The organism is Streptomyces sp. MS06, assembly GCF_047200655.1.
Taxonomy (GTDB): Bacteria; Actinomycetota; Actinomycetes; order Streptomycetales; family Streptomycetaceae; genus Streptomyces.
On record NZ_JBJZOJ010000014.1, the window covers coordinates 52,582 to 110,252 of the forward strand.

43 protein-coding genes and 2 tRNA genes are annotated in these 57,671 nt (G+C 74.3%); 18 read left to right on the top strand and 27 right to left on the bottom strand.

Features of this window, described 5'->3' with window-relative positions; genetic code table 11:
• Positions 1-87: 87 nt before the first annotated feature.
• Entirely contained in the window at positions 88-501 is a 414-nt protein-coding gene (locus ACL02U_RS09905; protein ID WP_412790321.1) for a globin, read from the bottom strand.
• Between the two features lie 104 nt (positions 502-605).
• Here ACL02U_RS09905 and ACL02U_RS09910 point away from each other — a divergent pair, with 104 nt between their 5' ends.
• Positions 606-1,598 carry a methyltransferase domain-containing protein gene (locus ACL02U_RS09910; protein WP_412790322.1) on the top strand — a complete coding sequence of 331 codons (993 nt, stop codon included), beginning with the start codon at positions 606-608 and terminating at the stop codon, positions 1,596-1,598.
• Positions 1,599-1,744: 146 nt separating this feature from the next.
• Here the strand turns inward: ACL02U_RS09910 and ACL02U_RS09915 are convergent, their stop codons facing one another.
• The 11 genes from ACL02U_RS09915 to ACL02U_RS09965 all read right to left on the bottom strand — a co-directional run bounded on the left by ACL02U_RS09915 (position 1,745) and on the right by ACL02U_RS09965 (position 17,930).
• Positions 1,745-3,127, bottom strand: coding sequence for an FHA domain-containing protein (locus tag ACL02U_RS09915; protein ID WP_412790323.1), 1,383 nt, complete (start codon positions 3,125-3,127; stop codon positions 1,745-1,747).
• Positions 3,128-3,209: 82 nt separating this feature from the next.
• On the bottom strand, positions 3,210-4,556 hold the full coding sequence (locus ACL02U_RS09920; protein WP_412790324.1) for a vWA domain-containing protein: 1,347 nt from the start codon (positions 4,554-4,556) through the stop codon (positions 3,210-3,212).
• 117 nt (positions 4,557-4,673) lie between these two features.
• The gene (locus ACL02U_RS09925; protein ID WP_412790325.1) at positions 4,674-6,176 is read right to left on the bottom strand and encodes a protein phosphatase 2C domain-containing protein; all 1,503 of its coding nucleotides are present in this window, start codon (positions 6,174-6,176) and stop codon (positions 4,674-4,676) included.
• Between the two features lie 3 nt (positions 6,177-6,179).
• Complete coding sequence (locus ACL02U_RS09930) at positions 6,180-8,762, bottom strand: tetratricopeptide repeat protein (protein WP_412790326.1); 2,583 nt, start codon at positions 8,760-8,762, stop codon at positions 6,180-6,182.
• On the bottom strand, positions 8,759-10,093 hold the full coding sequence (locus ACL02U_RS09935; RefSeq protein WP_412790327.1) for a hypothetical protein: 1,335 nt from the start codon (positions 10,091-10,093) through the stop codon (positions 8,759-8,761). Before ACL02U_RS09935 ends, ACL02U_RS09930 begins: the two co-directional genes overlap by 4 nt.
• A 100-nt stretch (positions 10,094-10,193) precedes the next feature.
• On the bottom strand, positions 10,194-11,216 hold the full coding sequence (locus ACL02U_RS09940) for a glutamate ABC transporter substrate-binding protein (RefSeq protein ID WP_412790328.1): 1,023 nt from the start codon (positions 11,214-11,216) through the stop codon (positions 10,194-10,196).
• Between the two features lie 89 nt (positions 11,217-11,305).
• Positions 11,306-12,769 carry a hypothetical protein gene (locus ACL02U_RS09945; RefSeq protein ID WP_412790329.1) on the bottom strand — a complete coding sequence of 488 codons (1,464 nt, stop codon included), beginning with the start codon at positions 12,767-12,769 and terminating at the stop codon, positions 11,306-11,308.
• Positions 12,770-12,951: 182 nt separating this feature from the next.
• Positions 12,952-13,923, bottom strand: a complete 972-nt coding sequence (locus ACL02U_RS09950; RefSeq protein ID WP_412790330.1) for an N-acetylglucosamine kinase — start codon at positions 13,921-13,923, stop codon at positions 12,952-12,954.
• The gene (locus tag ACL02U_RS09955; protein WP_412790331.1) at positions 13,914-15,179 is read right to left on the bottom strand and encodes a 6-phospho-beta-glucosidase; all 1,266 of its coding nucleotides are present in this window, start codon (positions 15,177-15,179) and stop codon (positions 13,914-13,916) included. The genes ACL02U_RS09950 and ACL02U_RS09955 overlap by 10 nt, the downstream gene beginning before the upstream one ends.
• 77 nt (positions 15,180-15,256) lie before the next feature.
• The gene (locus tag ACL02U_RS09960) at positions 15,257-16,468 is read right to left on the bottom strand and encodes an ROK family transcriptional regulator (RefSeq protein ID WP_412790332.1); all 1,212 of its coding nucleotides are present in this window, start codon (positions 16,466-16,468) and stop codon (positions 15,257-15,259) included.
• Positions 16,469-16,790: 322 nt separating this feature from the next.
• Positions 16,791-17,930: a mechanosensitive ion channel family protein gene (locus ACL02U_RS09965; protein ID WP_412790333.1), complete on the bottom strand. Its 1,140-nt coding sequence runs from the start codon at positions 17,928-17,930 to the stop codon at positions 16,791-16,793.
• A gap of 252 nt (positions 17,931-18,182) precedes the next feature.
• Between ACL02U_RS09965 and ACL02U_RS09970 the strand changes: the two genes are divergently transcribed.
• Positions 18,183-18,719, top strand: a complete 537-nt coding sequence (locus tag ACL02U_RS09970) for an HNH endonuclease (protein WP_412790334.1) — start codon at positions 18,183-18,185, stop codon at positions 18,717-18,719.
• Positions 18,720-19,096: 377 nt separating this feature from the next.
• On the opposite strand, the gene ACL02U_RS09975 is transcribed toward ACL02U_RS09970, so the two are convergent.
• The 6 genes from ACL02U_RS09975 to ACL02U_RS10000 form a co-directional block, all read right to left on the bottom strand.
• A complete protein-coding gene (locus ACL02U_RS09975) occupies positions 19,097-19,357 on the bottom strand; it encodes a hypothetical protein (RefSeq protein WP_412790335.1) in 261 nt (86 codons plus the stop codon).
• 79 nt (positions 19,358-19,436) lie between these two features.
• Positions 19,437-21,524: a 4-alpha-glucanotransferase gene (gene malQ / locus ACL02U_RS09980; protein WP_412790336.1), complete on the bottom strand. Its 2,088-nt coding sequence runs from the start codon at positions 21,522-21,524 to the stop codon at positions 19,437-19,439.
• Complete coding sequence (locus ACL02U_RS09985; protein ID WP_412790337.1) at positions 21,525-21,842, bottom strand: hypothetical protein; 318 nt, start codon at positions 21,840-21,842, stop codon at positions 21,525-21,527.
• A 218-nt stretch (positions 21,843-22,060) separates the two neighbouring features.
• A complete protein-coding gene (locus ACL02U_RS09990) occupies positions 22,061-22,594 on the bottom strand; it encodes a MarR family winged helix-turn-helix transcriptional regulator (protein ID WP_412790338.1) in 534 nt (177 codons plus the stop codon).
• A 247-nt stretch (positions 22,595-22,841) separates the two neighbouring features.
• Positions 22,842-24,008 (bottom strand): hypothetical protein, encoded by a 1,167-nt coding sequence (locus tag ACL02U_RS09995; protein WP_412790339.1) that lies wholly within the window; start codon positions 24,006-24,008, stop codon positions 22,842-22,844.
• A complete protein-coding gene (locus ACL02U_RS10000) occupies positions 24,005-25,126 on the bottom strand; it encodes a HesA/MoeB/ThiF family protein (RefSeq protein WP_412790386.1) in 1,122 nt (373 codons plus the stop codon). Before ACL02U_RS10000 ends, ACL02U_RS09995 begins: the two co-directional genes overlap by 4 nt.
• Before the next feature lie 271 nt (positions 25,127-25,397).
• Here ACL02U_RS10000 and ACL02U_RS10005 point away from each other — a divergent pair, with 271 nt between their 5' ends.
• Positions 25,398-26,654, top strand: coding sequence for a M14 family zinc carboxypeptidase (locus ACL02U_RS10005; protein ID WP_412790340.1), 1,257 nt, complete (start codon positions 25,398-25,400; stop codon positions 26,652-26,654).
• Between the two features lie 238 nt (positions 26,655-26,892).
• On the opposite strand, the gene pepN (ACL02U_RS10010) is transcribed toward ACL02U_RS10005, so the two are convergent.
• Both pepN (ACL02U_RS10010) and ACL02U_RS10015 read right to left on the bottom strand, forming a co-directional pair.
• Positions 26,893-29,469 carry an aminopeptidase N gene (gene pepN / locus ACL02U_RS10010; protein WP_412790341.1) on the bottom strand — a complete coding sequence of 859 codons (2,577 nt, stop codon included), beginning with the start codon at positions 29,467-29,469 and terminating at the stop codon, positions 26,893-26,895.
• A gap of 175 nt (positions 29,470-29,644) precedes the next feature.
• Complete coding sequence (locus ACL02U_RS10015) at positions 29,645-30,661, bottom strand: aspartate-semialdehyde dehydrogenase (RefSeq protein WP_412790342.1); 1,017 nt, start codon at positions 30,659-30,661, stop codon at positions 29,645-29,647.
• 316 nt (positions 30,662-30,977) lie between these two features.
• Between ACL02U_RS10015 and ACL02U_RS10020 the strand changes: the two genes are divergently transcribed.
• Positions 30,978-31,520, top strand: coding sequence for an RNA polymerase sigma factor (locus ACL02U_RS10020; RefSeq protein WP_412790343.1), 543 nt, complete (start codon positions 30,978-30,980; stop codon positions 31,518-31,520).
• Position 31,521: 1 nt separating this feature from the next.
• Entirely contained in the window at positions 31,522-32,487 is a 966-nt protein-coding gene (locus ACL02U_RS10025; protein ID WP_412790344.1) for a hypothetical protein, read from the top strand.
• Positions 32,488-32,578: 91 nt separating this feature from the next.
• Here the strand turns inward: ACL02U_RS10025 and ACL02U_RS10030 are convergent, their stop codons facing one another.
• Entirely contained in the window at positions 32,579-35,902 is a 3,324-nt protein-coding gene (locus ACL02U_RS10030; protein ID WP_412790345.1) for a S8 family serine peptidase, read from the bottom strand.
• A 720-nt stretch (positions 35,903-36,622) separates the two neighbouring features.
• Between ACL02U_RS10030 and ACL02U_RS10035 the strand changes: the two genes are divergently transcribed.
• On the top strand, positions 36,623-38,398 hold the full coding sequence (locus ACL02U_RS10035) for a TIGR03767 family metallophosphoesterase (RefSeq protein WP_412790346.1): 1,776 nt from the start codon (positions 36,623-36,625) through the stop codon (positions 38,396-38,398).
• Between the two features lie 127 nt (positions 38,399-38,525).
• On the opposite strand, the gene ACL02U_RS10040 is transcribed toward ACL02U_RS10035, so the two are convergent.
• Complete coding sequence (locus ACL02U_RS10040) at positions 38,526-39,593, bottom strand: hypothetical protein (RefSeq protein WP_412790347.1); 1,068 nt, start codon at positions 39,591-39,593, stop codon at positions 38,526-38,528.
• A 251-nt stretch (positions 39,594-39,844) separates the two neighbouring features.
• Entirely contained in the window at positions 39,845-42,427 is a 2,583-nt protein-coding gene (pepN, locus tag ACL02U_RS10045; RefSeq protein ID WP_412790348.1) for an aminopeptidase N, read from the bottom strand.
• A 127-nt stretch (positions 42,428-42,554) separates the two neighbouring features.
• On the opposite strand from pepN (ACL02U_RS10045), the gene ACL02U_RS10050 reads away from it, so the two are divergent.
• Positions 42,555-43,217 carry a DsbA family protein gene (locus ACL02U_RS10050; RefSeq protein ID WP_412790349.1) on the top strand — a complete coding sequence of 221 codons (663 nt, stop codon included), beginning with the start codon at positions 42,555-42,557 and terminating at the stop codon, positions 43,215-43,217.
• Between the two features lie 238 nt (positions 43,218-43,455).
• Here the strand turns inward: ACL02U_RS10050 and ACL02U_RS10055 are convergent, their stop codons facing one another.
• Positions 43,456-44,103 (bottom strand): superoxide dismutase, encoded by a 648-nt coding sequence (locus ACL02U_RS10055; protein WP_412790350.1) that lies wholly within the window; start codon positions 44,101-44,103, stop codon positions 43,456-43,458.
• 365 nt (positions 44,104-44,468) lie between these two features.
• Between ACL02U_RS10055 and ACL02U_RS10060 the strand changes: the two genes are divergently transcribed.
• From ACL02U_RS10060 to ACL02U_RS10070, 3 genes are all read left to right on the top strand, one after another.
• The gene (locus ACL02U_RS10060) at positions 44,469-45,056 is read left to right on the top strand and encodes a biotin transporter BioY (RefSeq protein WP_412790351.1); all 588 of its coding nucleotides are present in this window, start codon (positions 44,469-44,471) and stop codon (positions 45,054-45,056) included.
• A gap of 257 nt (positions 45,057-45,313) precedes the next feature.
• On the top strand, positions 45,314-45,799 hold the full coding sequence (locus tag ACL02U_RS10065; RefSeq protein ID WP_412790352.1) for a ribose-5-phosphate isomerase: 486 nt from the start codon (positions 45,314-45,316) through the stop codon (positions 45,797-45,799).
• A 254-nt stretch (positions 45,800-46,053) separates the two neighbouring features.
• Entirely contained in the window at positions 46,054-46,869 is an 816-nt protein-coding gene (locus ACL02U_RS10070; protein WP_412790353.1) for an Fpg/Nei family DNA glycosylase, read from the top strand.
• A 28-nt stretch (positions 46,870-46,897) separates the two neighbouring features.
• On the opposite strand, the gene ACL02U_RS10075 is transcribed toward ACL02U_RS10070, so the two are convergent.
• Complete coding sequence (locus tag ACL02U_RS10075; protein ID WP_412790354.1) at positions 46,898-48,148, bottom strand: GNAT family N-acetyltransferase; 1,251 nt, start codon at positions 48,146-48,148, stop codon at positions 46,898-46,900.
• A 164-nt stretch (positions 48,149-48,312) separates the two neighbouring features.
• On the opposite strand from ACL02U_RS10075, the gene ACL02U_RS10080 reads away from it, so the two are divergent.
• The 3 genes from ACL02U_RS10080 to ACL02U_RS10090 all read left to right on the top strand — a co-directional run bounded on the left by ACL02U_RS10080 (position 48,313) and on the right by ACL02U_RS10090 (position 50,991).
• Complete coding sequence (locus ACL02U_RS10080; RefSeq protein ID WP_412790355.1) at positions 48,313-49,506, top strand: PP2C family protein-serine/threonine phosphatase; 1,194 nt, start codon at positions 48,313-48,315, stop codon at positions 49,504-49,506.
• Between the two features lie 262 nt (positions 49,507-49,768).
• Positions 49,769-49,963 carry a hypothetical protein gene (locus ACL02U_RS10085; protein WP_412790356.1) on the top strand — a complete coding sequence of 65 codons (195 nt, stop codon included), beginning with the start codon at positions 49,769-49,771 and terminating at the stop codon, positions 49,961-49,963.
• A 266-nt stretch (positions 49,964-50,229) separates the two neighbouring features.
• The gene (locus ACL02U_RS10090) at positions 50,230-50,991 is read left to right on the top strand and encodes a MerR family transcriptional regulator (protein ID WP_412790357.1); all 762 of its coding nucleotides are present in this window, start codon (positions 50,230-50,232) and stop codon (positions 50,989-50,991) included.
• A 144-nt stretch (positions 50,992-51,135) separates the two neighbouring features.
• On the opposite strand, the gene ACL02U_RS10095 is transcribed toward ACL02U_RS10090, so the two are convergent.
• Positions 51,136-51,206: transfer RNA gene (locus ACL02U_RS10095), tRNA-Gly, on the bottom strand.
• Positions 51,207-51,409: 203 nt separating this feature from the next.
• Here ACL02U_RS10095 and ACL02U_RS10100 point away from each other — a divergent pair.
• The 5 genes from ACL02U_RS10100 to clpX all read left to right on the top strand — a co-directional run bounded on the left by ACL02U_RS10100 (position 51,410) and on the right by clpX (position 56,424).
• A tRNA-Pro gene (locus ACL02U_RS10100) sits at positions 51,410-51,486 on the top strand.
• 193 nt (positions 51,487-51,679) lie between these two features.
• Entirely contained in the window at positions 51,680-53,074 is a 1,395-nt protein-coding gene (gene tig, locus ACL02U_RS10105; RefSeq protein WP_412790358.1) for a trigger factor, read from the top strand.
• A 400-nt stretch (positions 53,075-53,474) separates the two neighbouring features.
• On the top strand, positions 53,475-54,086 hold the full coding sequence (locus ACL02U_RS10110; protein WP_412790387.1) for an ATP-dependent Clp protease proteolytic subunit: 612 nt from the start codon (positions 53,475-53,477) through the stop codon (positions 54,084-54,086).
• 146 nt (positions 54,087-54,232) lie between these two features.
• A complete protein-coding gene (locus tag ACL02U_RS10115; RefSeq protein WP_412790359.1) occupies positions 54,233-54,934 on the top strand; it encodes an ATP-dependent Clp protease proteolytic subunit in 702 nt (233 codons plus the stop codon).
• 203 nt (positions 54,935-55,137) lie between these two features.
• On the top strand, positions 55,138-56,424 hold the full coding sequence (gene clpX / locus ACL02U_RS10120) for an ATP-dependent Clp protease ATP-binding subunit ClpX (RefSeq protein ID WP_412790360.1): 1,287 nt from the start codon (positions 55,138-55,140) through the stop codon (positions 56,422-56,424).
• A gap of 125 nt (positions 56,425-56,549) precedes the next feature.
• Here the strand turns inward: clpX and ACL02U_RS10125 are convergent, their stop codons facing one another.
• Positions 56,550-57,563, bottom strand: coding sequence for a hypothetical protein (locus ACL02U_RS10125; protein WP_412790361.1), 1,014 nt, complete (start codon positions 57,561-57,563; stop codon positions 56,550-56,552).
• Between the last annotated feature and the right edge of the window lie 108 nt (positions 57,564-57,671).

Below are 57,671 nucleotides of genomic sequence, written 5' to 3' on the forward strand. Positions count from 1 at the left end.
CGATTCCGGTCGAGTCCGGTAGCGAGGTGGTAGCCGGGCGCGCGGGCATCCGGTGCGGGCATCCGGCGCGAGCGCCCCGCGCGGGCGTCAGCCGGGAGTGTTCACCATGGACGCGGCGGCATACGTGAGGTAGTCCCACAGCGTCCGGCGGTGCTCCTCGGACAGGCCGAGTTCCTCCACGGCGACCCGCATGTGCGCCAGCCAGGCGTCGTGCGCGGCCCGGTCGACGGTGAACGGCGCGTGCCGCATCCGCAGGCGCGGGTGGCCCCGGTTCTCGCTGTACGTCGTCGGCCCGCCCCAGTACTGCATCAGGAAGAGCGCCAGGCGCTCCTCGGCCGGGCCGAGGTCCTCCTCGGGGTACATCGCCCGCAGGACCGGATCCCCGGCGACCCCCTGGTAGAAACGGTGGACGAGCCGGCGGAAGGTCTCCTCCCCGCCGACCTGCTCGTAGAAGGTCTGCTCCTGAAGCGTGCCGCGCCGAATCTCTCTCACGCCCCCCATGCTCTCAGACACCGCGGCGGAGCCGGCAGGGCCGGGGAACCGTCCCGGTGTCCGGGCCCGTCCGGGCACTCGCCCCGCGTCCCCCCGGGACGCACAGTGGAGTCATGGACGCGCACCCCGACGACAGCCACATGGCGGGCCTCGCCGCCGCGGCGCGGGCCGCCATGGTGCGCGAGATCGCGGCCGACGGGGCCTTCGCCGCCGATCCGGCCTGGCGGGAGGCGTTCGCCGCGGTCCCGCGCCATCTGTTCGTACCGCACTACTACGCAGCCGTGGCCGGCAGGTACGAGCGCCGCTGGTGCGGGAACCCGGACCGGGCCGCCCGTGAACGCTGGCTGCGCGGCGCCTACGCCGACGCCCCGCTGGCGACCCGGCTGCGCGACGGGGAGCTGCTCTCCTCCAGCAGCCAGCCGTCCCTGATGGCGATCATGCTGGCCGCGCTGCGCGTCGAGGACGGCGACCGGGTCCTGGAGATCGGCACCGGCAGCGGCTACAACGCGGCGCTGCTGGCGTACCGCCTCGGCGACCGGAACGTCACCACCGTCGACCTGGACCCGGAGATCACCGAGTCCGCGCGCCGGCACCTGGAGGCGGCCGGCCGGCATCCGACCGTCGTCACCGGCGACGGTGCCCGCGGGGTACCCGAAGGCGCCCCGTACGACCGGATCACCGCCACCTGCGCGCTGCCGGCCGTCCCGTCGACCTGGCCGGACCAGTGCCGTCCCGGCGGCACGATCCTGACCCCGCTGGCGACCGGCCTGCTCGTGCTGGCGGTGCGGTCCGGCGGGCAGGCCGAGGGCCGGTTCCTGCCCACCCCCGCCTACTTCGTGCCGCTGCGCGGGGCCGGCGGGACGGTACGGGAACCGGCGCACCTGGGAGGACTGCCCCGCCGGGCCCGGGAGAGCGAACTGTTCCGGTTCCTGCTGGCCCTGACCCGCGGCAGCCTCGACCCGGAGGAGGCGTTCGCGCTGTGGGAGCGCGAGGGCATGCCGACACGCGAGCGGTACGGCATCACGGTCGGCCGCGAGCACCGGTGGGCGTGGCTGGACGACCCGGAGGGGCCCTACGTGTGGCCCCTGCCCGACCCGGCGGCCTGAGGCGCGCCGGTGCGGTGCGCGGGAGAGGCCCGCGGGAGAGGCCCGCGGGGAGCCGGCGGGCCTCTCCGGACGTGCCGTGCGTCCGGTGCGGTGCCCCGCGGGCCGGGTGCCGCACCGGGTCGCCGGAGGGCGTGCCGCGGCGGGCGTCAGCCGCGCCGGACGGTGATCGTCGTCCAGGCGCCCACGTGCACCCGGTCGCCGTCCCGGAGCGGCACCGGCACGAAGGGCTGGATCGGCTCCTCCCCGCCGTTGACCGTGGTGCCGTTCGTCGAGTTCTGGTCCACGACCGCCCAGGTGCCGTCCGGCTGCTGCACCAGCACCGCGTGCTGGTGCGAGACGCCCGGGTCCTCCGGCGGCACCGACAGGTCGATGTCCGGCGTCTCACCGGTGGAGTGGCGCCGGCGGCCGATGGTCAGCTGGTTGCCGGTCAGGGCGCGCTGCTGCTCCGGCGAGTACGCCGGCAGGTTCAGTCCCGCCGCCTCGGGGCCGGAGCGCTGCATCATCGCCATGAAGTACTCGCGGTCCGGGCCGATCGTCGCCGACCAGGTGGTGGGCTGCCCCTGCTGCTGCGGGAAACCCTGCCCGGGCGGGCCCTGGGTGCCCTGCTGCGGGTAGCCGTACGCGGGGGCGGGCGGGCTCTGCGCGGCGCCGGGCTGGGGGTAGCCGTACGCGCCGCCCTGCGCGGGGGCGGGCGGGGCCTGGGTGGAGCCCTGCTGCGGGTAGCCGTAGGCGGCCGGCGCGGGCCCGCCGCCGGTGTTCGACGGCGGGGAGATCACCCAGTCGTCGTCGCCCTGCGCCGGCCCGGCCGGGGCCGGACGCGCCGGCGCCGGTTCCTGCGGGTAGCCCGCCGGGCTGGACGGGCCGGGCGGCTGGAAGGACCGCGGGGCGCCGGAAGTCGGCCCGGGGCCGCCCTGCGGCGCCGGACCGGGCGGCGGAGCGGGACGGGAGGGGGCGTCGCCGAAAACGGACGGGCCGCCGGTGCCGCCCTGGCCGCCGCGGTCACCGGTGCCTCCGAAGGCACCCGGGGCGCCGGCACCGCCGGGACCACCCGGGCCCTGGGGTTCGGAGCCGAACGGGTGCGGCGGGATCGGCTCGGCGGGCCGGTTCACCTGGGACGGCCGCGAGCCCTGGTAGTCGAAGGAGTCACCGCCGCCGAAGGACGGGCCGGGCGGCTGCGGGAAGCGCGGGCCCGGCGCGCCGGCCGGACCGGCACCGGATGCCGGGCCGGCCGGCGGGCGCGGGGCGGCAGGGGTGTAGGAGGTGGCCGTGTTGGTGAGGAAGTTCCACCGGCACTCCTCGCAGAACGGCGCACCGCCCTCGCGGGGGGTGCGGCACTGCGGGCAGAGCTCCGGCTCGGAGGCGGCCGGGCCGGGAGGACGGCCGCCGGCGGTGGGCGCGGGCGGCGGGAAGCCGTAGCCACCGGGCGGGGGCGGCGGGGGGGACGGAGGCACGGCCCCGGCCATGCGGTGACCGCAGACCTCGCACCAGTCGTCGGAACCCGACTGGTGGCCGTTCGGGCAGGTCGGCATGTCGGTCTCTCCCCCTCTCGCCTCCGGCCGCGGCGGCCGGTTTACTCCGACCCCCGGGGGGTCGGGCTCGCAGTTGCTGACGTCACTTCTTCACGCGGACGGTCTTGGTGGACCGGGTCTCGAGAGTCTTCTCGGCGGCCTCCTCGACCTTCGTCTTCAGTCGCACAGTACCTGTCGCCGCGTCGACGACGTCCACCACCTTCGCAAGCAGTTTCGCAGTATCGGCATTCCCGGAGGCGCCCGCCAGTTGCACGGCCCGGCCCAGTTTGGCCGTCGCCCCGTCCACATCGCCCGCTTTGCGCAGTTCCAGTCCCTGCTGGATGGCCCGGGCCAGTTCCGCCTGCCCGGTGTAGTGGGCGACCTGCGGGCTGATCGCCGTGGAGGCGGCGAGGTCGTCCGTCCACACGGCCCGGACCAGGCCCTGTGCGCCGAGGGCGTGCACGGAACCGTCCTGACGGGGCGCCACCAGCGAGACCCGCGCGGCCAGCATCTCCCGGCCCACGGCGGCCGGGGGCACCGCCACGCGGACGTGGTAGTCCCGGGACTCGTCGCCCCAGGAGCCGGTCGGATAGTCCCCGGCGCGCGGGGGCGCCTCGGTGCGACGGCCGGTCAGGTCCTCCACCGTCGGGGCGACCTGCTTGACGAAGCGGACCGTCGCGCCGGCCGGGGTCCACAGCCGCAGTGCGACGTCGGCGACCTCCTTGCCCATCGCCGCCTCCATCATCCGTGTGAAGTCGGACACCAGCCCGGCCGGGTCGGCGACGATGTCGGCGCTGCCCAGCAGCGCGGAGGCGATCCCTGTGACCTCTTTCACCTCCCAGTCGGTGCCGACTCCCCGTGCGTCGCAGGTGAAGCGCCCGGCGCAGGCGTCCAGCGCGGCCCGCAGGTCCTCCGGCGACTCGTGCTCGTTGCGGCCGTCGGTGAGCAGGATGCCGTGCCGGATCGAGACGTCCGCCGAGGACAGCAGCCGGTCGGCGAGCCGCAGCCAGGCGCCGATGGCGGTGCCGCCGCCCGCGCTCAGCCGGCGCAGCGCCTGCTTGGCCTGCTCCCGGGTGGTGGCGTCGGCGACGGCGAGCCGACCGCCCCCGGGGTAGACCTCCTCGGCGACGTGGGTGCCGCCCACCACCGCGAAGTGCACGCCGTCGCGCACCGTGTCGACGGCGGCGGCGGTCGCCTCGCGGGCGTTGCGCATCTTGGTCTGCGGGTAGTCCATCGACCCCGAGCAGTCGACCATGACCGCCACGGCCGCCGACGGCCCCCGCCCCGGCGCGTACGGCTGCGCGGCGGCGACGGCGCTGCCCACCGTGCCGCCGCCGGTCGCGGTGACCGTGACGATCGCGTCGACCTCGCCGCTGCCCTCCGGCAGGTACTCGTTCTGGTACACGTCGACCGCGAACTGCGGCACGTGCGACTTCGAGAAATTGGCCATGGCTGAAAGCATCCCCCTCGCAACTGACCGCCGCTGCGGCGGTGACCGGCACGGACCGGTCCCCTCCGGTCCGCCGGGTCTCCCCGGGCGAGGCCCCCGCACCTGCCGCGGCCGGCCTCAGGCCGATCCTGCCCCCTGCGACGGGGCCGGGAACGGCACGACGGCCACTGTTACGTTGTCGTGGCCCCCGCCGTCGAGGGCGTGCCCGACGAGCACCCGCGCTCCGTGCAGCGGGCGGGCGGCGGCGTCCGGCGGGACGATCCGGGCCATCTCCCCGGCCGCCTCGGCGTAGTTCCACAGCCCGTCCGTGCACACCACGACCACTCCCGGCCGGTCCGGTTTGAACGAGGCGGTGTGCGGCTCCAGTTCGTAGGCGTCGGCACCGAGCCAGCCGGTGATCGCGTGGGCCCGTTCGTCGGCGTACGCCTCCGCCTCGCCCATCAGCCCCGCGGAGACCATCTGCGCCGCCCAGGAGTCGTCCTCGGTGAGCCGCGCCGCGGGCGCGGCGCGGTCGTCCGGCACCCAGTAGGCGCGGCTGTCGCCGACCCAGCCGACGACGAGCAGGCCGCCGGCCACCACCGAGCCGACCAGCGTGCAGGCCGGGGCGTTCTGCCGCGGGGCCTGCTCCCGGGCCGTCCGGGCTTCCCCGGCCAGCGCGTCGACGGAGTGCGAGGCGGCGACGATCGCCTCGTGCATCGCCTGCTGCGGGTGGACGCCCCGGGGGAGGGCGGCCAGCAGGGACTCGCTCGCGGCCCGGGACGCGGCCCGGGAGGCGTCGTCGGGGCGGGTCGCCGAGGACACGCCGTCGCAGACGATCGCCACCGACACCGGGGATCCGTCGGGCAGCGAGGTGTGGCCGACGGCGAACGCGTCCTCGTTGCGGTGGTGGCGCAGCCCCCGGTCGCTGACGGCGGCCAACGGGCCCGACTCCGCCTCCAGGTGGTCGCGTTCGCGCGGCTGGGCGTGCCCGCAGTTCTCGCAGTAGCCGTCGCTGTCGACCCGGCCGGCGCGGCAGGCCACGCACACGGCGGCGGCCGGTGCGGTCGACGGCGGCGCGGTCGGCTCCGCGGGGGGCCGCGGCGGGGTCGCCTCCGCGGGGGGCCGTGCCGGGGTGCCCGCCCCCGCGGCCGACCGCGGGTCGGGCGCCTGCAGCGGGTACTCCTCCGGCGCGGCCGGCCGGTCGAAACGCACGCCTCCGGTGCCCGGGGCGGCGGTGCCCGGGGCGTCCGGCGCCGGAGGGCCGGCGGTCGCGGCGTCCGGCCGGCCCGGCTGCGGGGCGGCGGCCGGTTGCCGGGGCACGTCCGGTGGCTGCGGTGCCGGGCCCGGGCCCCCCGAGCCGGTGCCCGGCGGATCCGTCGGCAGGTGCGTCGCGGCCGGCGTGCCGGTGCCGTCCGGCCCGGCTGCGTCCGGTTCGGCTGCGTCCGGCCGGCCCGCGGCTGCGGCTCCGGCGGCGGGCTGCGGCGCCGCGCCGCCCGGGCCGTCCGCCGGCCGGCCGGGCTGCGGTGCGGAACCGGTGGGCACCTGGTGCCCGCACGCTCCGCAGAAACGGTCACCCGGCTCGAGCGGTTCCGCGCAGCCGGGGCACTTCGGCTCGGTGGCCTGCTGGGGCATCTGCGACATCGCCTACACCCACGTCCTCGGGCGGTAGCGGTTGGCACGTTCCACCAGGTCGATCCTCTCCTCGCCGCCGGGCGCGAGCCGGGCCAGCGTGCGGTACGAGCGCTCCAGGCCGAAGCGCAGGCCCCGTTCGTCCAGTTCGCTGCCGAGCAGCACCCGCCGGGCGGACGGCTCCCCGCCCCGCCCTCCGGAGAGTATCCAGTCCAGGGCTCCTCCGAGCACCTCGGCGGCCAACTGCTCGCGTCGGGAGGGGTCCAGACCGTACGCGTCCAGCGCCTCCACCTGTGCCGCGGAGGCCGTCAGGTCCTGGAGGAACGCGGGGTCCGGGCCGGCCGGAGCGCGCTGCCGCAGCCGCGCCCGCACCGCGGCCACCCGCGCGGCCGTGTAGTGGATCGACGACTCCGGCACCGACTCCAGCGTCCCCACGGCGCCGCCCCGGTCACCCGCCGCGAGCTGCACCCGGGCCAGGCCGAACGCGGCGCCGACGCAGCTCGGGTCGGTCGTCCACACCAGCCGGTAGTACTCGGCGGCGTTGTCCGACTGGCCCAGCACCTCCGCGCACAGGCCGAGCGCCAGCTTCGGAGCCGTCTCGCCGGGGAAGGCGTCGTAGACCGCGTCGAAGGCGAGCGCCGCGTTCTCGTGGTCGCCGGTCACCAGGGCGGCCACGCCCCGGTGCCAGACCACCCGCCAGTCGTCGGGCTGCTCGTCCTCCAGGCGGTGCAGCGCCTCCTGCGCGGCGGCGGCATCGCCGTTCTCCAGCAGGGCGCGCACCTGGCGCAGCCGCGTCTCCGCGGACGGCGCGGGGGCCGCGGCCAGCGCGGCGACCAGTTCGGTCGGCTGGGAGGCCACCAGACCCGCGAGGAAGCCCGCGTTGGGATCGGACGGGTCCACCCGGGGCACGGGCAGCGCGAGTGCCCCCGCGGCGGTGTCGACCGGCCGCACGGACTCCGCCCCGGCGGCACCGCCGCCCGGGAGGACACCGCCGGGCGCCGCCCCGGCAGCGACCCCGCCCACAGCGGCCGGGACGGCCCCGCCCACAGCGGCCGTGGCGGACCCGCCCGCGACGTCCGGGGCGGACCCGCGGCGCCGCCGGCGGGAGCGGACCGCCCGCCCGCCCAGCCGCGACACCTCACCGTCGTGCCGAGCGAACAACTCCGTGTCGGTGACCCTGGACTCCGGGCCGAAGAGCGTCGACAGCGCGGGCCGGGCCCGGCCGGTCTGCAGCGAGACCACCTCGCGCAGTACGCCGGTCAGCTGCTGCGCCATCTCCTGCGCGGAGGCGAACCGGCGGGCCGGGTCGGGGTCGGTGGCGCGCACCAGCAGCCGGTAGAAGGACTCGTACCGGCGGAACACCTCGATGCTGTCGGGATCGGGCAGCGAGTCGGCGAAGACGGTGGTGTAGCCCTGGAAGTCGAAGGTCAGCACCGCCAGCGTGCGGCCGACCGTGTAGAGGTCGCTCGCCACCGACGGGCCGATGTCCGCGACCTCCGGGGCCTGGTAGCCGACGGTGCCGTAGATCGCGGACTCGTCGTCGTCCACGCGCCGCACCGCGCCCATGTCGATCAGCTTGAGCTGGTCCTCGGTCTGGATCGCGTTGTCGACCTTGAAGTCGCAGTACAGCAGATTGCGGCTGTGCAGGTGGCCGAGCGCCTCCAGCGCCTCGATGCCGTACGCGCAGGCCTGCTCGACCGGCAGCGGGTCCCGCCTGCCCGCCTCCGTGCGGCGGGCGTTGGCGATCTCCTTCAGCGACTTGCCGCCCACGTACTCCATGACGATGTAGCCGTCGAGGGACCCGGTGCGCTGGTCCAGGTGCTCCACGAAGTTGTAGATCCGCACGATGTTGGCGTGCTCGATCTCCGCCAGGAACCGCCGTTCGGAGATCGCCGCGGCCATCGCGTCCTGGTCGCCGGTGTCCAGCAGGCCCTTGAGGACGACCCACCGGTCCGCCACCGCCCGGTCCACCGCGAGGTAGATCCAGCCCAGGCCGCCGTGCGCCAGGCAGCCCGCGACCTCGTACTGGCCGTGCACGACGTCGCCGGACCGCAGCTTCGGCACGAACGAGTAGGGGTGGCCGCACTTGGTGCAGAAGCCCTCGGTACGGCCCGGCCGCTCGGCGCGCGCCCGGCCGACCGGCGCCCCGCAGTCCGAACGGGAGCAGAACCGCTTGCGCTCCGGCACCTCCGGGTCGTCCAGCACCATCGCCCGCGGATCGGGCCGGGGCACCTGCGGCACCTCCACCAGTCCGGCGCCCAGCCGCCCGCGGGCGGAGGTGCTGGACCCGGAGCCGGAGCTGCGTACCGACACCGAGCGGCCGGAGGTCCGGCCGGACAGCGCGCGCGACAGCCGTCCCGACACCGAGCGGCGCGACCTCGACGACTGCGAGGCGGTGCGCCCGCCGGCCCGGCCACTGGAGTGCCCGCTGTCCGCCGAGCCGGCACCGGCGCCGCCGGTCGCCGCCGACCCGACCGCGCCGGCGGATCCCACCACCGGTGCCAGACCGCAGGTGTCGCAGTACAGCTCGCCGCCGCCGACGTCCTCGTACGATCCGCCGCACTCCGGCCGCTGGCACCTCTGCCCCGCCCCGCTCATGACGACGCCCCCCTCCCGTCCCCTCGGCGGTCCTCGGCCCGCTGCGGCGGGTCCGCCGCGCGCGGCGCGCCGAGCGCCTCCGCCGCCGCCTGCTGGTAGCGCAGCACGGCCTGCTCCGCGACGCGCAGGTCGCACGGCGCGCTCCACAGCATGCGACGCGCCTTCTCGTACCGCTCGACGAGCACCGGGTCCTCCGCCAGTCCGTGCCGGGTGACCTTCGCCCGGTATGCGTCGAGGCGGCCGCGCAGCTCCGCGCGGACCGCCAGCGGCGCGGTGACCGCGGTCAACGACTCGCGGGCGCGCAGCAGTTCGTCCTCCGCCTTCTCCTCCAGGGACTCCAGCAGCGGGGACAGACGGTGCCACTGGGCGTGCCGGCGGTACTCGGCGGCCGCGGCGAGCTGCTCCTGCAGCACCGTCGGCGGCCCGCTGACCACGGGCACCTCCGTGGCGGCGATCTTCGCCAGCACCTCGCCGCGGGCGGTGCGGGCCTCGGCGAGGGTGCGGTCCGCGCGGGAGAGCACGTCCCGCAGCCGGACGATGCGCTTCTCCGCGTCCTGCCGGACCGCCAGCACCGCGTCGATCTCCCGGCGCACGTCCTCCAGGGCCCGCGCCTGGCGGTCGTAGACGGCCGTGTCGGGCCGGCCGCCGCCCGGTGCGGCACTGCCCTGTGCGGGGATCCAGTGCGCCAGCGGATCGGAGACCACCTCCTCGCGCAGCCCGGTCAGGGTGCGGGTGATGCGCTCCAGGTCGTCGCCCGCGGGGTGTTCGCCGGGGCGTACGCCGACGGAGTGCGCGAGCCGCCGGGTGCGCTGCAGCTCGGCGGAGAGCAGGTCGATACGGGCGGGCAGCGCCGACCAGACCGCGTCCGCGGCGACCACCACGTCCAGACAGGCCGCGTAGAGCTCGTTCATCCGCTCCACCAGCGCGGCCGGCGAGTAGCTGTGGCTGAGCCGCCCCGGACCGGACGCGGCGGACGCGTGCGCGGCGGAGCCGGCCAGGACGACCGAGTCGCCGCGCAGCAGCTCCGTCAGCTCCACCAGGTCCTCGCGGCTGGACCAGCGGCGCCGGCCGCGGACCTCCCGGGCGGTGCGCAGCACCCCGGAGTAGGCGTCGAAGTACGTCCACAGCAGTGTGATGGCGGCCTCCGTGGCCGCCCACCGCTCCTTGGTGACCCCGGTCAGCTCGGCGCCTTCGAGGAGTCTGCGGCCCGCGTGGTCCTGCAGGGAGAGCAGCGAGGTCTCGACCGCTTCGTGCTCCGCGCCGAACCGCGCCAGCGCGCGGTCCACCTCGTCCCGGTCCATCACCGGCCCGGCGGGGTCCGGGACGCCCATCGATCACCTCTCGCTGCTGTGTGGTTGCCGCTGTGTCCTGTTGTCCTCCGGCGCCGCCGCCGGTCCGGCCGATCGTGCCCCGGTGCTCTTCGCCGCCGGTTCAACCGGTGCGCAGGTAACGGGGTGCCGGCGGCATCGAAGGGGCGGCGTCCTTCCCCAGTGTCGCCGACAGCCAGGTGTCGTACGAAGCCTGCCAGCCGCTCGCCCGGTAGCCCACCAGGACCCGGTTGACCCGGCGCACCAGGTCGTCGGCGTCCTTCCGCATGGCGACGCCGTAGTACTCGGTGGTGAAGGCGGTGCCCTTCAGCTCGACGGTCGGGTCCTGGGCGGCCTGGCTCGCGGCGAGTGCGCCGTCGGTGACCACGGCGTCGACCTCGCCGAGCTGCAACCGGACCAGGCAGTCGAGCTGGTTGGGGACGGTGGTGGAGATGTCCGCGGTGGCGGGCAGCCGGCCCGCCTCCCGGTCGCCGGACAGCTTCAGGTAGGCCGTGGAGCCGGCGGCCGTGCAGATCCGCTTGCCGGCGAGCGAGCCGTCGTAGCCCGTGATCGTCGACGACTTGGGCGCCAGGACCTGCTGCCCGGTCTTGAAGTACGGTGCGGAGAAGGCGACTTCCCGCTCCCGCGCGCAGGTGATGGTCATGGTGCGGACCACCATGTCGACGCGGCCGCTGCGTATCGCGGGGATGCGCTGGTCGGTGGGTATCGCCTTGAACTGGACGGCGTCGGGGTCGCCGAGGATGTCCGCGGCGATCCGGTGCACCAGGTCGATGTCGAAGCCCTCCAGCCGGGCGCCCTCGGTGTTGGGGTCGCGGTAGCCCCAGCGGTAGCTGTTCTGGTCGACGCCGACGACCAGTCTGCGCTTGGCGCCCCGGCGGTTCCTGATGGCGTCGACGGTGGGGCCGCCCGCGGACGAGGGCGCCAGCGTCTGCTCCTCCGGTGCGGTGCAGGTGTCGGTGCTGGCCTGGGTGCCGTCGGCGCTGCCCCGGCCGCCGGTACCCGGCGCGTCGGAGCCGCCCGGCAGGGTGAGCGGCAGCAGCAGCGCGAAGGCCAGAGCGAGGGCGCACAGCGCCGCCATCGCGCCGACCCCGCCCCAGCCTCTCAGCCCGGCCCGCGCCCGGCGCATGAGCGCTCCGGCGCCCGCGAGCGCTCCGGCGCCCCCTGTCGGTCGTCCCGCCTCCACCGGCTGACCCCCTCCCACCATCCGTCTCCCGCTCACCGGTACTCCGACAGTCTGCGCCCGATGCCGAGCAGTGCGCCCGCCGCACCGAGTACGGCGAGCACGGCGGCGCCCACCGGCAGCCCGCTCATCGCGTCCCGGCCGCTGGACGCCGCCTGCCGGAACTCGGTCCGCTCGTGCCCCAGCGCCCGTGCCAGGTTGGCGTCGACGCTGTCGAAGCACTGGCCGGTGGCCCCGTCGCCGCCGATCACCTTGGCGAGCGCCTGCTCGTAGTTGCCGTTCTCGTCCTGGTCGCGGGCGGTGGCGTGGCGTCTGCGCCACTCCGTCATGTTGCCGACGGCCGCGGTGACCGGGCGGGAGCCGGCCTCGTCGTCGGCCAGCGAGCGCGCCTCGGTGAGCCCCCGGGCGAGGGCGTCCATGTCCTTGCCGAAGTCGTAGTCGTAGGCGTCGTAGGTCTTCCCGTCCACCTTGACCGTCTGCGCGCCGCGGGAGACCAGGGTGAGGTTCTCGTTGCCGCGGGCCTTCAGCGAGGCGATCCGCGCGTCGTGCAGCACGTTCAGCGAACGCACGCCGCGGTCGTAGGACTCGTTCAGCCCGGCGCGGGCGACGCTGTGCCCGACGACGAGCCACAGCAGCGCCGCGGTGGCGGCGGCGGTGCCGGCGACCAGTCCGCGGTTGAGCACCCGGTGGGTGCGGCGGTAGTTGCGGTGCTGCGCCCAGGCGAGCGCTCCGAGCGCCAGGACGCCGAGGGCGATCGCCGCCCACGGGTAGGGCCGGGCGTCCGCGTAGTCGTCGCTCAGCCGCTGGTTCTCCCGCTGGTAGAGGTCCTCCGCCGCCGGCAGCATCTCCTTCTGCATCTTCTCGTTGGCGTACCTCAGGTACGCGCCGCCGACCGGGAAGCCCAGCCGGTTGTAGGTGCGGGCCCGTTCCACCAGGCCCTTGTACTCCGGCAGCAGCCGGTTCAGCCTGGCGATGGTCTCGGCGGCGGGACTGCCCGCGTCGGAGCTGTTGGCGGCGGTCACCAGACCCGCGGCGGCGGTGCGGATGTCCTCCTCGTAGCGGTCGCGGGAGGCCTTGGTCTCCTGGCCGCCGGCGAGGAAGCCGCTGGAGGCGGCCGTGTTGGCGTCCGCCAGCGCGCGGTAGACGTCCGCGGCGGCCGAACTGAGCGGCTGGCTCTTGCGCAGCACGTCGTCGGCCGCGGCCGCGCGTTCGGTGGTCTGCCAGGCGGTCACCGCGCCGAACACGAGGACGAGCAGCGCCAGGAGGGCGCCGATGAGCCGCAGTCGGCCGGGTTCGGTGGTGGCCGCGGCGCGCAACCGCTCGACCCCCTCCGCGAACGCGGTGCGCCGGCCCTGCCCGGCAGGGCCGCCCGGTGCCGGGGTGGCCGCGCGCGGCGCGGGACGGTCACCGGGCTGGGGAGGGACCGCCGGCGCCGGCGGCATCGGGGACACGCCGGAGCCGGGTGCCGGTGCCGTGCTGCCTCTCGGCGGGTGTGTCACTGCCCGACCTCCCCCATGGTCATCCGTCGCGGCAAGTATCGCTGCCGGGACCGGCGTCCGCACCGCACTTCGCGGCATCTTGATCGGATCGCAGTGTCCCGCACCACCCCTGCCCGCGAACACGCCGGGGGAACCGGTTCGGTTCCCCCGAGGTGTTCACCCGGCCGGGCACCCCGGGCCGCTCACGCCCCGAAGGCCGCCCGCACCCGCTGCCGCGCCCCGTGCCCCGCTCCCACGCGGTCCAGCCCGAGCAGCGCCGCGCCCAGCACCGGCCGCGCCCGCACCACCCGGGGCACCGCACGCGGCGCACGGCCGGCGAGCCGCTGCCGCACGCCCTCGTCGAGGCGGGCGTGCCCGGCGGTGAGCACCCCGCCGCCCAGCAGCACCGGTGTCTCCTCCGCGAGCAGGTCCAGCCGGTCCAGGACGACTTCGGCCATGGTGGCGATCTCCTCGGCCTGCCGGTCGACGAGGCTTCCGGCGACGGCGTCCCCGGCCTCGGCGGTCGCGAACAGCACGGGGGCGAGTTCGTGGCGCCGGGCGGCCGCGACGTGCCCCAGGTGCAGTGCCTCGACGAGGGCGTCCATGGACTCCAGGCCGAAGTGCGCGGGCAGGGTTCGGGCGAGGGCGCTCGCCGCGCCCCGCCCGTCCGCCGCACGGGCGGCGTGCCACAGCGCCTCCTCCGCCAGGCCCCAGCCGCCGCCCCAGTCGCCGGAGACGCGGCCCAGCGCCGGAAATCGCGCGGTGCGGCCGTCGTCGCGCATGCCGACGCAGTTGATGCCGGCCCCGCACACCACGGCCACGCCGCGCGGTGCGGTGACGCCGGCGCGCAGGACGGCGAAGGTGTCGTTGCGCACCTCGACCGTCGCGCCCCAGGCCCGCCCGTTCAGCGCTTCTGCCAGCCGCTCCTCCTCCACCGGCAGGTCGGCGTTGGCCAGGCAGGCGGAGACGTGTGCGACCCGGTCCACGCCCGCCGCCCGGCAGGCCCGGCCGACCGCCTCCGCGAGGGTGTCCACGGCCGCCCCGACACCCACCGCGGGCGGCCGGAACCCGCCGCCGCGGGCGGTCGCCAGCACGTCCCCGCCGGCCGTCACGACCGCGACGTCGGTCTTGCTGTTGCCGGCGTCGATGGCGAGGACGCTCGCCGTCATGCCCACCCGAGGTGCTCCCGGTTGTGCGCGAGGAGCCGGTCGGTGAGCGCGTCGGCCCGGTCGTACTGCCCGACCAGGGGGTGGGCGAGCAGCGCGCGGAAGACCCGTTCGCGGCCTCCGTGCAGGGCGGCCCGCAGCGCGAGGTCCTCGTAGGCCGCCGTCCGCGCGGTCAGTCCCGCGTACAGCGGGTCGAGGGGCGCCACCGGCAGCGGGGTGGCACCCTTGCGGCCGACCGCCGCCTGCACCTCGACGACCGCGTCGTCCGGCAGGAACGGCAGGGTGCCGTTGTTGTACGTGTTCACCACCTGGTGGGGGCTGCCGGACCCGCCGAGCAGCGCGGCCGCGAGGTCGACGGCGGCCTCCGAGTAGTGGGCGCCGCCGCGCCGCGACAGCAGCTCCGGCTTCTCGTCCAGCGCCGGGTCCCGGTACATGTCCAGCAACTGCCTTTCCATGTCCGCCACTTCGGCGGCACGCGAGGGTTTGCCGCGCAGTTCCCGCACCACCGCGTCGTGTGCGTAGTAGTAGCGCAGGTAGTACGAGGGGACGGTGCCGAGCCGGTCCAGCAGCGGGTGCGGCAGGCGCAGGTCGTCGGCGATCGCCGCACCGTGCTCCGCGAGCAGCCTCGGCAGGACGTCCTCGCCGTCGGGCCCGCCGAGGCGTACCCCGGTCTCCCAGGTGAGGTGGTTCAGGCCGACGTGGTCCAGGTGCAGGCGGCCGGGCTCGGTCCCGAGCAGCGCGGCGAACTTGCGCTGCAGCCCGATCGCCACGTTGCACAGTCCGACCGCCCGGTGGCCGGCCCGGAGCAGGGCGCGGGTGACGATACCGACGGGGTTGGTGAAGTCGATGATCCAGGCGTCGGGGTTGGTACGGCGGACCCGCTCGGCGATGTCGAGCACCACCGGGACGGTGCGCAGCGCCTTGGCGAGGCCGCCCGCGCCGGTGGTCTCCTGCCCGACGCACCCGCACTCCAGGGGCCAGGTCTCGTCCTGCTCGCGGGCGGCCTGCCCGCCGACCCGGAGCTGGAGCAGGACGGCGTCCGCGCCGTCGACGCCGGCGTCCAGGTCGCCGGTGGTGACGACCCGTCCGGGGTGGCCCTGCCGGGCCAGGATCCGGCGGGCCAGGCCGCCCACCGCGGCCAGCCGCTCGGCGGCGGGATCGACCAGCACCAGTTCGTCGACGGGCAGTGTGCCGCGCAACCGGGCGAATCCGTCGACCAGTTCGGGGGTGTAGGTCGAGCCTCCGCCGACCACGGTCAGTTTCACGGTGAGCAACCTCCACGGGGATGGGCGTGACGCCCGCGCGGCGGCGGTGTGCGGCCGGCGGTGTGCGGGGACGGGGGTCAGCGCGAGGTGTCGAAGACCTCGTCGCGGGTCGCGGTCAGCGCGGTCTCCAGGGCCCCGCGCAGCACGGGGTGCTCCGTGACCGTGCCGATCGCGAGCCGGGGCCGGGAGGCGGCCAGTTCCGCCAACTCGTCCTCGACGAGGGCGCGCAGGGCTTCGCCGCCGGCGGTGAGCGAGGTACCGCCGAGGACGACGAGTTCGGGATCGAGGACGGACACCACCGAGGCGAGTCCGGTGGCGAGCCGGGTCGCGTACGTCCGCAGCAGCAGCCGGTGCTCGGGGGTGTCGCCGGCGGCCGCGCGGGCGACCAGCGCCGCCGCCGCCTCGTGGGGTGGTCCCGGGGGGACCGGGGCCACACCGAGTTCGCGGGCCAGCCGGGGGAGGGCCTGCGAGCCGGCCAGCTCCTGGTAGCCGCCGCTGTTGGCCCTGGTGACCTTCCGGACGAGTGGCGCGCCGGGGACGGGGAGGAAGCCCACCTCGCCGGCTCCGCCGGTCCAGCCGCGGTGCAGCCGGCCGCCGAGCACGAGGGCGGCGCCCAGCCCCTCCTGGTTCCACAGCAGGACGAAGTCCCCGTGCCCGCGTGCCGCGCCCAGCCGCTGCTCGGCGATCGCCACCAGGTTGACGTCGTTGTCGTACTCCACCGGCATCGGCAGCGCGGCGGCGAGTTCGTCGAGCAGGGTCGGGGAGTGCCAGCCGGGCAGGTGGGCCGCGTAGCGCAGCCGGCCGGTGCCCGGGTCGAAGGCGCCGGGGGTGGCGATGACGAGCCGGCGCACAGCGGCCCGGTCCAGGCCTGCCGCCCGCACCGCACCGTCCAGCGCGTCCACCACCTGCCGGACGACCGGGTGCGAGGGTCCGCGACCCGTGGTCGGCAGCTCGTACGTGCCGACGGTGCGGCCGGTGATGTCGGCGACGGCGGCGCGGATGCGGCCCGGGGCGACGTCCAGTCCGGCGGCGTGTCCGGCGGCCGGATCGACCTCGTAGAGCCGGGCGCCGGGGCCGGGCCGGCCCTCGCTGGTGCCGCCGGCGAGGACCAGACCGGCCTCCTGGAGGCGGGACAGCAGGTGCGAGGCGGTCGGCTTGGACAGGCCGGTGAGGCTGCCGATCCGGGTGCGCGAGAGGGGGCCGTGCGCCAGCAGCAGGTCGAGGGCGGCGCGGTCGTTCATGGCGCGCAGCGTGCGCGGGGTTCCCGGTGTGCCGGCGGTTCCCGGCATGGCGTCGACACCTGCCTCTCCGGTGGGGCGGTCCCGGGTGGTCCGGCTCTCCGCGGCGGCCCGGATGCGCCGTCCGCCCGGACCGCCGGCGAGGACCACTGTAAGGAAAGTTTCCTGTCAGATGCAGGAAGGTAGGCCCGGCGTGGACGCGCCGTCAAGGCATCGCGCCCCGCGCGGCGGCGGGTACGCGCCGTCGGGGCGCGGACGGGTGCGGGGCGGCGGGACCGCGGGTGCGCCGTCCGCACCCGTCGGCGGAACCGCTCACGGAGCGCGGCCCGCGGCGCACCGCCCGGACGCGTCCCGCCGGGGTCGGTGCCGGTGGTCAATGCGACTGGGGCCGGTCCGGCGGGGTGAGGGGTTCGGCCGCCCGGGTCTGCGGGGACCGCGGGTTGGCGAGGGCGGAGGGGGGCGCGACGGAGGCCGCGGGATCGGGCGCGTCGTCCTCCTCGGCGGGCGCGGTCGCACCGCCGACGATGCGGATGTCGGCCGCGTCGAAGGCGCGTTTGATGCGCCAGCGCAGTTCCCGCTCGACCGTGGTGTCCTTGCCCGGCATGGTCTTCGCGGACACCCGGACGACCATCGAGTCCAGCAGGACGCTGTCCAGGCCCAGCACCTCGACGGGACCCCACAGCAGCTCGTTCCAGGGTTCCTCCCGGCCCATCCGCCCGGCGACGTCGTCCAGCGTGTCCTGTACGACGTCGAGGTCCTCGTCGCCCTTGAGGGTGACGTCCACGTTGGCCGTGGCCCAGCCCTGCGACAGGTTGGCGATGCGCTTCACCTCGCCGTTGCGGATGTACCAGATCGCCCCGTTCGGCCCGCGCAGCTTCGTCACCCGCAGGCCCACCTCGACCACCTCGCCGGTGGCGACTCCGGCGTCGATGGTGTCGCCGACGCCGTACTGGTCCTCCAGGATCATGAACACGCCGGAGAGGAAGTCGGTGACCAGGTTGCGGGCCCCGAAGCCGATCGCCACGCCCGCGACGCCGGCCGAGGCCAGCAGCGGGGCCAGATCGATCTGGAACGTCGCCAGCACCATCAGCCCGGCGGTCCCCAGGATCACGAACGACGCCACCGACCTGAGCACCGAGGCGATGGCCTGCGAGCGCTGCCGCCGCCGTTCGGCGTTGACCAGCAGCCCGCCCAGCGCCGAGCCGCCGCCCGGCCCGTCCGTGCGGCCCATGCGGGCGATCAGCCTGGTGATGGCCCGCCGCACCACCACTCTCAGCACCGCGGCGATCACCAGGATCACCAGGACGCGCAGTCCGATCGCCAGCCAGGTGGACCAGTTCTGCTCCACCCAGCTGGCCGCGTTGGTCGCGCCCTCCTGGGCGTCCCGGAGCGAGGGCACCGCCGGGCCGGTCGCCCCCGAGGGGGACGGGTCGGCGGCCGGAGCGGCGGCGGGCAGGGACACGGCAGGTACCTCCAGGTGCGGTTCTGCCGCCGGTGGGATGTCGAAGGTCACGAAAAGGTCACCGGTCGGGCAGGGGGACCACACTAACGGGGCATTGCGTGTGCTCCTGCCCGAAACGGAAGGGAGAGGCGGTCCTCACCCGGGCGTGAACCGCCCGTCCTGCGGGGGATGCATCAGGGTGTGGTCGAAAACACTCCCAGCCCGTTACCGGGACATGGTGGCGCGTTCACCAGGCCTGAGGGGAGACTGACTACGGATCGTCCCGGCGCGAGCCACGCGCCGCCGGCGTACAAGGAGGCATCCGTGCCGCATGTCCTGGTCCTCAACGCGTCGTACGAGCCGCTCGGCGTCGTACCGCTCCGCCGCGCGCTCGTCCTCGTCCTGGAGAACAAGGCAGTCTGCCTCGAGGAGTCCGGCGCCTATCTGCACAGCGCAACAGTCACCGTCTCCGCACCCAGCGTGGTCCGGCTCAAGCGATTCGTGCGGGTTCCCTACCGGGGCCCCGTACCTCTCACCCGGCGTGCGCTGTTCGCCCGCGACGGGGGCCGGTGCATGTACTGCGGTGGCGTCGCAACCAGCGTCGACCACGTCATCCCGCGCAGCCGCGGGGGCAAGCACGTCTGGGACAACGTGGTGGCCTCCTGCCGCCGCTGCAACCACGTCAAGGCCGACCGCCACCTGTTCGAACTCGGCTGGCGACTGCGCCACAAACCCGCCCCGCCCTCCGGCCTGGCCTGGCGCATCATCGGCACCGGCCATCGGGACCCGCGCTGGTTGCCCTACCTGCAGCCGTACGGCGCGGAGGAGGCCCTGGCCCGGATCGACGGCATATCCGCCTGACGTCCGGGCCTTCGTGCACCGGGCGGCCGGCCGCCGCCGTGGGTGGCCGCACCGCCGGTGGGGCGGTCCGGTGGGGCTCCGGCCGGCGCCCGATGCGCCGGCCGCCTTCGGGCTGCCGCCCGTCGCCCGGGACGCCGCGGCATGGTCCGCCGCCGGTGCCGGGGCACTCGTGCCGCACACTGCGACACTCGCGCCGAAACCGTTGCACTTTCCCGTGTGCACCGCTCCCCCCCGGAGCCGGGGAGGACGGACACGCTCGCCGCAGGCAGTCCGCACGGGGGAGACGGGAGCCGAAAAACCGGCCCCGCAGTGCGCGGAGCCGGTACGGGGGTCTCCCGGGGGAGCAGCCGTGAGCGCGGCCGTGGTGCGGCGGCCGGTCAGGCCTTCTCCACCGTGCCCTTCGGCTTCGGCTGCCGGTCCGCGGAGCGGTCCAGCACGATCACCAGACCGGCGATGACCGCGAAGATCGCCAACGGGATGGCGACGTACAGACCCAGCGTCTCGCCGACGCTGAGGCCCGAGCCGGGGTCGTCGCCGTCGTCGCGGGTCAGCGCGAGCGCGGGAGACGACATGAGCAGCATCATCAGCGTCGTACCGGCGGCCAGGGCGCCGGCGCGCAGGGCGTTCTTCTTGTCCACCCTGCCAACGTAGCGAACGCCTCGCGGGGCCGCGCGGCCGGGGGTGCCATCGAGGAGCGCCGCGGGCGCGGCGCGCCGGTCACCCGCCGCGCCGGACGACCTCCATCAGGGCGCGCAGCCGGGGCGAGGCGGCCAGTTCCTCCAGGGTCACGGGGCGGCCCTCCGCGTCGGCGATCGGCAACCGCCAGTTCGGGTACTGGTCCCAGGTCCCCGGCAGGTTCTGCGGCCTGCGGTCGCCGACGCAGTCCGGCAGCCAGATCCCGATCAGCCGCGCCGGGGTGCGCAGCAGGAACCGGTGCACGGCCTGCACCTCGGCCTCCTCCCGGGACCCGCCCGGTCCGTCGCCGTCCCGCAGCAGGCCCAGCCGCGCGAGCAGCGACAGCCACTCCCCGGTGTCCGCCTCGGCCTCCGCCCGCTCCTCCTCCACCGGGCGGGTGAGCAGGCCGAGCCGGTCGCGCAGGTCGACGTGGTCCCCGCTCAGCCGGGCCGCGGTGGGCGGCAGGTCGTGGGTGGTGGCGGTGGCCAGGCAGTCGGCCCGCCACCGCTCGGGCGGCAGCGGCCGCCCGTCGCCCTCCCAGTCCCGCTCGAACCACAGCACGGACGTGCCCAGCACGCCCCGCTCGCGCAGCGCCTCGCGGACCCCCGGCTCCACGGTGCCCAGGTCCTCGCCGATCACCGACGCCCCGGCCCGGGACGCCTCCAGCACCAGGATCGCCAGCATGGCCTCGGCGTCGTAGCGGACGTAGGCGCCCTCGGTCGGCGCCTCGCCCTGCGGTACCCACCACAGCCGGAACAGGCCCATCACATGGTCGATGCGCAGCGCGCCCGCATACCGGAACAGCGCCCGCAGCAGGCTGCGGTACGGCGCGTACCCGGAGGCGGCCAGCCGGTCCGGACGCCACGGCGGCAGCCCCCAGTCCTGGCCCCGCGCGTTGAACGCGTCCGGTGGCGCGCCCACCGACATGCCCGCGGCGAAGTGGTCCTGCTGCGCCCAGGCGTCCGCGCCGCCCGGATGCACACCCACCGCCAGGTCGTGCACCACCCCGACGGCCATCCCCGCCTCGCGGGCCGCCCGCTGGGCGTCCGCGAGCTGCCCGTCGGTGAGCCAGGCCAGGTAGCCGTGGAAGTCGACGCGGTCCCTCAGCTCCTCCCGGGCCCGCGAGGTCTCCGGCGAGCGGGGGTCGCGCAGCCCCTGCGGCCAGCGGCTCCAGTCCGGCCCGTGCACCTCGGCCAGCGCGCACCACGTGGCGTGGTCCTCCAGCGCCCCGCCCTGCTCGGTGAGGAACTCCGTGTACGCGGACCGCCGGCCGGGGCTCAGCGGCACCCGCCGCACCAGCTCCAGTGCCTCCCGCTTCAGCTCCCAGACCGCGTCCCGGTCGATCAGCGCGCCCTTCTCCAGCACCCCCGCGCGCAGCCGCCCGGCACGCTCCAGCAGCGCCGCGATCCGCTCCGGCTCCTCGACCCGGGTCACCTCGGGGACGTCGGCGACGCGCACGTGCACCGGGTCGGGGAAGCGCCGGGAGGACGGCCGGTACGGGGAGGGATCGGTGGGGGTGCCCGGCACCGCCGCGTGCAGCGGGTTGACCTGTACGAAGCCGGCGTCCAGGGTGCGCCCGGCCCAGTCGGCCAGCTCGGTGAGGTCGCCCAGGTCGCCCATGCCCCACGAGCGCTGCGACAGCAGGGAGTAGAGCTGCACCAGCAGCCCGTGCGAGCGTCCGGCGGGCGTCGGCAGCCGGGGCGGCGCGACCACCAGACGGGCCTCGGCGTGCCGGCCGTCCGGCGCGGTCGCGGTCAGCCGGTGCACACCGGGCGGCAGCCGGTCCGCCCCAGTGCGCGACTCCCCCTGCTCGGTCCGCACGTGCAGCCGGGTGCCGGGAGGAAGGGCGGAGACCGCCGCCGGTGCCGCCTGCCGGCCGTCACCCCAGCTCACCACCGTCGGCGGCAGCAGCCGGCCGTCCAGTTCCCGCTCCCGGGCGACGAGGGCGGTGCGGGTGGACTCGGCGCTGCTCGCGTCGACGTCGAGGGCGGCCAGCACCCGGACCAGGGCCGCGGCCGACGCCCGCACCGTCCGGTCCGGCGAAGGGCGGTAACCGGGGGCGACGCCGTGCAGTTCGGCGAGTCGGATCAGGTCCGCGGACGGCGGGGGGTGAGGGGCGGCAGCTGCCATCTAGGACCTCGTGCCGCAGTACGCGTAGTCGTGGTCGGAGTCGTAGTCGGACTCGCTGGTCAGCGGCGTCGTGTCGGAGAGGGGCGGTTCGCTGGTCAGGGGCTCGGAGTCGGGCAGCGGAGGCTCGCTGGTCAGCGGCATCTCCGCGCTGGGACTCTCCGAGCTGAAGAGGTATCGCTGCGGGGCGTCGGGTTCGGCGGTCGGCTCCACCGCCTGGCGGGGTACGGCGGTCGGCTCCGTGGCCTGCCGGGGCAGGGCGGTCGGCTCCGCCCCGGGTTTGGACAGGGCCGAGAGCAGAAGGTGTGCCGATGCGGCCACGATGGTCTCCTTGTCTGGTACGGATTCGTGCGGTCTAGAGCCCTACCCAGTGCGGGCGATGCCAGACGTCCGCGGAGCGAACGTGACCCATCTCCTCACGATCCCGGCCCGCACATCATCCCAGAGGAGGGCAATCAGGACAGGATAGGGGGTCGTCGGCGGGGGGAGTCCACCCGAGCGGCGGGAGCGGGACACCGGGGCGCCGTGCCCGAGGGCTGCTACCGGCCTGTCCCGGCGGTCCCCGCCAGCAGCCTGCGCAGCAGGTCGGCCAGCAACTCGGCCTGCTCCGCGTCGAGGCTTCCGCCCAGGGCCTCCGTCTGGGCGTCGAGTCCGGCGCCGACCGCCTCGTCGACCAGCGCCAGGCCCCGCTCCGTGAGGGTGACCCGCAGGGCCCGCCGGTCGTGCGGGTCGGGGGAGCGGCGCAGCAGACCCGCGCGCTCCAGCTTGTCCAGGCGGCCGGTCATGCCGCCGGTGGTGAGCATCAGGGCCGCCGAGAGACTGCGCGGCGGGAGGGCGTACGGCTCCCCGGCCCGGCGCAGCGCGGCCAGTACGTCGAACTCGCCGCGGGAGACCCCGAACCGCGCGTAGGTCTGCTCCATCCGGTCGCCCATGGCACGGGCGAGCCGGTGGACGCGCCCGAAGACCTCCATGGCACGGGTGTCGAGGTCGGGCCTCACGGCGGCCCACTGGCCGATGATCGCGTCGACCGCATCGCCCGGGGACGCCGCCGGAGCGAGGTGCTCGCTGCTCATGCGCCGAGTATCGGCCGCCCCGCGCTCAGCCGCAAGAAAGTGACTGGAGGGCAAGTTGCTCGGAGCCGAGCCGGTCACCAGCAAGCCGCCCGCGGAAGGTGGGCACGCACGGCAGGGCGAACGGGAGGGACCGCACCGGGCACCGGCGGGCGCCGGGAAGCGGGGGGAGGCCCGGCCCGCCGGTGGCGGCCGCCGCGAGCGCCGCCGCCGGAACGGCCCGCCCCGCGGCGCCGGCGGCACGGCCGGCTCACCGTCCGGGCGCCGCCCGGCGGGCCCGCCGCCCCCGCCACCGGGTGCGCACCCACAGCACGTGCACGGTGCCCAGCGCGGCGACCACGGCCGCCGAGTCCAGCCGGCGTCCGGCGGAGTTCCCGGCGCCCAGGCCCGTCACCGCCCGGGCCAGCAGGGCGACGTCCGCGGGCAGGGTCACCGTGGCGAGGAAGGCCAGGCACAGCACCGTCCCCACCACGAGCACCGCGCTGTACACCCGCACCGCCCGCCGCTCGTGCCCCGGCAGACCCAGACCGGGGTCCGGGTCCCGGCGGCCCAGCAGGCGCCCGGCCGCCCAGCGCGCGTACGCCCGCCCGTCGCCGTACAGGTCGCGGCAGCGCAGCAGGTCCTGCAGGACGAAGTACAGGTCCGTACGCAGGAACACCAGTAGCTGGAACGGCAGCGGCAGCAGCGCCAGCACGGTCAGCGCGGCGAGTATCCGGTGGGCCGTCCCGGCGGTGGCGCCGGCGGCCAGGGAGGCCGCCGCGGCCACCGCGAGGTTGGCCCCGATGCCCGCGAGATACGCCGTCATACGGTGCCGCCGCGGCGCCAGCTCGATACCGCTGATGTCGGTCTGCATGACCAGGAACTGCAACCGGGTGCCCAGACTCGTCCGGCCGGGTACGCCCGTCGCCCGCGCGGTCACCAGGTGCGCGCCCTCGTGCAGCAGCAGCAGCGCCCAGCCGGCCGCCGCCCCGAACCCGACGACCGCACTGCCGCGGTCGCTCCACAGCAGCGTCCGGTAGCTCAAGGCCACCCGGGTCGGAGCCAGCAGGGCGGCCCCGACCAGCAGCGCGAGCAGGACCGGCACCGCCGGAGCGAGCGTCCAGCGCACGTGCCGCGGCCGGATCCCGGGGAGCGTCGGCGCGGGCGGGGCGGGCGAGGGCACCGGCCGGCCGTCCACCTCGGCGACGAACCCGAGGTCCAGCAGCGCCTCCACGAAGTCCCCCACGTCGAGGTCCCGGTCCGTCTCCGCGCGCAGCCGCCGCGCGGTCTCCGCCGTGCTCAGCCCCTGCCCGAGCAGGTCCAGGGCCCGCTTGCCGACGTCGGGCAGCGCCACGAACCGCCCGGTCTCCAGCCGGCCCACGATCCACTCCCTGCCGTCCGGCCGTGCCGCCAGCTCGTGCAGCCGGACACGGCTCACCGCCCCGCGTCCCCGCAGGCCGGGCAGTCCGGACGGCGGGGGTAGCGCTGGACGACCGGGTCGCCGGGCAGCATCAGGTTCAGACCGAACCGGGAGCCGGGCGGCAGCGCCGGGACGCCGGTCAGGACGGACATCGCCGCATGGGCGAGGAGGCCGCCGGAGAGGCCGGCGGTCACCGCGTTCGCCGGGTTCCACGGCATCCGCGGAGAGGCGACCCGCTCGTCCGTGCCGGCCGGCAGCCGGAGATCGCGCCGCTCGGCCTCTCCCGCCCGCAGGCACTCCCAGCAGCCGCCCCGCCCCGGGACGTACACCCCGGCGGTCACCAGCGGGCCCCGGTAGCCGGCGTCCACCCAGGGCAGGCCGGCCCGCAGGCACTCCCCGTTGACCCAGCGCCGCAGCGCCTCGGGGCGGTCCGCGGCCAGCACCAGCAGGCCGTACCCGCCGCCCCCCGCACCTTCCCCCGCCGCGCCCCCGCCCCCGATCAGCGAGGCCACGTCCCCGGGGCCGCGGGCCTCCCGGCGCTCCCCGGTGACCGTCACGTCCGAGTTCAGCGCCCGCAACGCGGCGACCGCCGCGGACACCTTGGGCCGGCCGATGTCGGACTCCCGGAACAGCGGCTGCCGGTTCAGGTTCGACAACTCCACCACGTCCGGGTCGACCAGGTGCACCCGCCCGACCCCGGAGGCGACCAGGCTCTGCGCCGCGTACCCTCCGGTTCCGCCGACGCCGAGCACCAGGACCCGGGAGCGGGCCAGCGCGAGCTGCGCCTCCCACGCGCTGGCCCGGGGGGCCAGGTCCATCCAGCGCAGCAGCGGCACGCCGCGGCTGTGGCGCTCCCGCTCCCGCGCGGACACCGGCACCGCCTCGGCCGCGTCCTCCACGTAGCCCGCGGCGAACAGATCGGCCATCGCCTGCCGCACGTCCCCGCCGTCCGCCCCCGGATGCCCCTCCCGCACCCGGTCGACCACCGCGAGCGGGGCCCGCGAGCCGTCCATCGCCTCCACCAGCAGCCAGAGCCAGCCCTGCGGGTCCGCGATCTCCGCGCCGATGCCGTACACCACGCTGCCGATGCGGACGTGGCCCTCGGCCGTACGGTAGGGCCGGTGCTCCGGCTTGATCCGCGGCCGCCGCAGCGGCACCGCATCCCCTGTCACGCAGTCACCTCCCGGTGCGCACCCGCGCCCTTGACACTGTTGTGCACCGGTATGACTCTTGGCAAGAAGCCTCCAGGGGCCTTGTGTTCAGGCAGTACGTCCAGGCAATTCCCTTGCACCACAGTCATGTTGAGCGAGAGGAGTGCACGTGGCCGAGAAGATCGTGATTCGCCCGCTGGACAAGAAGGAGACCACCGGGGACAGCAACTCCCAGGGCGCTTGAACGGAGCACAGCGTGCGGACACCGCCGTATCCGGCCGTCGGTGATCTCCTGCGGCGGGCCCGCGCACTGACCGCGGCGGCGCCCGGGGTGCTGCGTCTGCGCACCGTCGGCGAGGGCCGGGCCGGGCGACCGCTGTGGCTGCTGTCCGCCGGCCGCGGCCGGCGGCAGATCCTGACCGTGGCCGGCGCGCACGCCAACGAGCCGGTGGGCGGGGCGTCCGCGCTCCGCCTCGCCCGGATGCTCACCGGCCGGCCGCACCTCCTTGCGGACCTCGGCTGCACCTGGCACTTCCTGCTCTGCCTCGATCCGGACGGAGCGGAACTCGCGCACGGCTGGCAGCCCGAGGAGCCGGCGCCCTCCCTCCAGGAGTGCCATCTGCGCTTCTACCGGCCTGCTTTCGCCCGCCAGCCGGAGTCGCTGCCCGCGGCGGGCGGCCCCGGCAGCCCGCTGCCCGAGTCGGCGGCACTGGTGCGGCTCCTGGACGAGCTGCGGCCGGTCGCCCAGTTCACCCTGCACGGCATCGAGTTCGGCGGCGCCTTCACGATGCTGACCCGCCCGGTGCCCGGCGCGGCCCGCGCCTTCCGGGACACCGCGGCCCGGCTGCGCATCCCCCTCGACCACCACCCCTGCGACGGCCCCGACTGGCGCCCCGACCCGCCGGGGGTGCTCCACCTGCCGGCCGGCAGCGCCGGCAGCGAGCGCGACCCGAGCGGCTTCGTCGCCGAGAGCACCTGGCTGTACCCGCGCCGGTACGGCACCCTGACCGCGCTGGTGGAGGCACCGGCCTTCGGGGTCGCCGCGGTCGCCGACCCCCGCCCGGCCCCCGATCCGCAGCGCGAACTCGCCCGACTGGGCGAGGTGCTGCTGGGCCGCTCCCGGGAACTGACCGCGCTCCTCGGCGGGCGGACGGACGCGGACGTCCCCGCGGCCCTCGCGCCGCTGCGCGACGCCGCCCGGGAACTCCTGGACGTGTCCCCGTCGGTGGTGGCCACCTGGACGGCCGAGGAGGGCGGCGGCTCCCTGGGCCACTACGCCACCCTGGGCCTCGCGGCCCGCCGGATACCGCTGCGGGTGGCCGGCATGATGCGCCGCGTCCTCGCCGGCACCGACCCCCGTACCGCCGACGCCCTCGCGGACCTGGTGCGGGAGTGGTGCCGCGAACTGGAGAAGACGTACGAGCCGCGCTGGGTGCCGGTACCCGCGCAGACGGCACTGCACCTGCGCACCATGCTGGACGTGGCGCGCCGCCTGTGCGCGGAGGACGGCTGACCGCTCCCGCCCGCCACTCGGCGCGTCGCGCCGGGACGGCACGTCCGGCCCTTCCCTCCGCCCACCGGCGCAGCGCCGCGGCGACGGCCGCTCCCGCCCGCACCGTCCGTGCCCCGCCGGGACGGCGGGTCGGGCGGTCCGCTGCACAAGGGGCGGGCGCCGGGCCGTCCCACCGCGCGGCGGGCGGGCGACCGTTGCCGCGCTCACCCGCCCGCCGCCGCGCCGGGCGGCCCGCCCGCTAGCGGCCCGCAGCCGCGTCCGCGGCCTGCGCCCGCAGCGCCCGCTCGACACCCGAGCGGGACTCCGACACCAGGCGCCGCAGGGCCGCGGTCGGTTCGGCCGAGGACAGCCAGGCGTCCGTCCGGTCCAGGGTCTCCTGCGTCACCTGGACGCCCGGGTAGAGGCCGACCACGATCTGCTGGGCCATCTCGTGCGAACGGGAGTCCCAGACCTCCTTGAGCGCCTCGAAGTACTTCCCGGTGTAGCCGGCCAGCAGCTCGCGCTGGTCGCTCTGCACGAAGCCGGAGATGACCGCCTCCTGCACGGCGTTCGGCAGCTTGTCGGACTCCACGACCGAGGCCCACGCCTCCGCCTTGGCCTCCGCGGTCGGCCGGGCCGCCCGCGCGGTGGCCGCGTGCCGCTCACCGGCCGCGGTCCGGTCCCGCTCGTACTCGCCGGAGATCTCCGCCTCGTCGAACCGGCCCACGGCCGCCAGCCGCTCCACGAACGCCCAGCGCAGCTCCGTGTCCACGGCCAGGCCCTCGACCGTCTGCGAGCCGTCCAGCAGGCCCTCCAGCAGGTCCAGCTGCTCCGGGGTGCGCGCGGTCGCCGCGAAGGCCCTCGCCCAGGCGAGCTGGTGGTCGCTGCCCGGCTCCGCCGTGCGCAGGTGGGCCAGCGTGGCGTCCGTCCAGCGGGTCAGCAGCGCCTCCCGGGCGGACGGGTCGGCGTACAGGTCGATCCCCAGCTTCACCTGCCGGTGCAGCGACTGCACGACACCGATGTCCGACTCCTTGCCGATGCCGGACAGCACCAGCGACAGGTAGTCGCGGGCCGCCAGCTCGCCGTCCCGCGTCATGTCCCAGGCCGAAGCCCAGCACAGCGCGCGCGGCAGCGACGCCTCGAAGTCGCCGAGGTGCTCGGTGACGGTCCGCAGCGACTCCGCGTCCAGCCGCACCTTGGCGTACGACAGGTCGTCGTCGTTGAGCAGCACGACCGCCGGGCGCTCCCTGCCGACCAGCTCCGGCACCTCGGTCAGCTCGCCGTCGACGTCCAGCTCGACGCGGTCGGCGCGGACCAGCCGGCCGCCGTCCCCGTCGAGCGCGTACAGGCCGATGGCGATGCGGTGCGGACGCAGCGTCGGCTCACCGGTCGCGCCGGCGGGCAGCGCCGGCGCCTCCTGGCGGACGGCGAAGGAGGTGATGACCCCGTCCGCGTCCGTCTCGATCTCCGGGCGCAGGACGTTGATGCCGGCCGTCTCCAGCCACTTCCGGGACCAGGTCCGCAGATCGCGGCCGGAGGTCTCCTCCAGCGCGCCCAGCAGGTCGGACAGGCGAGTGTTGCCGAAGGCGTGCTGCTTGAAGTACGCCTGCACACCCCGGAAGAACTCGTCCATGCCGACGTACGCGACGAGCTGCTTGAGCACCGAGGCGCCCTTGGCGTACGTGATGCCGTCGAAGTTGACCAGGACGTCGTCCAGGTCGCGGATCTCGGCCATGATCGGGTGCGTGGACGGCAGCTGGTCCTGGCGGTAGGCCCAGGTCTTCATCGAGTTGGCGAACGTGGTCCAGGAGTGCGGCCACCGCGACTGCGGCGCGTACGCCTGGCAGGCGATCGACGTGTAGGTGGCGAACGACTCGTTCAGCCACAGGTCGTTCCACCACTCCATGGTGACCAGGTCGCCGAACCACATGTGCGCCAGCTCGTGGAGGATCGTCTCCGCGCGCAGCTCGTAGGCGGCGTCGGTCACCTTCGAACGGAAGACGTACTGGTCGCGGATGGTGACCGCGCCGGCGTTCTCCATCGCGCCCGCGTTGAACTCGGGCACGAAGAGCTGGTCGTACTTCGCGAACGGGTACGGGAAGTCGAACTTCTCCTGGAACCAGTCGAAGCCCTGCCGGGTCACCTCGAAGATCGCGTCCGAGTCCAGGAACTCGGCGAGCGACGGGCGGCAGTAGATGCCCAGCGGCACGCTCTGCCCGTCCTTCTCGTACACGCTGTGCACGCTGTGGTACGGGCCGACGATGAGCGCCGTGATGTACGTGGAGATGCGCGGCGTCGGCTCGAAGACCCAGCGGTTGTCCCGGGGCTCCGGGGTCGGCGAGTTGGACACCACGGTCCAGCCCTCGGGGGCGCGCACGGTGAACTGGAAGGTGGCCTTCAGGTCCGGCTGCTCGAACGCGGCGAAGACCCGGCGGGCGTCCGGCACCTCGAACTGCGTGTACAGGTAGGCCTGGTCGTCGACCGGGTCGACGAACCGGTGCAGGCCCTCACCGGTGTTGGTGTAGGCGCAGTCGGCGACGACGCGCAGGATGTTGCGCCCCTCCAGCAGGCCCGGCAGCGCGATGCGCGAGTCCTTGAAGACCTCGTCCGGGTCGAGCGGGTCGCCGTTCAGCGCGATCTCGTGCACCGCCGGGGCCACCAGGTCGATGAACGAATCCGTGCCGTTCTCGGCGACGTCGAAGCGCACCGTGGTCACGGACCGGTAGGTGCCGCCCTCCTGCGCGCCGGAGAGATCGAGGTCGATCTCGTACGAGTCAACGGTGAGCAGCTTCGCCCGCTGCTGCGCCTCTTCGCGAGTCAGGTTTGTGCCAGGCACGCGGTCATCTCCTCGTGATGTGTCGGTTGCGCCATCCTTCCACGCGAGTGGCGCGCGGGGCGACGACCCGGGCGGTCCGCGGCGGGCATGCGAAGGGGGCGGTCGCCACCATGGCGACCGCCCCCTCGCGCGTGGCCGTGCTCCCCGTGCCCGCCGGCCGGGAGCAGCCGGTCGGTCAGCCGGCCAGCTCGGCCGCCACCAGCTCCGCGATCTGCACGGCGTTGAGCGCCGCACCCTTGCGGAGGTTGTCGTTCGAGACGAACAGGGCGAGCCCGTTCTCCACCGTCTCGTCGTCGCGGATGCGGCCCACGTACGACGGGTCCTGTCCGGCCGCCCGCAGCGGCGTCGGGACGTCGGCCAGGGCGACCCCCGGGGCGCCGGCCAGCAGCTCCTTGGCGCGCTCCACGCTGATCGGCCGCGCGAAGCGGGCGTTGACCTGGAGGGAGTGCCCGGTGAACACCGGAACCCGCACACAGGTGCCGGAGACCTTCAGGCCGGGGACCTCCAGGATCTTGCGGGACTCGTTGCGGAGCTTCTGCTCCTCGTCGGTCTCGTGCAGGCCGTCGTCCACGATCGAGCCGGCCATCGGCAGCACGTTGTAGGCGATCGGGGCGACGTACTTGTTCGGCTCCGGGAAGTCCGCGGCCGCGCCGTCGTGGGTGAGCTTGGGTGCGTCCTCGCCGACCTTCCTGACCTGCTCGAACAGCTCTTCCACGCCGGCCAGACCGGACCCGGACACCGCCTGGTAGGTGGCCACGACCAGCGCCTCGAGCCCCGCCTCCGCGTGCAGCGGCTTCAGCACCGGCATCGCGGCCATCGTCGTGCAGTTCGGGTTGGCGATGATGCCCTTGGGGCGGTCGGCGATCGCGTGCGGGTTCACCTCGGAGACCACCAGCGGCACCTCCGGGTCCCGCCGCCAGGCGGAGGAGTTGTCGATGACGACGGCGCCCTGGGCGGCGACCTTCGGCGCCAGCGCCTTCGAGGTCGAGCCGCCCGCCGAGAACAGCACGATGTCCAGCCCGGTGTAGTCGGCGGTCGCCGCGTCCTCCACCGTCACGCCGTCCAGGACCGTCCCCGCGGAGCGGGCCGAGGCGAACAGGCGCAGCTCGTCGAGGGGGAAGTTCCGCTCGCGGAGGATCCCGCGCATGACCGTGCCGACCTGACCGGTGGCTCCGACGATTCCGACCCTCACGGCGACTCCCTGTCTCTCACACTTGGCCGAGGCTTTTCCATCATGGGGTCGACCCCGGCCCGGATGTCCAATATTTTGCGCGCTGTGTTCGCCCCTTGGGACGCCCGCGTTCCGCCCGCTGTTCCGGACGTTCCGCGAGCACCCCGGTTGAGCTGCGGGAACGCATCCCGGGGGCGGCCCGCGCCGGAGGCTCCCCTGCCCGCACCGCGCGCCGCCACACGAGGTGTGACGTACGCCTCGCTCCGCGGCCGGCGACGCGATCGAACGTTCCGGCCCGGTGCGACGTCGTAGGAGGGACACGCGGAGGGGGTGGCTTGTGCTGCGCGGATGGTCCCGGCGGGGCCGGGAGGCGCGGGCCGGCGGCGGCAGCGCCGGCGATCCGCTGGACGCCGTACAGGAACGCCGGGTGCGGGCGGTGCTCGCCCTGGGCGGGGTGCCGCAGGCGGACCTGCCGGACGGGGTGCAGCAGGTCCGCCTGCGGCTGCTGGAGCGCGCCGCGAGCGGCCGGGAGGCGCCGCGGGACGTCTCGGCCTGGGCGGCGGTGGTCGCCTCCCGCCTCGCCGTGGACTGGCACCGGGCCAGGCGCCGGCAGGAACGGCTGGGGGAGCGCCTCGCCGCCCTGCGCCCGCCGGAGCACCCCTCCGGGGAGGACCGCAGCGTCCTCTCCGTCGCCGTGGCCCAGGGCCTGGACGAGCTGCCCGAGGCGCAGCGCCAGGTCCTGGTGCTGCGCTTCTACGCCGATCTTCCGGTCCGCTCCATCGCCGAGCAGCTCGGCGTCCCGGAGGGCACCGTCAAGAGCCGGTTGCACGCGGCGGTACGGGCCCTGCGCGCCCGACTGCACGAGAACGAGGTGGTGTGAGGTGCCCCCCGACCACGCCGGACACGAGGACCACTCCGACCGCACCCCCGGTGCCGGCCGCGACGGACTCCCCGGCCGGGACGCGCGAGCCGGCCGGGACGCAGGACTCCCCGGCGGCGATGAACGACCCGGCCGGGACGGACTCCCCGGCCGCGCTGACCACCCCGGTCCCGGCGCGGCCACTCCGCATCCGCGGCGCGGCGACCCGCTGCCGCCGGACCCGCTGCCGCCGGACCCGCTGCCGCCGGACCCGCTGCCGCCGGACCCGCTGCCGCCGGACCCGCTGATGGCCGCGATCACGGGCGAACCCCTGCCCGAGGAGGCCCGCGAGGATGCCGCCCTCCTCGCCGAGCACCGCGCCGCGATCGCCGACGTGGCCCTCCTGCGCGAGGGGCTGACCGCCCTCGGCGACGCCCTGGCCGCGCCGCCCCGGCCCGAGCCGCCCCGCGCGCGGGCGGTCGCCCGCCGGCCCCGGCGCCGCCTCCTGCCCGCCGCGCTCGGCACCGCCGCGGCCGCCGCCCTGGTCGGGCTCGTCGGCTGGCTGGTCGTCCAGGCCGGGAGCGGCGCCCACGACGACGCGGCCGCCTCCGCCGCCGCGAGGTCCGCGGCGCAGGAGGCGGCGCCGGACACCGGCCGGCTCGGCGACCCCCGCTACCTCGCCTGCCTGCGGTTGCTCGCCGAGGGCGACGTGACCGGAGTGCGGCCGGTGCCGGGCACCGGCCGGCAGCGGGTCACCCTCAGGGTGACCAGGTCCTACCTGCCCGGACCGGGCGGTGCGCCCGCGGTGACCGTCCTCGTCGGTCCGGACGCGGTGCCCGCGCCCCGCGAGGGCGGCCACGTGCTGGTCGGCGTCGAACGGGGCGCCGCCACCGCCGGGGTGTGGGTCGCGGAGCCCGGCGCCCTCGCCGCCGCGCGGGCGGAACTCGCCGGCGCCCTGCCCGCCGCCCGCGGCCTGGGCTGCGGGTGAGGGCGGCGCGGGCGGCGGGCGCACGCGAAGGGGGCGGACGCCCGGCCCTCGGCCGGACGCCCGCCCCCGCGTTCCCGAAGGGTGCCGCCGCCTACTGCACGACGTTCCCGATCCGGACGCTGCCCACGCCGGCGACCGTGCCGCGGGCGTTGACCAGCTGGACCTGCCCGAAGAACTCGCGGCCCTCCGGGGCGGCCGCCGTCGCGGTGACGGCGGCGGAGACCGACGTGCTGTCGCCGGTGCCCAGCGAGACCGGCGCCGAACCGTCGACGGTGACGCTGCCGAGCGCGGCGGAGAAGAACACGTCCCGGTAGTCGTACTCGGTGGAACCGGCCGGGACGGAGTAGCCGTAGACCTCGACGGTGTACATGCCGGCGGCCGGCTCGGCGAGCGAGACCGCCTCCTCCGAGTCGCCGTCGGCGGACTGCCCGACGACCTTGCCGTTCTGGTCGTAGACCGTCAGGTCGAGGTCGGCGGAGGCGTCCGAGACGTTGCCGATGGCGACGTCCAGGGACTTCGCGCCCTCGGGGACCTCGACGGTGGTGGTCTGGGTCTCGCCCTCGCCGATCGTGGGCCGGGCCGACTTGGAGGAGCCCAGCGGGCCGCCCACCAGGGTGCCCTGCAGCGGGGCGTAGTTGTTCGTCACCGTCCAGGAAACCGGGGTGGGGGTGCCGACCTTCGCCTCGGGCACCGTCACGGTCTCCGGGTCGAAGGCCGCGCCGAGCACGGTGACGTCCAGCTTGTACGGGTTGTCCAGCAGCGGCGAGGTCCGCCGCGCCTCGACCTCGACCTCCCACACGCCGGGCTGCGGGTCGCTGTACGCACGCAGGTCGGGGCGGCAGGTGTTGTCCGGGTTGTAGTGCGGGTAGCAGTAGATCGTCGAGGTGTTGTCGACCGGGACGCCGTACGGGTGGATGGCGATGAACCGGGTCTGGCTGTCACCCTTCAGCCCGCTCATGGCCACCTCGAGAGACGTGGCGCCCTCGGGGACGGTCAGGAAGTACGAGCGGGTGCTGTTGCGCTCGATCCGGCCGGACGCGGAGAAGGCGTACTTCACCGGCGTCGACACCACGACGGTGGTCAGGATCTGCTTGTCGACGCCCTCGGTGCGCGGGTCGTCGACCTCCAGGATCGCGCTCGCCGCGCCGGCGTGCCGCGGCCTGGCCTCGACCTTGACGGTCACCGGCTCGTTCAGCGGGAGCCACACGGTGCTGCGGCCGACGATGCGGAAGGTGTGGTCCGCGTTGTTCGCCAGGTGCAGCCGGTGGCGGACGGGGCGGTCGGGACCGGACGTGCGGGTCACGGTGATCTCGTACGTCTTCCGCTGGCCGGCCTTCAGCCCGCCCTCGCGGTCGTACAGGCCGGTGCCGTAGCCCGGCGTCTTCAGGAACTGGTCGATCGCGGTGTCGACCGGCGCCTTGACGGTGTACTCATGGGCGGTGGCGTGGTGCCGGACGGCCTTCCACGCGTCGACGACGTCGATCAGGCCCGCACCCTCCTCGTACGCCTGAACGCCCCGGATGTGGTGGGCCGTCGAGGTGAGCGCCGTCCGCAGATCGGCCGGCGTCAGCGCGATGTGCCGCTCCTTGGCCGCGGACAGCAGCAGCGCCGTGGCGCCCGTGGCCTGCGGGGAGGCCATCGAGGTGCCCTGGAGCATCGAGTAGCCGGCCGGCAGCGAGTAGCCCGCCTCCTTCACCGGGGAGCCCGGCAGCCAGGTCTGGGTGCTGTTGATGGCGGCGCCGGGTGCGACCAGCGTCGGGGTGAAGCCGCCGTCCTCGCGCGGGCCGCGGGAGGAGAAGGGCAGCAGCTGGTACCTCCTCTTCACCACCGAGCCGTAGTTGGCGGCCCAGGTCTCCTTCGAGATGGCCGCGCCGACCGAGATCACCTTGTCGGCCAGGCCCGGGTCGCCGATGGTGTTGACGCCGGGGCCGGAGTTGCCCGCGGAGATCACCAGCTGCACGCCGTAGGTGTCGATCAGGCGGGTGTACAGCTCGGCGCGCGCGTTGTTGCCGTCGTTCAGCGCGGGCAGGCCGCCGATCGACATGTTGACGATGTCGACGCCGCGGTTGACCACCAGGTCGATCATGCCCTCGGTGAGCGCGATGTTGGTGCAGCCGCCCGACCAGGTGCAGGCCCGGGACGACACGATCTTCGCACCCGGGGCGGCGCCGTTCATCTTCCCGCCGAACAGGCCGTTGGCGGCGGTGATGCCGGCGACGTGGGTGCCGTGCTCGGACTCGATGACGCCGATGTTGACGAAGTCGGCCTTCTTGCCGACCCAGCTGCCCCCGTAGGGGTCCATCGGCACGTCCTTGCGGATCTGCACGACGAACGGCTGACGCTCGGCGACGTCCGTGGAGGGGTCGTCGGTACCGAAGTAGCCGACCTGGTGGCCGTCCTTGTACGGCTTCATCGGCGTGTCGTCGCTGAAGTCGTGGTTGTCGTTCAGGTCGACCCGCACGGTTCCCGCCGCCGGGTCGTACAGCACGCCCCAGGAGTCGGTGGTGTCGCCGTCCCGGTTGGCGTCGCCCTTGGCGTCACCGCCCGCGGTGTAGGACTCCTTGAAGAGGCTCATCCGGTACGAGCCGGCCGGCGCGGTCCAGGTCCGGCCGCCGTAGGCGAAGCTCGGCCCGGAGACGTCGCTGACCATCGGGCGCCAGGTGAGGTCGCCGTCGACGATGGGGTCGGTGGCGGTCACCCAGTCGACGATCTTGCGTTCGCCGGTGGTGGTCTTCTGCAGCGCCGGGTGGCCGAGGTCGACGCCGGAGTCGAGGATGCCGATGGTGACGCCGCGGCCGTCCGCCTTCGGGTTCTTCTTCACGAAGTCGACGGCGCCCGTCTCGAAGGACGGGTTGTACGGGTTCTTGGCGGGGGTGTTCGCACCGGGCCCCGGATAACTGCGGTTGTGCCTGCCGCTCCTGATCCCCTGGACGGTGTCCGCGGCCGGCGTCGGGTCGTCGAGCTGGATCTCCTGCCGCAGGTCGATGGCGTGCACGGAGGAGAGCTTCGCGGCGGCGGCGATGGCCGCGTCGGCCTTCGCGGTCGGCACGGTGGCGCGGACGTAGCCGAGCTTGTCGTAGGCGAGGCCCACGGAGCCGCCCTTGACGCCGTCGAGCTCCTCGGCGACCTGCTCGGTCTGCCCGGGGGCGGTGGCGACCATCATCGTGACGGTCCTGTCGCCCTTGGCCTTGGCCGCGGCGAGCGCGTCGGCGTCGTCCGAACCGAGCTTGTCGTGTGCGGACTTGGCGCCCGGGTCGGTGGCGGGGGGTGCGTCCGCCGCGGGCGGGTTGTCCGCGGCGAAGGCCAGGGGTATCGGCCCGGCCGCGGACAGCGCGGCCACCAGGCCCGCGGCCACGGCCATCCGCACCGCGCGTCTGGTACCCGGTGTCGGGTCGCTCTGGGGGGTGTTGGTCATCGGCATCCCTTGCAGGTAAAGGAGCGTGGGTGAACCGGCCAGGACGGATCGGCCCTGGTCGTACGTGTCCGGTAGGCGACCCCGGACGATCGCTCAGCTTTACCCAAGGGCCCGTTCATTGGGGAGTGTTGACCGAATCGAAATCGATGTATGGGGAAAACCCCCGATGCGTTACGGGGTGGTCTGTCCCGAAGAGGGCGGAAGCCGGCTCCGCCGGAGGGGCGCGGCCCTCCCTCCCGCGACCGGCCGCTCATCACGTGAGCGGACGGCGGTCCGCGAGCGGTTGCCGCCTCCGCTCGTCCGGCGCCCCCGCCCTTCCCGCCACCGGCCCTCCGAACGCCACCGGCCCTCCGAACGCCACCGGCCCTCCGAACGCCACCGGCCCTCCGAACGCCACCGGCCCTCCGAACGCCACCGTTCCTCCGAACGCCGCCGGACGCGCAGGGCGCCCCCGCCCGTCGACGGCTGCCCGCCTACCCCGCCGGATGAACGCTGCGTGACCAATCCCCGGCCACCGAGGGAGCTTTCGGCGGCCGGCTCGGGCGCCCGGGGCGGACCGTGATCCACGTACCGCGATCGGCGCTGCACGTTGCGTCCCCGTTCACGCGCAGGTCACCGCCGGTGCCAAGCATCCCGTACGGCGGGTCCTTCGCGCCCGTGCCCGACGGCGAACCGTCCCGCCGATCCTGCCGCCGCTTCCGTCCCCGGGGAGACCGCGCCATGCCGCGCTCACGCTCCGTCGCCAGTCCCCTGCGGGGGATCGACCGCCGTACCGTTCTCGCCGTCACCGCCGCCGCCTCCGCCACCGCAGGGCTGGGCTACGCCCTGCAGCCGATCGAAAGCCAGGCGGCCCCCACCGCTCCCGCGGCCGACCCGGCGCCCCGCACCCCCGTCCCTGCGCCCCGTGCCGCCGTTCCCGCGGCCGCACCCCTGGCCCCGTACACCAGGGGCACCACCCTCGCCGCGGTCGCCACCGCGAAGTCCGGCTCCGGCTACCGCAGGTTGGGCAGCGGGCCCGGCTGGCGGCGCGTGGTGCGGGGCGAACTGGCCGCCGGCAAGGCCGGCCGGGCAGGCCGGCGCACCGCGCTCGCCTCCTTCGTCCAGCTCACCGACCTGCATCTGATGGACAGTCAGCATCCGCTGCGGGTGGAGTTCCTGCGGGCCGCGCAGCCGCACGCCTGGCGGCCGCAGGAGGCGCTCACGGTGCACGGCGCGATCGCCCTGGTCGAGCGGGTCAACGCGCTGCGGGCCGGGCCCGTCACCGGTGCACCGCTCGGCTGCGTGGTCTCCACCGGCGACAACACCGACAACAACAGCGTCCTCGAGCTGGACTGGTACCTGAAGGTGATGAGCGGCGGCCGCATCGCCCCGAACTCCGGGGACCCGCGCCACTACGAGGGCGCGCTGAGCAGCGGTCTGAAGCTCTACTGGCAGCCCGACTCCGCCGTCCGCGACCAGTACAAGCAGCGGGGCTTCCCGCACCTGGAAGGCTTCCTGGACGCCGCCGTCCGCGAGGTGCGCAGCCCGGGCCTCCGGCTGCCCTGGTACTCGACCGTCGGCAACCACGACTCCATGCCGGTGGGCTGCTTCGGGCACGGGGACTCCTACCTCGCCGAGTTCGCCGTCGGGGACCGGAAGCTGCTCAGCGTCCCCCCGGCCGAGGCGCGCCGGCTCCAGAAGCACATCTACGACGGCACCGACCCCCAGGGGAGGGCACTGGGCGAACTGCTCCGGTCCCACGCACGGCAGATGCGCCCGGTGACCCCGGACGGGCGGCGGGCGCTGTTCACCCCCGCCGACCACGTCCGGGCCCACCTCGACCCGGAGCACACCGGCCCCGGCCCGGTCGGCCACGGCTACAGCGCGGCGAACCTCGACGCGGGCACCCAGTACTACGCCTTCCCCCTCTCCGCCGACGTCCTAGGCATCAGCCTCGACACCACCGACCCCGGCGGCTACTACACCGGCTCCGTGGACGCCGCCCAGATGGCCTGGCTGGAGCGCACCCTGCGCGCGCACCGCGACACGTACGTCATCGTCTTCAGCCACTACACCAGCAGGTCGATGCCCGGCCCCGCGGTGCCCGACCCGGCCCGCCCGCACGAGCGGCGCCACAACGGGGACGAGCTGCTCGCGCTCCTGGGCCGGCACCGCAACGTCGTCGCCTGGGTGAACGGCCACGAGCACCGCAACGCCGTCACCGCGCACCCCGGCAGCGGCGGCCACGGCTTCTGGGAGGTCTCCACCGCCTCCCACGTCGAGTTCCCCCAGCTCGCCCGGGTCGTCGAACTGGTCGACAACCGGGACGGCACCCTCTCCCTGCACACCACCCTCGTCGAGTCCGCGGCGCCGCACCGCACGGACTTCGCCGACCTCAGTCAGACCGGCCTCGCCGCGCTCTACCGGGAACTCTCCTTCAACGCCAACGAGGGGTCCCTCCGGCTCCAGGGCGACCCGGGAGACCGCAACACCGAACTGCTCCTGAAGAAGGGCTGACGGCGCGGGTCGGGCTGCGGAGCCGGGCCCCGGCGCACGAGGAGGGGCCCCGCGGCCCGCGCCCCGGCAGCCCCTCCCCTCCCCTCCCCTCCCCTCCCCTCCCCTCCTGGTACCGCCCGGTCCGTCACTACCGGGGCAGCACCACGACATAGGCGGCCGGGTCCCGGTCCGCCGCCGCCAGCAGCGCCGTGCGGACCACCGCCGCCTGCTGCCCCATCGCCTCGCGCAGCTTCCGCGGGGTGATGTGCACGACCGTGATGCCCAGCCGCTCCAGGTGCTCGCGCTTGCGGGCGTACTCCGACCACAGCGCGTCGTCCTCCTCCGACCGGTCCCGGTCCCGGCGCGGGGCGCGGGTGTCCAGTTCCACCGCCACCGCCTGCTCCGGCCAGTAGGCGTCCAGGCCTCCGAGATGCGGGCCGCCGGGCAGCCGCAGGTCCACGTTCCACACCGGGTCGGGCAGCCCGCAGGAGTGGACCATGCGGTACAGGCGGTCCTCGGCGATGGCGCGGCCCTCCACGAGCAGCGCGTCCACCGCGTCCACCACGTGCGGTCGGCCCAGCAGCTTCGCCCGGTTCAGTTCCCCGACCACCGCCGCCGGTTCGCAGTGGCCGCCGCGCACCGCCTCGGTGAGCAGCCGGCGTACCAGGTCCGCGTCCGCGAGCCGGGCCACCGCGTCGGCCAGGGCGCGCGGCACGGGCGCCACCGGTACCCCGTCGACCTGCCGCGGCGCCGGCACGGCCGGGCTGCGCAGGATGCGCACCCAGCCGCTGGAGCGCAGCCGGCGCAGCCGGGGGACGAGGACGTCGACCGTCTCCAGGGACAGCAGCGGGGGAGTGGCCGTGAAGCCGTGCAGTGTCAGTGCCGCGAGGCCGGTCACCACGGCCTCGCGGTAGGCCGGACGGTGCGGCTCCTCGGCGCACGGCTGCACCGGTACCGCCGGTGCAGCCGACTCCCGGGCGGCGTACAGCAGCGCCGCGTGCAGCCGCTCCTCGCCCGTCGGCGGGCCCGGGTGCAGCAGGACGACACCGGGCAGCGGCTGCTGCCAGGGGCCGCCCGGCCGGCAGTGCTCGGCCAGTTCGGCGGCGGAGACGCCGCGCGTGCGGAGCTGGGCTGCCGTCAGGAGGCGTCGGCGGGCCTCGCCGGCGCGGTGCAGCGGCTGGGGGGAGACCGGGGGGAGCGGGGCGTCGTGGTTCATGATCCGGGCATTCCCGTGCCCGATCCGCCCCTTAACCGCTGTTACATGCCCGTCGCCGAAACCGGACAGGCCCGCCCTAAAGGGTGGCCGCCGGGCTGCCGATTGGGCGGCGAAAACCCCTGGTCCGTTCGGATGCGGACCAGGGGTCACGGTTGGCGTTGCCCGCATTCCGTAACGCTTACGGATCGCTCAGGCGTAGGCCAAAGCTCGGGTGGGGGTGCGGTGGGCCGGGCCCGCGCCCGGCCCGGGGCTCAGCCGGCGTCCGCCGCCGCGTCGCAGGCCTGGCCGCGCAGCGCCCGCGCCAGGTCGTCCCGCGCCTCCAGCACCAGCCGGCGCAGCGCGGGAGCCGCGTCCCGGTGCCCCGCGAGCCACGCGTCGGCCGCGTCCAGCGTCCCCTGCGAGGCCTGCAGCGAGGGGAACAGCCCGCGCACGACGTCCATGCCGATCTGGATCGACCGCTCGGCCCACACCCGCTCGATCGCCGCGAAGTACTTCGGCGCGTACGGGGCGGTCAGGTCCCGTTGGGAGGCCTGCGCGAAGCCGGCGATCACCGCCTCGGTGAGCGCGTTGGACAGCGCGTCCGACTCCACGACCTGCGCCCAGGCCTGCGCCTTGACCGCTGCCGAGGGACGCGCGGCCAGGCAGCGCACCTGGTGGCGTTCGCCGGAGGCGGTGTCGTCCCGGGCCAGTTCGGCGGCGAGCGTCCCCTCGTCGGCGACGCCGTGCGCCGCGAGCGGTTCCAGGAAGGCCCAGCGCAGCTCCTGGTCGACCGTGAGGCCCTCGATCGTCGCCTTGCCGTCGAGCAGGTCGCGCAGCAGTTCCAGGTCGGCCGGCCCGGCGGCCGTCGTCGCGAAGAAGCGCGCCCAGGCCAGCTGGTGCTGGCTGCCCGGCTCCGCCCGCCGCAGCTCCCGCAGCGCGCCCTCCGCCAGCAGCCGCTCGCCGGTCTCCCGCCACGCCGGCGCCGCGTAGTGCACGACCGCCGACTCGGACCAGGCGTGCAGCATCTGCAGCACGCCGATGTCCGACTCGCGCCCGGCGCACCGCAGCACCAGGCCGACGAAGTCCCGGGCCGGCAGCAGCGCGTCCCGGGTCATGTTCCACAGCGCCGACCAGCACAGGGCGCGGGTCAGCGGGTCGGTCACCTCGCCCAGGTGCGCGCGCAGCGTGGCGAGCGAGGTCTCGTCGAAGCGGATCTTGCAGTAGGTCAGGTCGTCGTCGTTGACCAGCACCAGCTCCGGTGCCTCGGCGCCCGCCAGCTCCGCCACGACGGTCCGCTCCCCGTCGACGTCGGTCTCCGCGCGGGCGTACCGCTCCAGCGCGCCGGCGGCGGTGCGCCGGTACAGGCCCACCGCGACCCGGTGCGGCCGCAGCTCGGGGTGCGACTGTGCGGCCTCCTGCACCACCGCCAGCTCGTCGATCCGGCCGCGGGCGTCCAGCAGCACCTGCGGGGTGAGCGAGTTGACCCCCGCGGTCTGGAGCCACGCCCGCGCCCAGGCGCCCATGTCCCGGCCGCTGGTCTCCTCCAGCACCGACAGCAGGTCGGCCAGGCGCGTGTTGCCGTACGCGTGGCGCTTGAAGTAGCGGCGGGCGCCCTCCAGGAACGCCTCCTCGCCGACGTAGGCCACCAGTTGCTTCAGTACCGAGGCGCCCTTGGCGTAGGTGATGCCGTCGAAGTTCAGCTTGGCGTCCTGCAGATCGCGGATGTCGGCCGTGATCGGGTGGGTGGACGGAAGCTGGTCGGCGCGGTAGGCCCACGCCTTGCGGCGGTTGGCGAAGGTGATCCAGCCGTCGGTGAAGCGGGTCGCACCGACGAGGGAGAAGGCGCCCATGAAGTCGGCGAAGGACTCCTTCAGCCACAGGTCGTCCCACCACTCCATGGTGACCAGGTCGCCGAACCACATGTGCGCCATCTCGTGCAGGATCACGTTGGCGCGGCTCTCGTAGGAGGCCTGCGTGACCCGGCCGCGGAAGACGAACTCCTCGCGGAAGGTCACCAGCCCCGGGTTCTCCATGGCGCCGAGGTTGTACTCGGGCACGAAGGCCTGGTCGTACTTCCCGAACGGGTACGGGTAGTCGAAGTGGTCGTGGAAGAAGTCCAGGCCCTGCTTGGTGACCAGGAAGACGTCCTCGGCGTCGAAGTGCGGGGCGAGGCCCTTGCGGCACATCGCGCCGAGCGGGATCTCCAGGGTGCCGCCGCCGGCGAGGGTGCGCGTGTAGGTGTCCGTGACGTAGTGGTACGGGCCGGCCACGACGCAGGTGATGTACGTGGAGATCGGCTTGGTCTCCGCGAACCGCCAGACACCGTCCGCCTGCCGGCCCGCCCCGTTGCTCCACACCGTCCAGCCCTCGGGGGCGCGCACCTCGAAGCGGAACGGAGCCTTGAGGTCCGGCTGCTCGAAGTTCGCGAACACCCGGCGCGAGTCGGCCGGCTCGTACTGCGTGTAGAGGTACACCTCGCCGTCCTCGGGGTCGACGAAGCGGTGCAGGCCCTCACCGGTGCGGGAGTAGGCGCACCGGGCGTCGACGACGAGTTCGTTCTCCGCGGTCAGGCCCTCGAGCAGGATGCGGGAGCCGTCGAAGACCTCGCTCGGGTCGAGGTCCCGGCCGTTGAGCGCCACGGACGTCACGCCCGGCGCGACCAGATCCGCGAAGGTCGTCGCCCCCGGCTCGTTGCAGCGGAACCGGATCGTGGTGACCGAGCGGAAGGTGCGCGGGCCGTCGCCGTCGTACGGGCCGACCGCCGAGCGAAGGTCGAGGGACACCTCGTAACCGTCGACGGACAGCAGCGCGGCCCGCTCCCGGGCCTCCTCGCGGGACAGATTCTCACCGGGCACGGGCGGCACTCCCTCGTACGTCATGGGTACACGGCTGGACAGGACCGATCCTGTCATGCGCTGCTGACGGGAATGGCGCGACCAACGGGGATGTTGCAGGTTCAAACACTCAATGTCGAGGAGAGACATGCCCGAGACCGCCACGCCCTCCGCCAAGACGCCCGTCGATTTCTGGTTCGACCCGCTGTGCCCCTGGGCCTGGATGACGTCCCGGTGGGTGCTGGAGGTGCAGAAGCTCCGTGACATCGAGATCCGCTGGCACGTGATGAGCCTGGCGGTGCTCAACGAGGAAAAACTGGACGAGCTGCCCGAGGACTACCGGGAGATGCTCGCCACCCAGGCCTGGAAGCCGGTGCGGGTCGTCGCCGCGGCCTGGCAGCGGCACGGCGCGGACGTCCTCGGACCGCTCTACACCGCCCTCGGCACCCGCTTCCACAACAACGGCGAGGGCCCCACCCGCGAGGCCATCGCCGGCGCGCTCGCGGACGCCGGACTGCCCGCCGACCTGATCGAGTACGCCGAGCAGGAGAACTTCGAGTTCGACGCCGAGCTGCGCGCCTCCCACAAGGAGGGCATCGAGAAGGTCGGCCAGGAGGTCGGCACCCCCGTCATCGCGGTGCCCGGCCCCGACGGCGAGGAGATCGCCTTCTTCGGCCCGGTCGTCACGCCCGCACCGAAGGGCGAGGAGGCCGCCCGCCTGTGGGACGGCACCCTGGCGGTCGCCTCGGTGCCCGGCTTCTACGAGATCAAGCGCACCCGCGTCAAGGGACCGGACTTCAGCAACCTGTAGGCGTCTCCCCCCGCGCGCCGGCCCCGGGCCTCCGATGCGGCCGCCCCGGGGGCCCGAGGTCCGGGAGGCGGTGGTCCGGGGTTCGGTGGTCCGGGGTTCGGTGGTTCGGTGGTTCGGAAGCCGGTGGTTTCGTCGGGGTGTCGCCGGAGGCCCCGCGTCGCATCGCACGCGGGGCCTCCGGCTTTTCCACCGCCCGCCACGTGAGGGGTGAGAAGACGATCACGAGGCGGGGCGCTTCTCAGCGGGCCGGCCGCAGCAGCCCCGTGCGGGACCCGGCCTCCTCGTACCGCCGTGCCACGTCCTGCCAGTCGACGACCTGCCACATCGCCTCGACGAAGTCGGCCTTCTGGTTGCGGTACTGGAGGTAGAAGGCGTGCTCCCAGGCGTCGAAGACGAGCAGCGGAGTGGAGCCCTGGCCGACGTTCCCCTGATGGTCGTAGACCTGCTCGACGATCAGCCGTCCGCTCAGCGGTTCGTGGGCGAGTACCCCCCAGCCGGATCCCTGCGTGCCCGCGGCGGCCAGGGACAGCTGGGCCCGGAACGCGGCGAACGAGCCGAAGGACTCGTCCAGGGCGTCGGCGAGGTCTCCCACGCCGTCGGCGGCCAGCGGCTGCCCGCCGCCGTCCCGCGGTGCCGTCATGTTCTGCCAGTAGATCGAGTGCAGGACGTGCCCGGACAGGTGGAAGGCCAGGCTCTTCTCCAGGCCGTTGACCGACTGCCACTGCTCCCGGTCCCGCGCTTCGGCGAGTTGCTCCAGCGTGTCGTTGGCCCCCTTCACGTAGGCCGCGTGGTGCTTGCCGTGGTGCAGTTCGATGATCTCGGGGCTGATGACGGGGGCGAGCGCCGCGTAGTCGTACGGCAGCTCGGGCAGCGTGTAGACGGACATGGGGTCCCCTTCGACTCTTATTGCGAATCACTCGCAACAGCAAGTTATCAGCAAGAAGATCGCCCTGTCGTGGCCGGAGCGGTTCTGCCGTTGCCGCCGCAGCGCGTGCCGCCGTTCTGCTTCCGCGTCCGTGTCCGCAGCTGTCTGTTGGAGATACCCGACAGTTCACCCGGTGCCCGTCCAGGTGCTCCAGGCCACCCGACCTCAGTGACCGGTGTCACGCCGCTGCATGCGGACGCGGCTGTGGTTGTCCGAAGTCCACCACTTGGCGGATCTTCCCTTTGTCGACGGCCGACGGTGATCGGCGCCACGGCCCTGGGATAGCGTCACGACGTCCCGAACCGCCCTCACCTCGCGGAGACCTCATGAGCACCGCTGCCGCCGCCCCCGTCGCCCGCCCCGGGCAGGTCCTCGCCGACCTGCTCCCGGTCTCCCGCGCCCGCGACGCCGCCCTCGTGCTCGGCGGCGCCGCCCTCACCGGACTCGCGGCGCAGCTCGCCGTCCCGGTCCCAGGCTCCCCGGTGCCGGTGACCGGTCAGACCTTCGCCGCGCTGCTCGTGGGAACCGCTCTCGGGGCCGGTCGCGGCTTCCTCTCCCTCGCCCTGTACGCGCTCGCCGGCATCGCGGGCGTGCCGTGGTTCGCGGGCGGTGCGTCCGGCGCGGCCGCGCCCTCGTTCGGCTACATCCTCGGCATGCTGCTCGCCTCGACCGTCGTCGGTGCCCTGGCCCGCCGCGGGGCCGACCGCGGAGTCTGGCGCATGGCCGGCACGATGCTGCTGGGCGAGGCGCTCATCTACGCCGTCGGCGTCCCCTACCTGGCCCTCGCCACCGGGATGTCGGCCACCGCCGCGATCGCGGCCGGCCTCACCCCGTTCCTGCTCGGCGACGCCCTCAAGGCGGCGCTGGCGATGGGTGCGCTGCCCGGAGCCTGGAAGCTCGCGGGCAGGCGCTGAGACGCTCCGCCGGGGCCGGGGCCGGGGCCGGGGCCGGGGCCGGGGGCCTGCCTGGCGGTGGGTCCCGGTGCGCGCGGTGCGGGCCCCCGCCGGATCACCCCGGCGAGTGACAGTCGGGCGCGCCCCCACCGGCCGCCGCCGCGCCCGCAATCCCCTCGCGCGGCTCCGCCGCTCCCCGGTGCGCGCGGCCGACGAGCGGGGTCCCGGTCGGGGAACCCGCTGCCGCCCCCCGGTGACCGCCGTGTCACACTCGTCCCATGCGCGTGTATCTCGGCTCCGACCATGCCGGTTTCGAACTGAAGAACCACCTTGTCGACTGGCTCAAGGCGGCGGGCCATGACCCCGTGGACTGCGGACCGCACATCTACGACGCCCAGGACGACTACCCGCCTTTCTGCCTCCGTGCCGCCGAGCGCACCGCCGCCGACCCGGACGCCCTCGGCATCGTGATCGGCGGCTCCGGGAACGGCGAGCAGATCGCCGCGAACAAGGTCAAGGGTGTGCGGGCGGCCCTCGCCTGGAGCGAGGAGACCGCGAGCCTCGGCCGGCAGCACAACAACGCCAACGTCGTCGCGGTCGGTGCGCGCATGCACAGCCGGGAGGAGGCGACGAAGTTCGTCGAGACCTTCCTCGCCACCCCGTTCTCCGGGGACGAGCGCCACATCCGCCGCATCGACATGCTGTCGGCCTACGAGACGACCGGCGAGGTCCCCCCGATCCCGCCGCACCACCCCCAGCAGTAGTAGCGCCCTCCCCGGCCCTCGACTCCGTGCCGGGTCGCACGCCGCGCCGGTCGGGCGCCCGACCGGTCCGGCGGCGCGAACACGGGGAGCCCTGGGCGCGTGCGAACACGCGGTACCGCTCCCCGGTACCGCGTTCGTGCCGTGCCGTGCCGCGTGGCGGGGCGGGGCGGGGCGACGCGTCGCGTGGCAGCGCAGGGCGCGCGGCATCGCAGGGGAGTACGTGACACCGCGGGACGCGGAAAGGAGACGGCCAGGTGCCAGAGGGGCACACCATCCACCGGCTCGCGCGGGACTACGCGTCCCGCCTCACCGGCGCGGTCGCCGTCTCCAGCCCCCAGGGCAGGTTCTCCGACGCGGCCGCCCTCCTCAGCGGCACGGAGCTCCTCCGCACCGACGCCCACGGCAAACACCTCTTCCTCGGTTTCCGCGACGCCGAGGACACCGACTGGGTCCACATCCACCTGGGCCTCTTCGGCAAGGTCTCCTTCGGGGGCGCGCCCGCGCCCCCGCCCGCGGACACCGTCCGGCTGCGTCTCGCCGGCCCCACCGCCCACGCCGACCTCCGGGGCCCCACCACCTGCGCCCTCATCCGCGGCCCCGAGAAGCAGGCGATACACGCCCGCCTCGGGCCGGACCCGCTCCGTGCCGACGCGGACCCGTCCGCCGCCTACGCCCGTGTCTCCCGCAGCCGTACCACCGTCGCCGCCCTGCTGATGGACCAGAAGGTCGTCGCCGGCGTCGGCAACGTCTACCGCGCCGAGGTGCTCTTCCGGCACGGCGTCGACCCGTACCGGCCCGGCAGGGACATCGGCCCCGAGCTCTGGGAGGCGATGTGGGCCGACCTCGCCGCACTGATGCGCGAGGGCGTCCGCACCAACCGCATCGACACCGTCCGCCCGGAACACACCCCGGAGGCGATGGGCCGGCCACCGCGGGTCGACGACCACGGGGGAGAGGTCTACGTCTACCGCCGGGCCGACCGGCCCTGCCACCTCTGCGGCGACACCGTCCGCACCGCCGGCCTCGCCGCCCGCAACCTGTTCTGGTGCCCGACCTGCCAGTCCGGCTGACCCGGAACCCTTCCGGCCTGTCGCGGTGTCAGAACCCGTGCGGGAGCCAGGGCGCCACCGCCCCGCCGAACGCCACGGCCGCCTCCGCCAGCGCTCCCGGCCGCAGCTCGCGCACCCGGCCGGCCGCCGCCAGCGGAGCCAGCGACACGCCCCCCAGGTACGCCGCCGCCAACTCCCGTACGGACAGGGCCAGGTCGGCCGCGTCCGAGGTGCGCTCGCAGGATGCGCCCTTCGCGTCCCCGGTCAGCCGCCAACGCCCCTCGTTCCACGGGCAGAAGTCGTCCTCCACCGCGAACACCACGTCCACCGGGCACTGGTACGTCCGCGCCGTCAGCGCGGCCCCCACGTCCACCAGCCGGACGTACAGCGCGTCCCGCACCCGCGGCAGGCAGCGCCGGATGTCGGACACCTGGTACTGCCAGGCCTCGTCGGCCGGGCGCCCCTGCACGCGCAGCGTCGTCGTCAGGTCGAGGCCGAACAGGAAGCGCCACAGCGCCGCGTCCGCCGCGCCGTCGAGCCCGGCCAGCTCCCCCAGTTCCACGGTCCCGTCGTGGCCGCTGGGACCCCATCCCGGGCGGACCCGGTAGCGGGCGTACCCGACGACCTCGCCGCCGCGCTCGGCGACCACGCACTGCAACGGCGACGCCCCGCCCCGCGCGCTCTCCGAGTCCAGCAGCCCCAGCCGCTCCCACCCCGGCTGCCGCAGCAGCATCCCCGGGCGCCGCGGAACCAGTCGCGCGTACACCGCCTCGCACGCCTGGAGCACCTCGGCGGGCGGCGCGTACCGCACCCGCACGTCGTCGGTGCCCGCCGGGACGGACAGCCGCACCCGGGCGGTGTCGATCTCGGCGCCGATCTGGAAGGACGCCGCGGCGTAGCCGAACCGCCCGTAGATGTCCGGCTCGGAGGCGGTCAGCACCGCCAGCGGCTCACCCCAGGCGCGGACGTCGTCCAGCTGCCGCCGCATCATCGACGTCAGCAGGCCGCGCCGGCGGTGCGTGGCCGCCACGCTGACCGCGGTGATCCCCGCCGCGGGCACCGCCGCCCCGCCCGGCACGGTGACCCGGAAGGGGAACGCCCCCGCCGTGCCCACGCACGCGCCCTCGTCCCAGACGCCGAGGAAGCGGTCGTACGCGGAGAGCTCCCGCCACAGCCCGCGCTCCTCTGCGGACTCCACCGCACCACCGAACGCGCGCAGGAGGTTGTCGTACCACTCATCCCATTCGTCCGGTTGCAGTACTCGGAGGTCCGGTGCGGAGGCCGTGCCGTCAGTCGCCATGGACCCATGCCTAGCAGGGCCGATGTGGGACGTGCGAGGCAATTTCCCGCTCGCCGCCCGGTGGTGCCGCCCGATGAAGTTGAATGTGAAATCGAACCTCGGACGGGCGACAACGAGGACCTCCCGTGCCAAGCGGCAGGTCCGATGGATAGGGTCCCGAACTGATGGCAGCAGGACGAGGGCGGCGCGCGGCGGCCGACACGCTCACGGCCCGGTGGAAGATGCAGTGGCACCGGGCCCGAGTCGGCGTGCGCAGAGCCGCCGTCGACTACTTCCGCGGGGACGGCTCCGACTGGATCGCCCTGGCCGGCCTCCTCCTCACCATCCCGCTGATCGCGGCGACGACCCTCGCCAACGCGGTGTGGTTCTCGCCGTCGGCCCTGGTCCTGCCGATCGTCGCGGGCGGCCTGCTGCTGCGCCCGGCGAGCCTGCTCGGCCTGTACGCCGCCGCGGCTACCGCCCTGATCGTGGAGTCGGTGAAGCTCGGCCCGTACCCCGAGGGCCCGTCGCGGGTCACCCCCGGCGTGGTCCTGGTGGTCGCCGCCTGCGGCTTCGTGGGACTGCTGATCGCCCAGTTCCGCAGCCGGGTCGGCGTGCCCTGGCGGCGCGGCGGCACCATGCTCTTCGACCTTCGCGAACGCATCCGGGTGCAGAGCAAACTCCCCCGGCTGCCGCGCGGCTGGCACCACGAGATGGCCCTGCGGCCGGCCGGCGGCCAGTCCTTCTCCGGCGACTTCGTGGTCGCGGCCCGCACCAACGGCGGCCGCACCCTGGAGGTCGTCCTCACCGACGTCTCCGGGAAGGGCATGGATGCGGGCTCCCGCGCCCTGCTGCTCTCCGGGGCCTTCGGCGGGCTGCTGGGCTCCCTGCCCCCGCACGCCTTCCTCCCCGCCGCCAACGGCTACCTCCTCCGCCAGGACTGGGAGGAGGGCTTCGCCACCTCCATCCACCTCGTCCTGGACCTGGACTCCGGCGACTACGAGCTCTACTCCGCCGGCCACCCCCCGGGACTCCAACTGAGCGCCGGCAGCGGCCGCTGGGAGGAGAAGGCCGCCGAAGGCCCCCTCCTCGGCGTCTACGACGGCGCCCAGTTCGACCCCGTCAAGGGCACGCTGCGCCCCGGCGACGTCGTGATGCTCTTCACGGACGGCCTCGTGGAGACCGCCGACCGCGACATCGTCGAGGGCATCGACCGCCTCACCGGCGCCGCCGACCGCTACGTCGCCGGCGGCTTCGAAGGCGCCGCCTGGCACCTCATCGAGGCGGTCGCCAAGGACGTCAACGACGACCGCGCCCTGCTGCTGATCTGCCGGGAGGGCCCCACGGCCGGCGCCGCAGCCGGCCCCGCGGCCCGCTGAGCGCCCCACCCACCGCCGTCGGACCCGTCCGTGCCCGCGTGGCGAGACGAGACCCCGTCCACGGCGCGGGAACGCACCGGCCACCCGCAGCGCCGGCCGCCGCGGCAGGCGGGCGGACGCCTTCGGACGAAGATCACAGCCCGACGATGCGTCACGTGCCGCATGAGGCGGCCGGGTTGGTGGCACGATGGTTCCTGGCGGGGGTGCGCGGGGTTGCGCCCCCGGGCCGGGAGAGCGACCGACCGAGGGTGTGTGATCAGTTGTGGCCATTTCACTGTCCGTGGTGCTGCTGTTGGCGATCATCCTCGTGGTGTTGATGCGCAGCGGCTCCATCAAGGCGGGGCCGGCCATCGTCGCCGTGCTCTTCGGCTTCTTCCTCGCCTCGACCGGCATGGCTCCGCCCATCCAGCGGTTCCTCGACTCGATAGCCGAGACGATCAACTCGATCAACTTCTGACGCCGGACGGCTCCCGCCGCCGGAACCCGGCGGCCCGGACGCCCGCACGGCAGTGCCGCCCGCGGGAGCGCACCGGGCGGCCCTTCGCGCGCCCGCGGACACGGCCCGGTAGGCGGCGACCGCGTCCGGCGCCGCCCGCACGGCCGTGGCACCGCGCATCGTGTGAGTCTGTGTTCCGGGGTTGAAGTTGCCGCTGCGGCAGCTTCTACCGTCCTGAGCAGGGCCGGAGAGACCGGCCCGGTGACGCGATGGTGAGGGAGGCGGCGATGGACCGACCGATCGCCGAGGTGGCCCGGATGTCGGGCGTGACCGCCCGGACCCTGCGGCACTACGGCGAGATCGGTCTGCTGCCGCCCGCCCGGATCGGTGCCAACGGCCACCGGTACTACGCGGAACGCCAGCTGCTGCAGCTGCAGCAGATCCTCGTCCTGCGGGCGCTGGGCGTAGGGCTTCCCGAGATCGGCCGGATCCTCGCCGAGCAGGTCGACGAGGTGGAGGCCCTGCGCCACCACCACCGGCGACTGCTCGCCGAACGCGACCGGCTCGACACCCTGGCCGGCACCGTCTCCCGCACCATCGCCGAACTGGAGCAGCTCAGGAAGGACGGCAGAGCCATGACCGCCATCAACCGACCGGAGAACCTGTTCGAGGGCGTGCGGCCCTCCCAGTACGGGGAGAGCCTGCGTGACTTCCCCGAGCACGCCGAGGAGGTGGCCCGCAGGGTCGCCGCGATGACCCCGCAGGAAGTCGAGGCCGGGCAGCGCGAGCGCACGGCGCAGATGATCCGGCTGGCCGAGTTGATGGCCGCCGGTCACCCGGCCGATGCCGAGCCCGTGCAGGCCGAGGCCGACGCCCAGTACCGGACCCTGGCGCGGCTGCGGTCCGTGTCCACCGAGGAGTACCGCGCCATGGGGCGCTCCTGCGTGGAGAACGACGCCTGGCGCGCCGCCTACGAGGCGATCGCACCCGGTCTGGCCGCGTACCAGCGGGACGCCATCGAGGCGTACGCCGCCGCCCGTCTGGGCTGACCCGGGCCGCGCGGCCCACGGGAAGCGGCCGCGGTTCCGCCCGGGAGGGGCACACGGCGGGCACGGCGGCTGATCCGGCCCCGCGGACGACTCAGGCCCAGGGAGCGGGTGCATACCCTCTCACCTGGGCCTGAGCCGTTTCAGAGCGGGCGACGGGAATCGAACCCGCGTAGCCAGTTTGGAAGACTGGGGCTCTACCATTGAGCTACGCCCGCACACAACGCGCCGCGGACCGGACCGGCCGCGGCACTGCCAGCATCCTAGCGGGTCCGCCCCCGTCGCCGCACACTCCGTCCCGGCCCGGCCGGATCGGTGCGCCCCGATCCGCTCCGCCGCGGCCGACGGCGGCAGGTCGAGGCGCTCCCGATAATGCGGCCGCCGCACGTCGGCGGGCATGTACCCTACGTCTCGCACCAGACGGGGTGTGGCGCAGCTTGGTAGCGCGTCCGCTTTGGGAGCGGAAGGCCGTGGGTTCAAATCCCGCCACCCCGACCACCTGCTCGATCGCATCCGATCACGGCGAGACCTTCGGGCGTGATCGCCTTTTGGGCCGTTGCACCGCTGCGGTTACTATGCAAGCTGCGCGCCCGTGTGTCTCACCCTCTAGAAGTCCTCCGGGCGGCGAAATCCGCCGGAGCCGCTCTGGCCCCGGCAGAAACCCAGAAGTCAGCCACAAGGAGACCGAACCGTGAAGAGCGCCGTGGAGACCCTGAACCCGACCCGGGTTCGGCTCACTGTCGAGGTGCCCTTCGAGGAGCTCAAGGACAGCCTCGACGCGGCGTACAAGAAGATCAACCAGCAGGTCACGGTGAAGGGCTTCCGCAAGGGCAAGATCCCCGCCCGGGTCATCGACCAGCGGTTCGGTCGCGGCGCCGTGCTGGAGGAGGCCGTCAACGACGCGCTGCCGAAGCTGTACCAGCAGGCGGTCGACGAGGCCGAGGTCAGCGTTCTGGGCCAGCCCGAGGTCGACATCACCGAGCTGAAGGACGGCGAGACGCTGAACTTCACCGCCGAGGTGGACGTCCGCCCCGCCCTCGAGCTCCCCGAGGAGTTCTCCTCCATCGAGGTCGAGGTCGACGCCGTCGAGGTGACCGAGGAGGACCTCGAGAAGTCGGTCGAGCAGCTCCGCGAGCGCTTCGCCTCCACCACCCCGGTCGAGCGCGCCGCCGCCGACGGCGACGTCGTCACCCTCGACCTGGAGGCCAAGGTCGAGGGCGAGGTGCTGGAGGACGGCGTCGCCAGCGGCGTCTCCTACACCATCGGCTCCGGCGAGCTGCTGGAGGGCATCGACGACGCGGTGACGGGCCTGGAGGCGGGCGGCGAGGCCACCTTCACCTCCGAGCTCAAGGGCGGCACCGGCGCCGGCAAGGAGGCGGAGGTCACCGTCAAGGTCGGCCAGGTCGCCGAGCGTGAACTGCCCGAGCTGGACGACGAGTTCGCGCAGATGGCCTCGGAGTTCGACACCCTGGAGGAGCTGCGCGCGGACAGCCGCAAGCGCCTGCAGGAGATGAAGCAGTACGACCAGGCCACCCAGGCCCAGGAGCGGGTCCTGGAGAAGCTCCTCGACCTCGTCGAGGTGCCGGTCCCCGAGAAGCTGCTCGACGACGAGGTCAACACCCGCAAGCACAACCTGGAGCACCACCAGCTCGGCCAGATGGGCCTGGACCTCGACAAGTACCTGGAGATCCAGGGCAAGACCGCCGAGGAGTTCGACGCCGAGACCCGCGAGGCCGCGGTCAAGGGCATCAAGACCCAGTTCGTCCTCGACGAGCTGGTCAAGCGGGAGAAGCTCAACGTCAACCAGGAGGAGCTCACCGAGCACCTGATGCGGCGCGCGTCCTCCTCCGGCATGTCCCCCGACCAGTTCGCGCAGGCGGTCGTCGAGGGCGGCCAGGTGCCGCTGCTGGTCGGCGAGGTCGCCCGCGGCAAGGCCCTCGCGCTGGTCGTCGAGGCCGCCACGGTCAAGGACAGCAACGGCGAGGTCGTCGACCTGGAGGACGAGGACGAGACCGAGACCGCCACCGAGACGGTGGAGGCCGCGGAGGGCACCGCCGAGGCCGGCGAGGAGCAGGCCCAGGGCTGACGCCGTACGGCAGCCGCGCGACGTGACGTCCGACGGGCCCCGGGTACTTGTGCGACCCGGGGCCCGTCGCCGTTCCCGGGGAGCGGCCCTCCGCTCCGGCACCCGGCGCCGGCATCCGGTTCCGGTATCCGGTTCCGGCGTCCGGCTCCGGCATCCGCTTCCGGCATCCGGTTCCGGTATCCGGCGCCGGGACGCACCGCTGACGGCCCTCCGGGGCCCGGCCGCGGTCCCGGGGGCGCGCGGGGCGCGGCCCGCCCCGGGCGGCGCTACGCCCCCGGCGAACACCCCCGTTCGTGGGATTCCTCGGCGCAGCCCTGGCGTTAGGGTCCATGAATACGCAGTACACGTGAGACGGCCCGGCGCCGTCGCAAGACGAGCAGGTGGATACGTGACGAATCTGATGCCTTCAGCCGCCGGCGAGCCTTCCATCGGTGGTGGCCTCGGCGACCAGGTCTACAGCCGGCTGCTCAACGAGCGGATCATCTTCCTCGGCCAGCCGGTCGACGACGACATCGCGAACCGGATCACCGCGCAGCTGCTGCTCCTTGCCGCCGACCCGGACAAGGACATCTACCTCTACATCAACAGCCCCGGCGGTTCCATCACGGCCGGCATGGCGATCTACGACACCATGCAGTACATCAAGAACGACGTGGTGACCATCGCGATGGGTCTCGCCGCCTCGATGGGCCAGTTCCTGCTCAGCGCCGGCACCCGCGGCAAGCGCTTCGCCCTGCCGAACGCCGAGATCCTGATCCACCAGCCCTCCGCGGGCCTGGCGGGCTCCGCCTCGGACATCAAGATCCACGCCGAGCGGCTGCTGCACACCAAGAAGCGCATGGCCGAGCTCACGTCGCTGCACACCGGGCAGACGGTCGAGCAGGTCACCCGCGACTCGGACCGGGACCGCTGGTTCGACGCCCAGGAGGCCAAGGACTACGGCCTCATCGACGACGTGATCGCCACGGCCGCCGGCATGCCGGGCGGCGGCGGCACCGGGGCGGGCCAGTAAGGGTCCGCACGGCTCTCCGCGGCCCCGTACCGGTCGGCCGCTCCCTTCCCGGGCTCCTCCCGGGCCTCCGTGCCGCGGACCCCGCCAGGAGGCCGCACGGCGCCCTCCCGCCCCCGTCACCGCCTCAGCCCCTCTCAGGAGACACCGTGAACGACTTTCCCGGCAGCGGCCTCTACGACCGACTGCGTCCCGAGAACAACCGCTCCCGCGGCGAGTACACCGGCCCGGCGGCCGAGTCCCGCTACGTCATCCCGCGCTTCGTCGAGCGCACCTCGCAGGGCATCCGCGAGTACGACCCGTACGCGAAGCTCTTCGAGGAGCGGGTGATCTTCCTCGGCGTCCAGATCGACGACGCCTCCGCCAACGACGTCATGGCGCAGCTGCTGTGCCTGGAGTCGATGGACCCCGACCGGGACATCTCGGTCTACATCAACAGCCCGGGCGGCTCCTTCACCGCGCTCACCGCCATCTACGACACGATGCAGTTCGTCAAGCCGGACATCCAGACGGTCTGCATGGGCCAGGCCGCCTCGGCCGCGGCCGTCCTGCTGGCCGCCGGCACGCCCGGCAAGCGCATGGCGCTGCCCAACGCGCGGGTGCTGATCCACCAGCCGTACAGCGAGACCGGCCGCGGGCAGGTCTCCGACCTGGAGATCGCCGCCAACGAGATCCTGCGGATGCGTTCGCAGCTGGAGGAGCTGCTGGCCAAGCACTCCACCCAGTCGATCGAGAAGATCCGCGAGGACATCGAGCGCGACAAGATCCTCACCGCCGAGGACGCGCTCGAGTACGGCCTGATCGACCAGATCATCTCCACCCGGAAGATGAACAACGAGTCGGTCCGCTGACGCTTCGGGTCGCCGGACCTGTATCGTCTGCCGCCCCTTGGCGCGGTGTGGCACTGTGCATGGCAGGGCCCATGCGGAAGTGAACCGTGCCAAGGGGGGCCCGCGCGGGGGTCCCGGCAAGGTACCGTCGGACATAAGGCAGCACCAGGAGCCGCTGGAACGCATGGCGTCGAGGCGGCTCCCAGGCGAAGGGGAAGCACACCGTGGCACGCATCGGTGACGGCGGCGATCTGCTCAAGTGCTCGTTCTGCGGCAAGAGCCAGAAGCAGGTCAAGAAGCTCATCGCAGGCCCCGGTGTGTACATCTGCGACGAGTGCATCGACCTCTGCAACGAGATCATCGAGGAGGAGCTCGCCGAGACCAGCGAGGTGCGCTGGGAGGAGCTCCCGAAGCCCCGCGAGATCTACGAGTTCCTCGAGGGCTACGTGGTCGGCCAGGAAGCGGCCAAGAAGGCGCTCTCCGTCGCGGTGTACAACCACTACAAGCGCGTCCAGGCCGGCGAGAACGGCGGCGCGAACGGCCGCGACGACGCGATCGAGCTCGCGAAGTCCAACATCCTCCTGCTGGGCCCCACCGGCTCCGGCAAGACACTCCTCGCCCAGACCCTGGCCCGGATGCTGAACGTGCCCTTCGCGATCGCCGACGCCACGGCGCTCACGGAGGCGGGCTACGTCGGCGAGGACGTCGAGAACATCCTGCTCAAGCTGATCCAGGCGGCCGACTACGACGTCAAGAAGGCCGAGACCGGGATCATCTACATCGACGAGATCGACAAGGTGGCCCGCAAGAGCGAGAACCCGTCGATCACCCGGGACGTCTCGGGCGAGGGCGTCCAGCAGGCCCTGCTGAAGATCCTCGAGGGCACCACGGCCTCCGTCCCGCCGCAGGGCGGCCGCAAGCACCCGCACCAGGAGTTCATCCAGATCGACACGACGAACGTGCTGTTCATCGTGGGCGGTGCCTTCGCCGGTCTGGAGAAGATCATCGAGTCCCGGGCGGGCGCCAAGGGCATCGGCTTCGGCGCGACGATCCGCTCCAAGCGGGAGCTGGAGTCCAAGGACCAGTTCGAGGACGTCATGCCCGAGGACCTGGTCAAGTTCGGCATGATCCCGGAGTTCATCGGCCGGCTGCCGGTGATCACCAGCGTGCACAACCTGGACCGCGAGGCGCTGCTGCAGATCCTGGTGGAGCCGCGTAACGCGCTGGTGAAGCAGTACCAACGCCTCTTCGAACTCGACGGTGTGGAACTGGACTTCGAGCGCGAGGCGCTGGAGGCCATCGCCGACCAGGCCATCCTCCGCCAGACCGGCGCCCGCGGACTGCGCGCCATCATGGAGGAGGTCCTGATGTCGGTGATGTACGAGGTGCCGTCCCGCAAGGACGTGGCCCGCGTCGTCATCACCGCCGACGTCGTGCACTCCAACGTCAACCCGACGCTGATCCCGCGGGACGCCCGGGGCCGGGGGCCGGGGGAGCAGAAGACCGCCTGACCGCCGCCGTCCCGATGACGCGCCGGAAGAGCGGCGGAGGGCGACCTCAGCAGTGACGGAGAAGTGACGGAGAAGGGGCCCCGGTCGACCGGGGCCCCTTCTCCGTCACCGTCGTCGGCCGGCCGTCAGGCCTTGACGCGGACCTCCTTGCGGAACTTCGCGGTGAGTTCGGCGGCGTCCGCCGGGTCGGACTCCTTGCCCGCCGCGACCAAGGCGAACTCCATCGGCATGACGAAGCCGAGGGTGCTGTGGTCGCCCCATATGCAGATCGTCATGTTCATCTGCTTCGGCTCACCGGCCCCGCCGTCCGTGTTGTCGACCCTGGCCTGCTGGCACTTGAGGACGGCGTTGTCGAGCGCCTCGGGCTGGTACGCCTTCGGCTCACCGACCAGAGTGACGCCCTCCTCGTCCCCGCCCTTCCCGGACTGGTCCTTCATGTAGGCGAACATGGCGTCGACGGTCTTCTCGGGATCGTCGATGGTGCCGTAGACGCCGCTGAACTGGATCAGTTTCCCGCTCAGCGGATTGGCCTTGTCCCCCGCCTGGTAGGCGGCGTTGACGTCCTTCGGGTCGTGCACACCCCACTTCTCGGCGTCCTTCAGGTCGTCCTCCGTCATGGTGCCGCTGTCGCTCTTCGACTTCTTGTAGTCGGTCAGTACGGTGGCCGGAGTCGTCAGCCGGTGCGGTCCGTCGTCCGCGACGCCCCCGGCGCCGCCGCCCCCACCGATCACCAGGTAGGCGCCCACCGCGATGGCCGCCACGACCGCCACCGCCCCGATGATCACGGCGGTCTTCCTCCCGGCACCGCCCGGTGCCGGCGGCTGCGGTGCACCGTAGGGCTGCTGGCCGTAAGGCGGTTGCTGGCCGTAAGGCGGTTGCTGACCGTACGGAGCTTGCTGGCCGTGAGGGGCCTGCTGGCCGTAGGGCTGCTGCTGGCCGTAAGGGTTGGGCTGCGGCGGCACGCCCGGCGGAGGCTGCTGCGGGTAGCCGTAGCCCGGCTGCGGGGCCTGCTGCGGCTGCTGGGGGTAGCCGTAGCCGGGCTGGGGCGCCTGCGGCTGCTGGCCGTAAGGACCCGGTTGGCCGTACGGTCCGGGCTGCTGAGGCTGCCCGCCGTACGGGCCCGGCTGCTGGTCACTCATTCTGGGTTCCCCTCCAGATACTTATGCGTACCTGACATCCTGGCTCAGGGGCCGGACGCGCACGGCGCCGGGGGCGCCACCGTTACACAACAAACGCGTTTCGGGACG

Bases quoted from the DNA above. Each gene is read 5' to 3' on its own strand.
- ACL02U_RS09905 (WP_412790321.1), bottom strand. From the start codon at position 501: ATGGGGGGCGTGAGAGAGATTCGGCGCGGCACGCTTCAGGAGCAGACC.
- ACL02U_RS09910 (WP_412790322.1), top strand. From the start codon at position 606: ATGGACGCGCACCCCGACGACAGCCACATGGCGGGCCTCGCCGCCGCG.
- ACL02U_RS09915 (WP_412790323.1), bottom strand. From the start codon at position 3,127: ATGCCGACCTGCCCGAACGGCCACCAGTCGGGTTCCGACGACTGGTGC.
- ACL02U_RS09920 (WP_412790324.1), bottom strand. From the start codon at position 4,556: ATGGCCAATTTCTCGAAGTCGCACGTGCCGCAGTTCGCGGTCGACGTG.
- ACL02U_RS09925 (WP_412790325.1), bottom strand. From the start codon at position 6,176: ATGTCGCAGATGCCCCAGCAGGCCACCGAGCCGAAGTGCCCCGGCTGC.
- ACL02U_RS09930 (WP_412790326.1), bottom strand. From the start codon at position 8,762: ATGAGCGGGGCGGGGCAGAGGTGCCAGCGGCCGGAGTGCGGCGGATCG.
- ACL02U_RS09935 (WP_412790327.1), bottom strand. From the start codon at position 10,093: ATGGGCGTCCCGGACCCCGCCGGGCCGGTGATGGACCGGGACGAGGTG.
- ACL02U_RS09940 (WP_412790328.1), bottom strand. From the start codon at position 11,216: ATGCGCCGGGCGCGGGCCGGGCTGAGAGGCTGGGGCGGGGTCGGCGCG.
- ACL02U_RS09960 (WP_412790332.1), bottom strand. From the start codon at position 16,468: ATGCCGGGAACCGCCGGCACACCGGGAACCCCGCGCACGCTGCGCGCC.
- malQ (WP_412790336.1), bottom strand. From the start codon at position 21,524: ATGGCAGCTGCCGCCCCTCACCCCCCGCCGTCCGCGGACCTGATCCGA.
- ACL02U_RS09990 (WP_412790338.1), bottom strand. From the start codon at position 22,594: ATGAGCAGCGAGCACCTCGCTCCGGCGGCGTCCCCGGGCGATGCGGTC.
- ACL02U_RS10030 (WP_412790345.1), bottom strand. From the start codon at position 35,902: ATGACCAACACCCCCCAGAGCGACCCGACACCGGGTACCAGACGCGCG.
- ACL02U_RS10035 (WP_412790346.1), top strand. From the start codon at position 36,623: ATGCCGCGCTCACGCTCCGTCGCCAGTCCCCTGCGGGGGATCGACCGC.
- ACL02U_RS10040 (WP_412790347.1), bottom strand. From the start codon at position 39,593: ATGAACCACGACGCCCCGCTCCCCCCGGTCTCCCCCCAGCCGCTGCAC.
- ACL02U_RS10050 (WP_412790349.1), top strand. From the start codon at position 42,555: ATGCCCGAGACCGCCACGCCCTCCGCCAAGACGCCCGTCGATTTCTGG.
- ACL02U_RS10055 (WP_412790350.1), bottom strand. From the start codon at position 44,103: ATGTCCGTCTACACGCTGCCCGAGCTGCCGTACGACTACGCGGCGCTC.
- ACL02U_RS10060 (WP_412790351.1), top strand. From the start codon at position 44,469: ATGAGCACCGCTGCCGCCGCCCCCGTCGCCCGCCCCGGGCAGGTCCTC.
- ACL02U_RS10065 (WP_412790352.1), top strand. From the start codon at position 45,314: ATGCGCGTGTATCTCGGCTCCGACCATGCCGGTTTCGAACTGAAGAAC.
- ACL02U_RS10075 (WP_412790354.1), bottom strand. From the start codon at position 48,148: ATGGCGACTGACGGCACGGCCTCCGCACCGGACCTCCGAGTACTGCAA.
- ACL02U_RS10080 (WP_412790355.1), top strand. From the start codon at position 48,313: ATGGCAGCAGGACGAGGGCGGCGCGCGGCGGCCGACACGCTCACGGCC.
- ACL02U_RS10090 (WP_412790357.1), top strand. From the start codon at position 50,230: ATGGACCGACCGATCGCCGAGGTGGCCCGGATGTCGGGCGTGACCGCC.
- ACL02U_RS10110 (WP_412790387.1), top strand. From the start codon at position 53,475: ATGCCTTCAGCCGCCGGCGAGCCTTCCATCGGTGGTGGCCTCGGCGAC.
- ACL02U_RS10125 (WP_412790361.1), bottom strand. From the start codon at position 57,563: ATGAGTGACCAGCAGCCGGGCCCGTACGGCGGGCAGCCTCAGCAGCCC.